The organism is Bifidobacterium myosotis, from assembly GCF_002259745.1.
GTDB lineage: Bacteria > Actinomycetota > Actinomycetes > Actinomycetales > Bifidobacteriaceae > Bifidobacterium > Bifidobacterium myosotis.
In genome coordinates this window covers 1-57,671 of sequence record NZ_MWWW01000014.1, presented here as the reverse complement: position 1 = coordinate 57,671, position 57,671 = coordinate 1, and the positions used below count along the sequence as shown (strand labels likewise).

Annotated in this window: 41 protein-coding genes, 1 tRNA gene and 3 pseudogenes (1 of these 45 running past the window's edge); 15 read left to right on the top strand and 30 right to left on the bottom strand. The window is 63.0% G+C overall.

Annotation, left to right across the window (positions count from 1 at the left end):
- The 6 genes from ispG to BMYO_RS07000 all read right to left on the bottom strand — a co-directional run.
- Positions 1–240: the 5' end (the start) of a flavodoxin-dependent (E)-4-hydroxy-3-methylbut-2-enyl-diphosphate synthase gene (gene ispG / locus BMYO_RS07025; protein WP_094667783.1), read on the bottom strand. The gene continues 972 nt to the left of window position 1, outside the view; 240 of the gene's 1,212 nt are visible here — the first part of the coding sequence; its start codon is at positions 238–240; the stop codon falls past the left edge of the window.
- Positions 241–377: 137 nt separating this feature from the next.
- The gene (gene dxr, locus BMYO_RS07020) at positions 378–1,571 is read right to left on the bottom strand and encodes a 1-deoxy-D-xylulose-5-phosphate reductoisomerase (RefSeq protein ID WP_094667782.1); all 1,194 of its coding nucleotides are present in this window, start codon (positions 1,569–1,571) and stop codon (positions 378–380) included.
- On the bottom strand, positions 1,568–3,421 hold the full coding sequence (locus BMYO_RS07015; RefSeq protein WP_094667781.1) for a DivIVA domain-containing protein: 1,854 nt from the start codon (positions 3,419–3,421) through the stop codon (positions 1,568–1,570). The genes dxr and BMYO_RS07015 overlap by 4 nt, the downstream gene beginning before the upstream one ends.
- Before the next feature lie 266 nt (positions 3,422–3,687).
- Positions 3,688–3,761: transfer RNA gene (locus tag BMYO_RS07010), tRNA-Val, on the bottom strand.
- Between the two features lie 147 nt (positions 3,762–3,908).
- On the bottom strand, positions 3,909–4,325 hold the full coding sequence (locus BMYO_RS07005; protein ID WP_094667780.1) for a DUF3052 domain-containing protein: 417 nt from the start codon (positions 4,323–4,325) through the stop codon (positions 3,909–3,911).
- 298 nt (positions 4,326–4,623) lie between these two features.
- A complete protein-coding gene (locus tag BMYO_RS07000; RefSeq protein ID WP_094667779.1) occupies positions 4,624–5,562 on the bottom strand; it encodes a YlbL family protein in 939 nt (312 codons plus the stop codon).
- 282 nt (positions 5,563–5,844) lie between these two features.
- Here BMYO_RS07000 and BMYO_RS06995 point away from each other — a divergent pair, with 282 nt between their 5' ends.
- On the top strand, positions 5,845–7,665 hold the full coding sequence (locus tag BMYO_RS06995) for a zinc-dependent metalloprotease (RefSeq protein WP_094667778.1): 1,821 nt from the start codon (positions 5,845–5,847) through the stop codon (positions 7,663–7,665).
- Positions 7,666–7,869: 204 nt separating this feature from the next.
- On the opposite strand, the gene BMYO_RS06990 is transcribed toward BMYO_RS06995, so the two are convergent.
- Positions 7,870–9,432, bottom strand: coding sequence for an ATP-dependent helicase (locus BMYO_RS06990; RefSeq protein ID WP_094667777.1), 1,563 nt, complete (start codon positions 9,430–9,432; stop codon positions 7,870–7,872).
- A 359-nt stretch (positions 9,433–9,791) separates the two neighbouring features.
- Here BMYO_RS06990 and BMYO_RS06985 point away from each other — a divergent pair.
- Positions 9,792–11,384: pseudogene (locus BMYO_RS06985) on the top strand (phosphotransferase); the annotation flags it as partial.
- Between the two features lie 731 nt (positions 11,385–12,115).
- Positions 12,116–12,340 carry a DUF3107 domain-containing protein gene (locus BMYO_RS06980; RefSeq protein ID WP_094667776.1) on the top strand — a complete coding sequence of 75 codons (225 nt, stop codon included), beginning with the start codon at positions 12,116–12,118 and terminating at the stop codon, positions 12,338–12,340.
- 513 nt (positions 12,341–12,853) lie between these two features.
- Here BMYO_RS06980 and BMYO_RS06975 read toward each other — a convergent pair.
- Positions 12,854–13,747 carry a PHP domain-containing protein gene (locus BMYO_RS06975; RefSeq protein WP_094667839.1) on the bottom strand — a complete coding sequence of 298 codons (894 nt, stop codon included), beginning with the start codon at positions 13,745–13,747 and terminating at the stop codon, positions 12,854–12,856.
- Positions 13,748–14,159: 412 nt separating this feature from the next.
- On the opposite strand from BMYO_RS06975, the gene BMYO_RS06970 reads away from it, so the two are divergent.
- Entirely contained in the window at positions 14,160–14,801 is a 642-nt protein-coding gene (locus BMYO_RS06970) for a vitamin K epoxide reductase family protein (protein ID WP_233428205.1), read from the top strand.
- A gap of 557 nt (positions 14,802–15,358) precedes the next feature.
- Here BMYO_RS06970 and dapF read toward each other — a convergent pair.
- Positions 15,359–16,252 carry a diaminopimelate epimerase gene (gene dapF / locus BMYO_RS06965; protein ID WP_094667774.1) on the bottom strand — a complete coding sequence of 298 codons (894 nt, stop codon included), beginning with the start codon at positions 16,250–16,252 and terminating at the stop codon, positions 15,359–15,361.
- Between the two features lie 58 nt (positions 16,253–16,310).
- Between dapF and murI the strand changes: the two genes are divergently transcribed.
- Positions 16,311–17,105: a glutamate racemase gene (gene murI, locus BMYO_RS06960; RefSeq protein ID WP_094667773.1), complete on the top strand. Its 795-nt coding sequence runs from the start codon at positions 16,311–16,313 to the stop codon at positions 17,103–17,105.
- A 489-nt stretch (positions 17,106–17,594) separates the two neighbouring features.
- On the top strand, positions 17,595–18,443 hold the full coding sequence (locus tag BMYO_RS06955; RefSeq protein WP_169834086.1) for a patatin family protein: 849 nt from the start codon (positions 17,595–17,597) through the stop codon (positions 18,441–18,443).
- Positions 18,444–18,521: 78 nt separating this feature from the next.
- Here the strand turns inward: BMYO_RS06955 and BMYO_RS06950 are convergent, their stop codons facing one another.
- The 8 genes from BMYO_RS06950 to BMYO_RS06915 all read right to left on the bottom strand — a co-directional run bounded on the left by BMYO_RS06950 (position 18,522) and on the right by BMYO_RS06915 (position 29,502).
- The gene (locus tag BMYO_RS06950; RefSeq protein ID WP_420807299.1) at positions 18,522–19,409 is read right to left on the bottom strand and encodes an SPFH domain-containing protein; all 888 of its coding nucleotides are present in this window, start codon (positions 19,407–19,409) and stop codon (positions 18,522–18,524) included.
- A gap of 142 nt (positions 19,410–19,551) precedes the next feature.
- Entirely contained in the window at positions 19,552–20,214 is a 663-nt protein-coding gene (locus BMYO_RS06945) for an amino acid ABC transporter permease (protein WP_094667771.1), read from the bottom strand.
- A 211-nt stretch (positions 20,215–20,425) separates the two neighbouring features.
- Positions 20,426–21,286 carry a transporter substrate-binding domain-containing protein gene (locus BMYO_RS06940; RefSeq protein WP_094667770.1) on the bottom strand — a complete coding sequence of 287 codons (861 nt, stop codon included), beginning with the start codon at positions 21,284–21,286 and terminating at the stop codon, positions 20,426–20,428.
- A 121-nt stretch (positions 21,287–21,407) separates the two neighbouring features.
- On the bottom strand, positions 21,408–22,175 hold the full coding sequence (locus tag BMYO_RS06935) for an amino acid ABC transporter ATP-binding protein (RefSeq protein ID WP_094667769.1): 768 nt from the start codon (positions 22,173–22,175) through the stop codon (positions 21,408–21,410).
- A gap of 409 nt (positions 22,176–22,584) precedes the next feature.
- Positions 22,585–24,039 carry an O-acetylhomoserine aminocarboxypropyltransferase/cysteine synthase family protein gene (locus BMYO_RS06930; RefSeq protein WP_094667837.1) on the bottom strand — a complete coding sequence of 485 codons (1,455 nt, stop codon included), beginning with the start codon at positions 24,037–24,039 and terminating at the stop codon, positions 22,585–22,587.
- A gap of 402 nt (positions 24,040–24,441) precedes the next feature.
- Positions 24,442–24,807, bottom strand: a complete 366-nt coding sequence (locus tag BMYO_RS06925; protein ID WP_143249138.1) for a hypothetical protein — start codon at positions 24,805–24,807, stop codon at positions 24,442–24,444.
- A 133-nt stretch (positions 24,808–24,940) separates the two neighbouring features.
- Positions 24,941–27,991: a SpaA isopeptide-forming pilin-related protein gene (locus BMYO_RS06920; RefSeq protein WP_143249137.1), complete on the bottom strand. Its 3,051-nt coding sequence runs from the start codon at positions 27,989–27,991 to the stop codon at positions 24,941–24,943.
- A gap of 98 nt (positions 27,992–28,089) precedes the next feature.
- Positions 28,090–29,502, bottom strand: coding sequence for a prealbumin-like fold domain-containing protein (locus tag BMYO_RS06915; protein ID WP_094667766.1), 1,413 nt, complete (start codon positions 29,500–29,502; stop codon positions 28,090–28,092).
- A 237-nt stretch (positions 29,503–29,739) separates the two neighbouring features.
- On the opposite strand from BMYO_RS06915, the gene BMYO_RS06910 reads away from it, so the two are divergent.
- The gene (locus BMYO_RS06910) at positions 29,740–29,985 is read left to right on the top strand and encodes a hypothetical protein (protein WP_223851943.1); all 246 of its coding nucleotides are present in this window, start codon (positions 29,740–29,742) and stop codon (positions 29,983–29,985) included.
- A gap of 349 nt (positions 29,986–30,334) precedes the next feature.
- Entirely contained in the window at positions 30,335–31,453 is a 1,119-nt protein-coding gene (locus BMYO_RS06905) for a helix-turn-helix transcriptional regulator (protein ID WP_094667765.1), read from the top strand.
- A 113-nt stretch (positions 31,454–31,566) separates the two neighbouring features.
- Here the strand turns inward: BMYO_RS06905 and BMYO_RS06900 are convergent, their stop codons facing one another.
- Together BMYO_RS06900 and BMYO_RS06895 are read right to left on the bottom strand one after the other, a co-directional pair.
- On the bottom strand, positions 31,567–31,815 hold the full coding sequence (locus BMYO_RS06900) for a mycoredoxin (protein WP_094667764.1): 249 nt from the start codon (positions 31,813–31,815) through the stop codon (positions 31,567–31,569).
- Positions 31,816–32,095: 280 nt separating this feature from the next.
- Positions 32,096–33,328: a trans-sulfuration enzyme family protein gene (locus tag BMYO_RS06895; protein ID WP_094667763.1), complete on the bottom strand. Its 1,233-nt coding sequence runs from the start codon at positions 33,326–33,328 to the stop codon at positions 32,096–32,098.
- Positions 33,329–33,724: 396 nt separating this feature from the next.
- On the opposite strand from BMYO_RS06895, the gene BMYO_RS06890 reads away from it, so the two are divergent.
- The gene (locus BMYO_RS06890; RefSeq protein WP_094667762.1) at positions 33,725–34,375 is read left to right on the top strand and encodes an alpha/beta hydrolase; all 651 of its coding nucleotides are present in this window, start codon (positions 33,725–33,727) and stop codon (positions 34,373–34,375) included.
- Here BMYO_RS06890 and BMYO_RS06885 read toward each other — a convergent pair.
- Positions 34,353–36,608 (bottom strand): GTP-binding protein, encoded by a 2,256-nt coding sequence (locus tag BMYO_RS06885; RefSeq protein WP_094667836.1) that lies wholly within the window; start codon positions 36,606–36,608, stop codon positions 34,353–34,355. The two genes, BMYO_RS06890 and BMYO_RS06885, sit on opposite strands and share 23 nt — an antisense overlap.
- A 397-nt stretch (positions 36,609–37,005) precedes the next feature.
- On the opposite strand from BMYO_RS06885, the gene BMYO_RS06880 reads away from it, so the two are divergent.
- Entirely contained in the window at positions 37,006–37,611 is a 606-nt protein-coding gene (locus BMYO_RS06880) for a 3'-5' exonuclease (RefSeq protein WP_233428203.1), read from the top strand.
- A gap of 338 nt (positions 37,612–37,949) precedes the next feature.
- Here the strand turns inward: BMYO_RS06880 and gmk are convergent, their stop codons facing one another.
- The 6 genes and pseudogenes from gmk to efp all read right to left on the bottom strand — a co-directional run bounded on the left by gmk (position 37,950) and on the right by efp (position 45,596).
- Positions 37,950–38,513 (bottom strand): guanylate kinase, encoded by a 564-nt coding sequence (gene gmk, locus BMYO_RS12180; RefSeq protein WP_420807298.1) that lies wholly within the window; start codon positions 38,511–38,513, stop codon positions 37,950–37,952.
- Positions 38,514–38,618: 105 nt separating this feature from the next.
- Positions 38,619–39,533, bottom strand: a pseudogene (pyrF, locus tag BMYO_RS12175) (orotidine-5'-phosphate decarboxylase); the annotation flags it as partial.
- Positions 39,533–42,916, bottom strand: a complete 3,384-nt coding sequence (carB, locus tag BMYO_RS06870) for a carbamoyl-phosphate synthase large subunit (RefSeq protein WP_094667760.1) — start codon at positions 42,914–42,916, stop codon at positions 39,533–39,535. The gene carB and the pseudogene pyrF, both read right to left, overlap by 1 nt.
- A gap of 1 nt (position 42,917) precedes the next feature.
- Positions 42,918–44,162: a glutamine-hydrolyzing carbamoyl-phosphate synthase small subunit gene (gene carA, locus BMYO_RS06865; protein WP_094667834.1), complete on the bottom strand. Its 1,245-nt coding sequence runs from the start codon at positions 44,160–44,162 to the stop codon at positions 42,918–42,920.
- 189 nt (positions 44,163–44,351) lie between these two features.
- Positions 44,352–44,984, bottom strand: a complete 633-nt coding sequence (gene nusB / locus BMYO_RS06860; RefSeq protein ID WP_094667759.1) for a transcription antitermination factor NusB — start codon at positions 44,982–44,984, stop codon at positions 44,352–44,354.
- A gap of 48 nt (positions 44,985–45,032) precedes the next feature.
- Positions 45,033–45,596 carry an elongation factor P gene (efp, locus tag BMYO_RS06855; protein WP_094667758.1) on the bottom strand — a complete coding sequence of 188 codons (564 nt, stop codon included), beginning with the start codon at positions 45,594–45,596 and terminating at the stop codon, positions 45,033–45,035.
- 1,204 nt (positions 45,597–46,800) lie between these two features.
- Between efp and BMYO_RS12380 the strand changes: the two genes are divergently transcribed.
- The 3 genes from BMYO_RS12380 to BMYO_RS06840 all read left to right on the top strand — a co-directional run bounded on the left by BMYO_RS12380 (position 46,801) and on the right by BMYO_RS06840 (position 48,575).
- A complete protein-coding gene (locus BMYO_RS12380; RefSeq protein WP_094667757.1) occupies positions 46,801–47,409 on the top strand; it encodes a sugar O-acetyltransferase in 609 nt (202 codons plus the stop codon).
- 299 nt (positions 47,410–47,708) lie between these two features.
- Positions 47,709–48,356, top strand: coding sequence for a DUF2975 domain-containing protein (locus tag BMYO_RS06845; RefSeq protein WP_233428195.1), 648 nt, complete (start codon positions 47,709–47,711; stop codon positions 48,354–48,356).
- Positions 48,357–48,575, top strand: a complete 219-nt coding sequence (locus tag BMYO_RS06840) for a helix-turn-helix domain-containing protein (RefSeq protein ID WP_094667756.1) — start codon at positions 48,357–48,359, stop codon at positions 48,573–48,575.
- 182 nt (positions 48,576–48,757) lie between these two features.
- Here BMYO_RS06840 and BMYO_RS06835 read toward each other — a convergent pair whose 3' ends face one another.
- From BMYO_RS06835 to BMYO_RS06820, 4 genes are all read right to left on the bottom strand, one after another.
- A complete protein-coding gene (locus BMYO_RS06835) occupies positions 48,758–50,626 on the bottom strand; it encodes an ABC transporter ATP-binding protein (RefSeq protein ID WP_233428194.1) in 1,869 nt (622 codons plus the stop codon).
- Between the two features lies 1 nt (position 50,627).
- Positions 50,628–52,454, bottom strand: a complete 1,827-nt coding sequence (locus BMYO_RS06830; protein WP_094667755.1) for an ABC transporter ATP-binding protein — start codon at positions 52,452–52,454, stop codon at positions 50,628–50,630.
- Positions 52,455–52,815: 361 nt separating this feature from the next.
- The gene (locus BMYO_RS06825) at positions 52,816–53,361 is read right to left on the bottom strand and encodes a MarR family winged helix-turn-helix transcriptional regulator (RefSeq protein ID WP_094667754.1); all 546 of its coding nucleotides are present in this window, start codon (positions 53,359–53,361) and stop codon (positions 52,816–52,818) included.
- A gap of 358 nt (positions 53,362–53,719) precedes the next feature.
- Positions 53,720–55,069, bottom strand: coding sequence for an ABC transporter permease (locus tag BMYO_RS06820; protein WP_094667753.1), 1,350 nt, complete (start codon positions 55,067–55,069; stop codon positions 53,720–53,722).
- A 198-nt stretch (positions 55,070–55,267) separates the two neighbouring features.
- Between BMYO_RS06820 and BMYO_RS06815 the strand changes: the two genes are divergently transcribed.
- Both BMYO_RS06815 and BMYO_RS06805 read left to right on the top strand, forming a co-directional pair.
- Positions 55,268–55,861: a TetR/AcrR family transcriptional regulator gene (locus tag BMYO_RS06815; protein WP_158216962.1), complete on the top strand. Its 594-nt coding sequence runs from the start codon at positions 55,268–55,270 to the stop codon at positions 55,859–55,861.
- 1,456 nt (positions 55,862–57,317) lie between these two features.
- Positions 57,318–57,671, top strand: a pseudogene (locus BMYO_RS06805) (IS21 family transposase); the annotation flags it as partial.

The window sequence follows — 57,671 nt, the reverse complement described above, 5'->3', positions numbered from 1 at the left end:
GCGCACGATGTCGCAGCCCGCGGCCGTCAGCTCCGCGATCTGCTGGAGCGTGGCCGGCACATTGGCCGTCAGCGTATTGGTCATCGACTGCACGGAGATGGGCGCGCCACCGCCCACCGGCACCGGACCGACCATGATGCGACGGGATTTGCGACGCGGGTGCAGCGGTGACTCGCTGGTCAGCTGGACCGGGTCTCCGGTCTTACGGAACGGTTTATTGACAGGGATGTCCGTGGTCAACGGGTTCTACCTCCGGCATACGTGATGGTCGTCCCGCTTGACGGGCCATCCCGCGCACGCGCCGGCGTGGCCATGGGTTGCTGCCATGCCGGCGGACGTTTGTGAGACGGCTCGAATCAATCGAAGACTTGCAAAGACTACTGCCTGTTTATCATCTCGTCGGCACGCCGGCGGGCTTCCAGCTCGACCTGACCCATTTCCTCCACGTCTGTGAACAGCGGGTTGCCGCGCAGTTCGGCGTCCATCCGGTCGAGCACGGCCTTGACGGTGTCCACGATGCCGAGATACGGCAGACGATGGTCGAGGAAGGCGTGCACGGCCTGTTCATTGGCCGCATTGAGCACGGCCGTGTGTTTCTCGGAAGCCGTCAGGCAGTGGCGCGCCAGCTGGACTGCCGGGAACGCCTCATCATCCAACGGCTCGAAGGTCCATGTCGCGGCCGTGGTCCAATCGCATGCGGCGGCCACATCGCCCATGCGACCCGGCGCGGACAGGCCCAGCGCGATGGGCAGGCGCATGTCCGGCGGGGAGGCCTGGCAGATGGTGGCACCGTCCACGAACTCGACCATGGAGTGGACGATGGACTGCGGATGGACGGTCACCTCAATACGGTCCGGGGGCACGTCGAACAGACGCGATGCCTCGATGACCTCAAGGCCCTTGTTCATCAGGGTCGAGGAGTTGATGGTGACGACCGGACCCATGTGCCATGTGGGATGATGCAGTGCCTGTTCGGGCGTGATATCGGCCATGTCCTCGCGCTTCCAACCGCGGAACGGGCCACCCGAGGCGGTGACGATGAGTTTGGACACCTCGGCGTGGGTGCCGCTCCTCAGCGACTGCCAGATGGCCGAATGCTCGGAATCGACCGGATTGATCTGATGCTCACGCACCTGGGCGCCGAACAGCAGGTGACCGCCGGCCACCACCGATTCCTTGTTGGCAAGCGCCAGCTGCGAGCCGGCTTTGAGCGCCGCGATGGACGGCTCCAGACCGATCGACCCGGTGATGCCGTTGAGGACGACGTTCGCGCCGGAGGCGGCCATGGCGATGACCGCGTCCGGGCCGCCGCTCACCCGCACCGAAGCGCGGGCGCCGGCCTGTTCGAGCGCGGCGCGCACGGCAGGCACCTTGGACTGGTCGTACACCGCGACTTCGGGCACGCGGAACCGCATCGCCTGCTGGACAAGCAGCTCCACGTGGTTGCCTCCGGCGGCAAGACCGGTGACGGTGAACCGGTCGGGGTGACGCGCGATGACGTCAAGCCCCTGCGTGCCGATGGACCCGGTGGACCCGAGGATGACGACGCTGGAATTGGAAAGCACGCTCACTGTTCCTTCTTCGTCTGGGATGCGTTATGGGATTCGTCCATACCGAGCGTCGGGAAGGACAGGTCGGGGATGTCCGTGTCGAATCCCGCTTCGATGGGGAAGAACGAGGGGAACAGATCGTCGTCATGGCTGGACGCGGTCTGTTGCGTGTGGGAGGGGCGGGAGTCGCCGGAGGACGCAGTCGTGCCGGAGGACGCGGCGGACATGCCGGTGGGCGCGGGAACCGATTCGGTCGCGGGCGCGGGGGCCGATGCGCCTTCCCGGGGGCCCTTGAGCGATGTCGGCATGTCATTGAGCTTCAGCACGCTGGGGGTATCGAGGCTCGGCATCTTGGGCTCGAAGGTGGGCGTGCGCACGGCGGGCATCTCCTGGGAGATCTCGACCATGTGCGCGAGCGCCGCGAGGGAGGAATCATTTCGGGAGGTATCCACCACATGCTCGTCGACCGAGGCGGATGCGGCTGACCGGTTGGATTGGCCGGCTTGGTTGGATTGCCAGTCCCACACAGGCTGGCCCGCCGGTGCCGTCTGGCCGGATAGGTCGGCGCGGGCCGACGAGTGCTCGTGGCTGGGCGCGAAAGCCGGTGGCAATGCCGATGTCGCAGCCTGTCCCGATGGCGCCGTTCCGGCGGCATACGACCGAGCACCCCCGGTAACGGACGGTTCCGTGGCGGACGTTTGCGCTGGAGAGTAATCCGGCGACGCTCCGGAAAGGCCATAGGAGGCCGATGCGGCGGGCGCGGAGGCTGCGAAACTCGCGGAAGAATCGGACGAATCCCCGACCAACGGCGACATCACCACCGTCTCGGACTGGGATGGCGCGGCATCCGCATGACCATCCACATGGCCGGAGGCATCCGCCGGAGAGCTCGATGTGGGGTACTGATGCTCCGGCTTGACCGTAGGGGCAAACGCGACGGGCTGCGGCGCGGACGGGCCGGAGGGTGCCGATGCGGCGAATGCGGGCGCGTAGGCCACGGGCTTGTCCTGTCCGGCAGGGGCCGTGAACAGGTCGCGTTCGGCCTGATGCAACGCATCGAACGAGTCATGGTACATCGGCGACGACGCGGAAGCCGGGGCAGACGGGCCGGACGGAGCGGCAGCCGGGGCGTGGGGGGCGTCGGCACCGAACAGCGACGAAACGTTGCCGGCCGGCGCGGGGGAAGCGGCCTCGGCGGCCGCAGTGGCGGAGGCTGCAGCATCGCCGGACACGAAATCGGCCACCCGCGCATATGATTCCAGTCGGCTCAGCAACTGGACGCAGGTGTTGAGGAAGAAGTCGACCTGACGCTCGTCATAGCCCTTCCTGCCCTTGCGCTGGGTGAAGACCACGTTGTTGACGGCGTTGGCGTTGAGATCGGCGAGCTTGCGCACATCATCCTGGCTCACGCCGTCCACGCCGAGGGCGGCGGCGGCCTTGTCCACGATCTGATCGGTGAGCCGGTCGACCTGTTTGCGGTCGTAGGAGGGCTGCTTGGCGTTGCCCGGCTTGAAGCGCTCTCGTTCGGCTCGCTCGGCGTGCTTGACGATCTCATGGTAGAGGTTTTCGGTCTGCGCCTTCCACGCCACACGACCGTGCTGGGAAATCTCCCATGTGGTCTGCTTGTCCACCACGGCGCGTTCGAGACGGCTCAGCGCGGCATCCACTTGGGAAATCACATAGCCGTTCTTGGCCAGATCGAAGGAGACGTCTTGGATGTCCTTCTGGCTGAGTTGGACGCCCTCGCTGTCATACAGGGCATGGGCGCGTTCCAGAAAAGCGTCGACCTGTTCGGGGTTGTAGCCCAGCTTGCGCTTGCCCGCGCGGGCGATACCCGATTTGCCTTCTCCTTCGCGAAGTTTCTGCGCCATCGGCCTCCGACCTCCTGCTGAATGGAAACACTCTGTCCACACTTTACGTGACTGTTGCGACTCATGCGAGTATTCCGGAAGGATGCGTGACGGTTTTCACCATGCGTGGAAGCGGTGGTATCAGCTCCGTCACCGGTTTGACATATTCGTCGCGCGACATGCTGCAAACGTCGAACGACTGTTTCGTTGTCACGTTGTTGTCACGACGCCAGCCCGGATACGCGAGAGGCCCCGGAACCGTAATGATTCCGGGGCCTCCTACATTGTGGGCGATGAGGGACTCGAACCCCCGACATCCACCGTGTAAAGGTGGCGCTCTAACCAACTGAGCTAATCGCCCGCGGATGTCAAGAATAGCGCATGGGATTCCCCGACGCGCCACTTGACGTATTTGCGGATTCGGGTGCGCCGGTTATGCCGGTCACCGTGAAGGAGACGCACCCGACGCCACGAAGGCGCAGCACCCGATTCGGTCGGTTCCGACCAATCAGCGTCCCTTGCCGAACGCGCGCAGACGGATGCCGTTCCAGTCGCGGCTCACCGTCAGCGGCGTGGCCGCGTTCATGCCGGCCGTCTTGGCCGCGGACTGCACGGTGGAGGAGCTTGCGGCTCCCGGGCGGCCGGGCTTGGGGGTGAGCACCCACAGCGGACCATCGTCGCCGAGCACCGCGTACGCGTCAACGATCGTATCGGACAGCTCGTCCTCGTCGTCGCCGTCGCGCCACCACAGAATGACGCCATCGACCGAGGAGTCATAATCCTCATCCACGAGGTCTTCGCCCGTAAGCTTCTCGATTTCGGCGCGGATGGAATCGTCCACGTCGTCGTCCCAGAGCCATTCCTGGATTATGTCCCCAGGCTCGAAACCAAATTCTGCCGCGTTCTGTGATGCCGTTTGATTCACAGGGGCTACATTAGCAAGTCATCACGAACAAACACGTTAACGCCACTGGGTTTCTCATCGGATTATGGACAGAATCGGGCCGAAACGAGCGGGGAAGGCCAAGAAAGCCGAGGGCGTAGCTCTGGAGGCCGGGGGCGGGAGGAGCCGCGATTGGCGGACTGGGCGGGAGCAGCCGGGGGGCCGGGCTGTAGGGGCCGGGGACAGACTGGCGACCGAAGGCGTGAGGAGCTACGGAAACGGAATGGGTCGCCGCACACGCCACACCCTGCAACACCACGTCACACCCCACAACGCCGCATCACGCCGTGCAGTGCGACAATCCGTCGGCTTTCCCGGCACCGATGGCCACCAGCGCCTGATACGCCTCGTCCAGCGTGGCGACCTTGACGTCGCGCAGACCGTCCGGCACATGACCCACCACCTCGGCACAGTTCGATTCGGGGGCAAGGAACCAGGTGGCGCCGTCACGCCTGGCACCGAGCATCTTCAGCCTGATGCCGCCGATTCTGCCCACTGCGCCGTCCTCGCTGATGGTGCCGGTGCCGGCGATCGTCTTGCCTCCGGTCTCCTGCGCGGCTGTGAGCTTGTCGATCAGCCCAAGCGTGTACATCATGCCCGCGGAAGGACCGCCGATGCTGTCCACATGCATCGTCACCTTCAGGTTCCCGAGCTCGGCGGCGTCCACGCCAAGCTCCGCGCCGTGGGCCTTGAGATAGGCGATTGCGGCCTTGGTGGCCGTGTCCTGGGAGCCGGTCATATCGGCATCGACCTTCTGCTGGTATTCGTCCGCGGTCTGCCCCACCGGCACCACGGCCTCGCGCGGCGTGACCTCCACCTGCGAATCGGCCCACCCCCATACGGCCTGCGCGTTGACGATCGGATAACCGGGCACACCGGACGCACTGACCGTGACCAATAGCAGCTTGCCGGAATCGCGGTGTGTCGAGACATCCTTCCCGCCCACGGCGATGACCTGCCCCTCCTTGACCGAACCGAGCACGTCCTGCGTGGGGCCGGGCATCTCGATGACGTATGGGCTGGGCATCAGCAGTATCGCCGCCCCCAGCGCCACAGCCAAAATCCCGGTGAAATATCGGACGGAACGTCCGGCGACGTACCGCCGTACCCGCGCCACGGCAGCACGCGCGGCCCGTCCCGGATGACGGGCCCATCCCGCCCGCCCCCGGAACTCTGCGCCAGATTCCTGCTCGCGCGTCACGTCCTGCTCGTGCGTCATGCCCGGCCCGTACGTCGCGCTCGATCCGCGCGTCGCATCCCCGCCATCGACCGTCGCCGACGCCGACCCGAGGGGCGACGCACCGCCCCTCGTGGGCTTGTGCGTAGGGTTCTGAACATTCCTATGACCTACAACCATATCCAACAGTGTATGCGGGTTCCGGCCAGCACGGCCGAAAAGACCGGGAATGGCCCGACAAGGCGAGGAAAGGCTCGGCCACAAGCGAAAGGGCGCGGCAGACCCTACACTTGGGGTAACACACCGCGGCAAAGAAGGATAGGCATGGACGACAACGCGATTCACGACTGGCTCATCAAATGCTTCGGCCCGATTCAGGGTGAGATGGCTTGGCAGCAGATCAACCAGCTGCCCGCCGAAATCCGCGATCAGCTGATGAGCCAGGACCCCGGCAGACTGCCCGATCCCACCGAGGTCCAGCAGATGATGGCCGCGTTCACCGCCGGCGGACTCAATACGATGGGCGACATGCAGCGCACCGTCGAAGAGGGGCCGATCAACATCAAGCTCGCGAAGTCGATCGCCCTGCAGCAGGCGAATGCGCAGGGATCGGCCTCCAGCGTGTCCGCCACCGACGGCGAGGCCGCCCGGCGGGCCATGAGCGAGGCCAATCTGTGGCTGGATACCGCCTGCGAATTCAATCCGGCACCCGGCGAGCCCGATGTGCTCACACGCGCCGGATGGGTCGAGGGCACCATCGACCAGTGGGCCAAATTCGCTGCACCCGTGGCCGAATCGATGAACGACGCCCTGGCCTCGGTGATCTCGGAACGGCTTGGCGGCGCACTGGGCGGCAGCGAGATTACAGGCATGTTCGCTGGGCCGGTGCCGATTCCGATTCCGGACGGCATGAAGGACCCGGCCCAACTCATCAAGCTGCTCGGCAATACGTCCTTCGCCATGCAACTTGGGCATGCTGCGGGCAATCTGAGCCATGAGGTGCATGGCAGCTTCGATCAGGGCATCGCGCTCACCAAGAACCCCGCCGGCGGACTCATCGCGCAGAACATCACCGAATACGTGAAGATGCTCAATGGCGAGCTTCCGGCCGACGATCAGACGACCGCAAGCGGCGACGGAGTAGATTCCGGCGTGCTCCCGTCACCGGCTTCCGGCAATCCGATCGGCTTCGCGTCGGCCCGCGCGCAGAAGCCCGGCAACGGCGGCGATGCGCACGACGCCGCGCCCCATGACGACGCTGCCTCCAACGATAGCGCCGCCGATGTCACCAGCACGTCCGACTCCCCCAATGCCGCGGATTCCTCCGCCAAGGATGACGAGGCCGCATTCGAGGCCGCATTCGCCGGATTCACCTCCAGCGAGCGCATCCCCGAATCCGAAGTGCTCTCCTATCTGGCATTGCAGGAGATGGCGCACGCCCGGCTCTACGCCTCGGTGCCGTGGCTCATGCCGCGCTTCGAGGCGCTGATCGGCAAATACGCGCGCGGCATCTCCATCGACCTCGATGCCATGGAGGAGCAGCTGCGCGATGCCGAGGCCATGGACCCCGAATCCATTTCGGATGCGGTGAACCTCACCAAGGTGGGCATCCCCGATACGCCCGAGCAGCGTGAGGCCCTGTCCTCGCTGGAATCGCTGCTTGCCATGGTCGAGGGCTGGGTCGATTGCGTGGTGTGGCGCGCCGGCATGGCACATCTGCCGCACATCGAGCAGCTGCGCGAGATGACCCGTCGCGAACGCGCGATGGGCGGTCCCGCCGAGCGTACCTTCGAGAGTCTGCTTGGTCTGCAATTGCGCCCCAAGCGCATGCGTGAGGCGGCGGGATTGTGGGAGATGATCACCGCCGCGGAGGGCTCCGAAGGGCGTGACGCCAAGTGGTCGCATCCCGATCTGCTCCCCTCGCTGCCGGGCGACCAGCCCGTCAATGGCACGGCCGGCGACGCCGTTTCCCCGAAGGGCAATGCTTCGGGCGCGCAACCCGCACATCCCTCCGCCGACGGCAAGACCGAGAACATCGACTGGGACGCCGAGCTCTCCAAGCTACTGGACGAGGATGGCGGTACGGACGGCGACGGAAGCGGAGACACAGCCGACGGCTCCGGTAGCGCGGGCGACGCGCAGTAACAGAACAGCAGCGGCGCGAACCGCACCTGCACGGCCCCGCGAGACACGCCCGTGCAGGTGCGGTTTGTACTTCCGCAAACCACACCTGCACCGCAGACCGCCCAACAGACCCGCTCCGGTGCCCCGTTCGATCGGATCACCCGTCCGCGGGCGTCTTGCGAATGGCCAAAGCCCTCGATGCCCCGCTCCCCTTCACCGCGCGAATCACAGGAACCGTGACGGACGACGTTGTTGGGCGCCGTATCCGTCCTTGGTACGCGCGTAGGAGAGATGCAGCGAGTCCTCGGCGCGCGTGATGCCCACATACATGAGCCGTCGCTCCTCCTCCAGGCTCTCCCCCGGCGCCGGCGCGCCATACGGCAGCAGTCCTTCGGAGCAGCCCACCAGGAACACGTGCTTGAATTCCAGACCCTTAGCCGCGTGGATGGTGGAAATCGTGACGCCGGGGTCGTCCTCCTGCCTGATGCCGGTGGCATCCAATCCCATGGCCTCCAGCAACGCGCGTTTCGAGGCGGCGGAATCGGCGAGCGCGGTCGATTGCCATCCCGCGTCCCGGCGCACGCGGAACTTGAGGCCGGCCGCGCGCAACGCCGTGCCGAACACCGCCTGCTGGGCGTTGATGCGCGTGAGAATCGCACAATCCGAAGGCTTAGCCCCTGCGGCCATCAGCTTGCGTATGCGGGCTGCCACACCCTGCGCCTCCTCCACATCGGTGTCGTATACGGTCCGGCTCACCCTCCTGCCCGGGTCGCGCGCGGACCGCAGTTTCAGGTAGTCGTCACGGTTCGGCGCCGCCGCGAGCACCCGGTTCGCCAGTCCCACCACTTCCGGCGTGGAACGGTAATCGATGCCGAGATTGATATCGGCGGACAGCGGCCCGAATTCGTCGGCGAACCGCAGCAGATCCCAGCTGGACGCGCCGGCGAACGAGTAGATGGTCTGCGCCGGGTCCCCCACCACGCAGACGTTGCGGTTCATCGCCGCCTTGCCATCAGGTCCGCCACCGCCGAGCCACAGGGTCAGCAACCGGTGCTGCAGCGGGGAGACGTCCTGGTACTCGTCCACGGTGAGCCAGCCGATCGACGAGCGAATCTGGGCCGCGGCATCCGGGAAATCGTCCATGATGTGGCATACCAACAGCAGGATGTCGTCGAAGTCGATCTCCCCGCGCGAGGTCTTTTCCTGTTCGTAGGCGTCATACAATTTCGCGAAACGTTCCGGCTCGAGCCCGGACGGCGGCCGATGGTTCGCGGCCTTGCAGATGCGCTCGTATTCGGCCACGGGAATCAGCGAGATCTTGGCCCAGTTGATCTCCGCCAGCATGTCGCGCACAGTGAGCGGATCGATGTCGTTGCGCGCGGTGACACGGGTGATGGCCTGCGCGACCACGTCACGCTGGTCCTCGATGAGATGCGGGAACGGGGCGTCGCACACATCCGTCCACACGCCGTTGAGCTGGTTCAGGGCCGCGGAGTGGAAGGTCGCGGCGGTCACGCCCTGGCCGGTTCCCTGACGCGCTGCGCCGCCCACGCCGAGTTGTGCCAGCCGGGCGCGCATTTCGGCGGCCGCCTTGACCGAGAAGGTGACGGCGAGCACCCGTTCGGGCTTCCAAGCACCGGTGGCGCAGGCGTAGGCGATGCGACGCGTAACCGTGCGCGTCTTGCCGGCGCCAGCACCGGCGATGATACGCACCGGCCCGTTGAGCGTGGTCGCCGCCCTGCGCTGCTGCTCGTCGAGCCCTTCAAGAATCGTCTGCGCCTGTTCCATGCCCTCCATTGTGACACGGGCAAGGCGCCGGACGGCACGATGGCCCAAGGCCGGCATGGCCGACGCGGCCCGAAGGCCGGATCGGATGCCGGCGATGCAGACGCCTCGCGCACAGTATGCTTGCGACCCACGGACGACGCACGAACGACGTTGATGCAGCAGGCCGGCTCCGTCATGGCACCAATACCCGCGTCGGCCGCTATGCCGAACACCGTGACGAACGCCAGCCGAATGCCGTGCCGAATGCCATGGCAAACTCCATGTCGCCCGTCATGACGACCGGTGGAACGACCCATATGCCGTGTTTTCCAGTGTCGCCCGGCCCCGTGGCGCATGTGATGTATTAGTGTTGAAGGGTGATGAAACGTAGCAATTATGTCTTGGCGGCGCTGACTTCGGCCGTCCTGCCGAATCTGGCTGTCGCCGGCGTGCGGGAGAGCACGCAGGCCAGTTCGACCGACGAGGCCAAGGGCATCGACCAAGCGGTGGTGCAGGACGCCTCCGGCAAGCTGTATGACGTCTACGCCACCGACACCAAGGAAGGGCGTACCCGGCTGATCCGCCGCGTCCGGGCGGCGCAGACGCTGGCCGCGGCGCGCGAGCCGGGCGGACTCGGCTTCGACCTGGACAGGGTGATCACCTTCTGCCCGGGCGACGTGGCCAAGCCCGGCCAGACCGCCACAGCGCAGGCGTTCCAGCGCGAGGATGCGGATGCGGCGGCGGCAGCCACCGTCGATACGGGCCGTCCCAGTCCCACCGGAGAGACGACCGTGATGATCGCCGCCCATCGTCAGGGCCAGTCGCGGCCGTTGGACCTGCTCACGCTGGACGACTGCGCCGCCGTGGGCACCGCTCTCGGCTCCATCCACCGGCTCTCCCCCGCGTTCCTGACCGCGGCCAAATATCCCGTGTTCACCACCGGACAGATTCATGCGCAGCTGACCGCATGGATCAAGCGTCTGCGCTCGGCCGGCCATGTTCCTGGCGAAATCACCAACAGCTGGGCCCGCGTCATCGAGACCGACGGCCTGTGGTCGTTCGCCACCTGCACGGTGCATGGCGGGTTCTCGGACGGCGATCTGCTGTTCTCAGGCTCCACCATCACCGCCGTGACCAACTGGCAGGACATGCAGGTCAACGACCCGGCCCGTGACCTCGCTTGGATTTTCGGCAAACTGGACGAGACCCACCGCAATGCCGTGCTTTCCGCATACGGGCGCATGATGGGCTCCCGTCTGGACGATCTCATCATGCTGCGCGCCAACCTGTGGCTACAGATGGAACAGGTGGGCGAATTCATTCAGGCGCTGAACCGCGGCGACAACGATAAGATCATGCAGTTCAAGGCGCAGGTGGAGCGTCTGGCCCATCAGCTGGGCGTCATCAGCCGCGACGCCACGCCAGCGCCCGATGCCAAGGCCGCAGCGGGAGGGGCGGGCGCGTCCGGCAACGGATCGCCTTCCACGATCACCGTGGGCACGCTTCTGCATGATGACCGGCGCCGCGGCACGACACCGGCACGACCCGCATCCGATACCGCAGCCCACGCATCGGGCACCGGCGCGAAGGCGGTCGGTGCCGCCACGGCGGGCACCGCGACGGGCACCACCGACGCCACGCCCGATCCCGATCGTACCGGTTCCGCAGAAATCTCGGCCGCCGGCAACGTCGATGTCACGCCGGAGGTCTCCGGCGCCGCGTCGGACCGTACCGCGGACCATCCGCTGGCAGACAGGCCTCTGGCGGGAACCGGCACCGGCTCGACCGCACCCCAGCGTTCGCAATCCTCGCCGCACTCCTCGGTGACCATCACATTGAAGGAGCTACTGGAGATGGACAAGCGCGTCTCGTCCGGCTCATCTCGAGGAGCCGTGGGTGACGGCGTTGCCGGGACGTCGGCTGATGCGACCAAGGACTCCGTTGCGGCCAACGGCACCGCGACGACGGGCACTGCGTCTCATGGCAATCCCACCGGCGCCGTGGACCGCGCCGCCGGTGGAACCGGTTTCTCCAGCGCGTCCGCCCGGCCCGCCGCGACAGGCGCACGCACCTTCCACGTACCCCGTCCGCTCTTCCCCACCTCTGTGCGCGATGACGACGACACCGGAGAACGATTCGCGCATTCCTCCAACGCCAAGACCACGGTCATCCCGTTGCTCGAGCGCGAGGAACGCGCACTGCGCGACGCCCACGCCGGTTTGGACGGATACGACGCCGACGGCAATCCCGTGAGGGGTACGGCTGAATCCGCTGCCGCACCCGCCGCCGAGTCCGGGGCCGAATCGAGGGCCGATCAGAGCTCCGGGCATGTGACCGCTGCCAATCAGGCAACCGGTCACAGCGACAGTCAGGACAGCAGCTCCGCGAACGAAGGCACGGCAACCGCCGATGGTGCCGATGTGTCCGCCTTCCCTGCGCCGAACGCATCGGAAGGCGCCAAGGAGTCCACAACGGATTCTGCGGCGGATTCCACGCCGAGCGCATAACCATCGCGCCGCCGCTCTCGACGGACGACGCAATGGGACATAATCGATAACAGACCAACCGAACATAGCCGATTGCGGTGGTCATATGGTCACACGGCCACATGACCACCGTCATGCGTCACCTCGCATGACGGCACCGCCGCAACCGGCACATCACATCACCGGCCGAAAACGGACCGGACCAACGAGGAGTATTCATGGATATCGAACTGGGCATTCAGAACGTGGCACGACCGGTGAACTTCAGCACCGAGGATTCCGCGGACAAGGTGAGCGCAGTCATCGCGCAGGCCGTGGAGACCGGCGCCTCCATCGACCTGACCGACGACAAGGGTCGCCGCATCATCGTGCCCGCCAAGGCCCTCGGCTACGCCATCATCGGCTCGGAGACCAAGCACGCCGTCGGTTTCGGCGCCCTCTGATCGTCTTGAGCCCTTATCTTGGGCCCCTATCGCGGACCCAAACCCCTGGCTTGCACCCCAAACCCCTGTCTTGGCCCCCGCAGACCTTCCCCAACTATTTATGTGTCGGTTCTCGACGTTTGCCTGATGGATTTCGACATCTAACTGTCGGACCCCATCGCTTGACTGTCGGGTTTCTACGCTTGACTGTCGGATTTCATACATGTGGTGTACGAGAACCGACAGTCAAGCGTCGAGAACCGTCAGTCAAACTTCGAAATCCGACAGGTAAACGTCGAAATCCGACAGTGATTCGAAAACCGACGGTTATCTGATATGCAATACCGGTTCAACGATGCCGGTTCAATACCATCGATTGAAACATCGGTTGATGATATCTGTTTAACGTCGCCAAACAGGTGCCGTCAAACCCAGCAATGCCGGTTCGGCGGCGGTGCCAACCAGCACCAACCAGCATCGGCCAACATAATCCGACGCGCGCCATCTGGCATAACCCGACGCATCGCGTCGCCATCATCGGTACAGTGGCAGCACACCCCTACGCACGATTTCGGCGACGGTGGCCTCGTCGGTGAGGTTCTCCCCCAGCCGGTTCGGCTTGCCCTTGCCATGCCAATCGGACCCGCCGGTGACCAGCAGATGGCGTCTACGGCAGATGTCAAGCAGCCGTTCGCGCTGTTCGGGCGGATTGCCGCGATGCCATACCTCCAGACCATCCAACCCCTCATCAGCCAACGCCTCGATCTGGGTGTCCGTCATCAGGCGGGGGTTGCGGCTCAAATCACCGGCGTGGGCGATGATGACCACACCCCCGGCCTCCTTGACCGCCGCCACCACCTCATGCGTGGTGGGCGAGGGCGTGGGGATGTAGTACTTGGACGCCGAGTTGACCGCATCAGCGAACGCCTGCGAACGGTTCTCATAGACGCCGGCGCTCACCAGCGCGTCTGCGATATGCGGCCTTCCAATGGTGGTCTTGCCGCCTTCCTTGACCTGATCGAGGACGGACTGCCAGGTAATCGGGTAATCACGGGACAACAGCTCGACCATGCGCTGCGTGCGCCTGAGCCGTGCGGCGCGTGTGGTTTCGAACAGATTCACGATGTGCGCATTGGCCGGGTCGTACTGATAGCCGAGCATATGCACGGACAGATCTTCGTCGGTGGCGGTGATCTCGGTGCCACGCAGCAACGGCAGCCCGACCTGTCGCGCCGCCGCCTCGGCTTCACCCCAGCCGGCGGTGGTGTCATGATCGGAGATGGCGACGCCGCACAGCCTCAGCGCCTTCGACTGCTCGGCAAGCGTGGTCGGCGTTTCCGTACCGTCGGAGAACACGGTGTGGCAGTGGATATCCCACCCGGTCGCAGGCGGCATTGCAGGCATCACGTATCCAGTCATACTCTCCATCGTAACCCGTTTTGCCGCCTTTTCCGTACGCGGGGCCGATGCCGGCTTGCCGCCCGTCGCCTTCGCCTTCGGCGGATAGCGAATCATATGAAGCAATCCGCCGCACATGACAAGCGCAGACGCTAGGCTGGAGCCCAGCACACCGAGGCCCGTCCCCACGGAGCTGGCAGGATGCGCTCACGCCCTACCGGCATGCCGCTTCCCCATCGTGACACCAACGACGTGGAATAATCGGCACCAACGGCAGGCACGAGGCGTATCGACTCCAGGACAAGGCCACGCAACACTGCAGGGGGACACCATGACGAGCACAACACGCATCACATCCGCTTCCACCGACACCGTTGACGACACCGAAAACGCCGGCGACGTCCAGTCCGCCAATACCGGTTTCAGCGAGTCGCAATCCGATATCCTGCTCGACGCGCCGCGATTCACCGGCTGGCGTCATTCCGCCACATGGACGTATCTCATCGCGCTGATCGCCTCGCTCGTGGCGTTGGGCACGTCGTTCATCCTCTCCGCGGAGACGCTGCAATTGGCCCGCAACCCCGGGGCTTCGCTCGGCTGCGATGTGAACGCCGTAATCTCCTGCTCCACCGTCGCGCAGTCCTGGCAGGCGGAAATCGTGAAGTTCGGCGGACTGTCCTATCCGAACGCCTTCTTCGGCATCGCCGCCGAAAGCGTGTTCGTCACCATCGCGGTGATTGGATTGGCCCGTGTGCGTGTGCCGCGCTGGTTCGCCGCCTGCACATGGCTGGGCGGTCTCGCCGCGCTGGCCTACTCGTACTGGCTGAGCACCCAGTCGCTGTTCGTGATCCACGCGCTGTGCCCGTGGTGCCTGACGCTCATGTTCTCGACCACCATCCAATTCATGGCGCTCAGCCACGCCACCGTCGCCGTTCAGGGGCTGCCGTCCGGCAAGGACGGCAAGATTCCGGTTGGATTGTCGAAGTACTACCGTCTCGGCATCGACCTCATGATTGATGTGCTGTGGATCGTGGCCATCGTAGTGCTCATCATCGCCACTGAAGGCGCCGCGCTGTTCGCCTGAGGATCGCCGGTCCGGCTCCTGCCTGAGGCGGCCTCCGCCTGAGCAGCTCCTGCCTGAGACGGCCCCACACGCGGATATAACTGAGTATCCTGCGCCATGAATTCGTTTATTGATTCACTACCCCTTAGACCGCTTCGCGGGCCAGCTCCCCTAACAAGGGGAGCTAAAAATATGGGCTCTGTTAAACCAGAATTGACATATGCTACCCAATCTGGGTTCAGAGTGGGTTGATTTTCCTAGGAAATCAACCTATATGGCCCACCTTGTGTGTCAAAGTTGGTTTAACAGAGCCAAAATATAGTCAACGAATTTTGGCGCGGGATACCAGTGGTCTGTCTCTAGAATAATTGAGAGGTTCAGCTTCTGCCTCTCCCCCAGTCAGCTTCGCTGACAGCCCCTCTCCGAGAGGACCGGCACTACTCAAACAATTGCGAGACAGACCACTAGCAATGACGCACGGCTGTACAGGCCTCAATCGGGAGGATCAAAATGCGGCCCCGCAGCAGCGAGACCGCAAGAACAGCGATAACAATCCCCGATTCGGCCGGACCGGCAGCCTATAGCAGCGTCACCTCGCCGACCAGCGTGGCCGAACCGGTCAGCCGCACGTCATCGGCACTGACATCGACGCGCAGCGTGCCTCCGCGCACGGTGATGTCCCAATGGTCGATGCCGGTCTTGACGCGCAGCACCACGCCGGTGGCGCACAGACCCGTGCCGCACGACAGCGTCTCGCCGCAGCCGCGTTCGTTGACGCGCATCGTCGCCTCGCCCACGCCGGCGTTCTGGTCGATGTCGTCGATGCGCACAAACTCCACGTTCTGGTCCGACTCGATCACCGGGGAGACCACGGGCTTGGTGACGAGGTCCAGATCCTCGACCACCGGCAGCGTGGCGAAGGCATCCTCGATCACCGCCACCACATGCGGATTGCCCATATCCACGAACGTGCCCCGTGCGGAGCCCGGCGTGCCCGGGATGGTGACCTCGTAGGCATCCTCCTCGCCGATGTGCCACGCCCCCATCTCCACTTGGAACACGTTGGCGCCATACGGCTTCATATTGCCCCGCGGCGTAAGCACCTTGACTCCGGCGCGCGTGCCAAGCCGGAACGGTTCGGTCGAGTCGGCGACGCCCTCGTGCTGGGCGAACAGGGTGATTGCGCGCGTGCCGTTGCCGCACATCTCCGCCAAGGAGCCGTCGGCGTTTCGATAGTCCATGAACCATTGCGCCCCATCGGCGTGCATGACGGCCACCTGTTCGCGGCTCAGATCGGAGACATGCTCGGGAGCGGTCAGGCGAATCAGCCCGTCGCCGCCGATGCCGAAATGCCGGTCGCACAGGAATCGAATCTCATCTGGCGTGGGCTCGAATTCACCCGAACGGTCGAGATACACCACGAAATCATTGCCGGTGGCGTGCACCTTGGTCACTTGTTGCGGAAGACTCATGGCTTACAGAGTACTCTGGTAACCGACACTGCGGCGTCAACAACAGGAGGAATCAGACATGAGCTCAACATCGCCGATCGGCGTGTTCGATTCAGGTCTCGGCGGCATTTCGGTGGTTCGTCAGATGGTGAAGGACATGCCGGGCGAGCATGTGCTGTATTTCGGCGATTCCGCCAACGCGCCGTACGGCACCAAGACGCCGGAGCAGGTGCGCGCGCTGAGCTTCGACATCATGGAACACTTTGTGAAACAGGGCGTCAAGGCCGTGGTCATTGCCTGCAACACGGCCACATCGGCTGCGGTGAACGACCTGCGTGAGCGGTATGACATCCCGATCATCGGCATGGAGCCGGCGCTGAAAATCGCCTGCGACCGGGGGGACGTGCCGTCCGACCCGCATCATATCCCGCAGCGCGTGATTGTGGCGGCCACGCCGTTGACGTTGCGCGAGCGCAAATTCGCCAAGCTGATGGACCGGTTCGACTCGGACAATGAGATCTACAAGGAGCCGTGCCCCGATTTGGTGGAGATCGTGGAGTCCGGCCGGCTCGACAACCATGATCTGGTGATGCGCACCCTGCACGGGTATTTCGACCAATACGACCTCGACCGCATCGATTCGGTGGTGCTCGGCTGCACGCATTTCGTGTTCTACCGTGACTATTTCCGCGAGCTGCTCCCCGAACGCGCCGCGATCATCGACGGCAACGAAGGCACGGTGCGTCACCTCGGCGTGGTGCTCGAATCCCTGGGCAAGCTGGCGCCGGAAGACGCCGTCGGCAGCGTGGAGCTCTCCAACTCCGACCCGTCGGCGCGTATAGCCGAGCTGTCGCGCGATTTGCTCGACCGATAGCGTACAGCCCTGTTAAGCCGGAATTGACCGAGATGAATCAGTTCGGATGTCGGTTGGGTTGATTGAAATCAACCCAACCGACTCACCCTCACCCTGTATGTCAAAGTTGGTTCAACAGGCCTGAGGTAACACCCCTAATGTCCCTGAATGGAAGCACACGGCTTCTCCAATGTGCCCTGGCTCCGTGTCCGGGGAATAGTCCTGCTGTATGTGGTGCGTGCCCTGAGCGCGCACACATTTCTCCGCTGCCTCCCGCACTGCGTCCCGTCCCACAACATCTCCCCCCGTCACGTCCCACCGTGTAGGGAATTTCCCACCATGTAGGGATGCAAAAATGAAGAATGGCGGAATTAAGCCGTTTTTCGTTACTACACCGTGGGGGTTTCCCTACACGGTGGGAAAATCCCTACATCATGGGGTGCATTGTCCAGTGCCTTGTCCGGTCGGAGCGCGTAAGCTCTGCCCTATCGGATTGAACAGGGGGTAGTCATGACAGCAAAGTCCGCGATGATTGACGTCGGCGGCGGATTCCGCGCAATTTTCGGCTGCGGCGTGATGGATCGCATGCTGGAGGACGGCATCGACGTGGACATGTGCTACGGCGTCTCCGCCGGCGCGGCCAACATGACCTCGTTCATCGCCCGCCAGCATGGCCGCAACCACACGTTCTACACCAAGTACGCCTTCCGCAAGGAGTATGCGAGCGCGGAAAGCTTCTTCAAGAACCACAACTTCGCCAATCTGGACTACATCTATGGAACGCTGAGCAACCATGACGGCGAGTATCCGGTGGATTTTGAGGCATTCGAGGCCAATCCCACCGGGTTCACGGTGGTTGCCTGCAATGCGGAGGACGGCTCAGCCAAGTACTTCGACAAGTCCCGTATCCGGTACGACGATTTCGACATCGTCAAGGCGTCGTCCGCGGTGCCGGTGGCCTGCGAACCGTACGTCGTGGACGGTGTGCCGTATTTCGACGGCGGCATCGCCGACCCGGTCCCGGTGCAGAAGGCGCTGGACGACGGGTATGAACGTGTGATCCTGATTCTGTCCCGTTTGCGCGACGAGGTCCGCCAGCAGCGCAAGGATCTGGCCCCCGCGCGTATTTTGGAGCGCACGTATCCGGCGGCGGCCGAACGGCTTCGCGAGCGCTACAGGACCTACAACGACGAAATCGAGCTCGCAAAGCAGTACGAGGCCGAGGGACGCGTGCTCATCCTCGCCCCCGAGGAGTTGTACGGCCTCAACACCCTCAAGAAGAACTTCGAGGGCCTCGAGATGATGTACCGCAAGGGCTACGCCGCAGCCGAGGCGATTCCGAAGTTCCTGGGGCGGTAACCGCTAGCAAGCACCAACGACCAATTGACGCCCGATCACGTTCATCATCCCAGTGACCGGGCGTCTACAGTCGCTCCGTCACTTCACATCGGATGCGGTGAGCATGGCCTTGGTGACCTGCTCGTACAGGTCCTGATAGCCGCCGGGCGTGGAGGCGGGCAGCACCACGGTCTTGGCGTTGCCGGACTCGGACAGCGAGCGCATCACGTCAAGGTACTGGTTGAACAGCACCACGTTGTTCACGTCGTTGATGCTCATGCCCACCGCCTGCAGACTCTTGATCTGGTCCACGATACCGTTGGCGATCTCACGGCGGTAGTTGGCCTGGCCTTCACCCTGCAGACGGGTCTTCTCGGCCTCGGCGGCGGCCTGCGTCTCGATCTGGATGCGCTGGGCCTCGGCGCGCTGGCGGGTGGCCTCTTTCTCACGCTGCGCGGCGTTGATGGAGTCCATCGCGTTCTTGACCTGCGGCGAGGGATCGATTGCGGTGATCAGCGTCTTGACCACGGTGAAGCCGAACCGGCTCATCTCATTGCCCACGGTCTTCTGCACGTCGGAGGCCACGTCGTCCTTGCGGGCGAAGGCGTCATCCAGTGTCAGGGCGGGGATGGCGGAGCGCAGCGCGTCCTCCATGTAGCTACGCAGCTGTCCAGCCGGATCGCGCAGCTCGTAGTAGGCGGTGGCCACGTTCTCCGGGTTCACGCGGAACTGCGTGGAGGCCACCACGGTGACGAACACGTTGTCGAGCGTCTTGGTCTCCAACTGCACGTTGAGCTGGTTGACGCGCATGTTGGTCTTCATGGCGATACGATCCACGAGCGGAATGCGCATGTGGATGCCCGCGAACTGCACCTTCTGGAATTTGCCGAATCGCTCTATGATGTACGCCTGCTGCTGCGGCACGACGAAAAACGCCGCACACAGCAACAGGAAGATGACGACCAGCAGAATAATAAGCAATATCATGGTCCCTCCGAACATGGCTGCTATGGATGCCATCGAAAGCCCCCTTCCCAAGGGCCAAGCACGGCCTTCCTTGTGCCGTGTCCTTACGGTATCCATGCTACCAGTGCGCGGCGAGACGGAAGCTACGCGCACCGAAATTCCGCTAGAAATGCGCGTTGAGGCGCTTCTCGCAATAGTTCTGCAACCAGGTGAGCACCGTGCAGAAGAACAGGTAGATCAGGCCTACCTCGATGTACAGCACCAACGGTTCGTAGTAGATGGCCACAATGCGCTGGGCGGACATGAACATCTCCACCACGGTGATGTTCGCGGCCAGTGACGTGTCCTTGACCAGCGCGATGAACGAATTGAACAGTGCCGGGAACGCCGATCGGAACGCCTGTGGCAGAATGATGCGCCGCATGATGGTCACGTACGGCATGTTGGCCGCGAGACCTGCCTCGAGCTGCCCCTTGGGCACCGCCAGAATCGCGCCGCGCAATGTTTCGGAGGCGTAGGCGCCCACGTTGAGCGAGAACGCGATCACGGCGGACGGGAGAGCCGGAATCGTGATGCCCACCGACGGCAGGCCGAAGAAGATGACGAACAGCTGCACCAGCAATGGCGTGCCGCGGAACACCCATACGTAGAACCATGCGATCTGCGAGGCCACCGGCACCTTGGCCACCCGGATGAGCGCCACCACAATCGCCAGCACCAGACCGAAGGTGAAGGAGATCAGGGTCAACGGTATGGTCACCGTCAAGCCCGGAATGAGTAGCTTGGTGAAGGAATCCGTGACGATTCCCCATACTCGCGCGTCCATGTACCCGTCCTTTATCCCTTATGGCTTATGGCCGATGTGCTGATGACTGATGACTGATGTATATCACGCTGCCGATGCGCCGCGATGGGCGGACAACAGTGCGGCGGCGGTCCGGCGGCCGCCAATGGTTCGCGAGCGACCATCCATCGATGGTCGTCGTCTCCACGGCAAACCGCCGGACCGCCGGACCGCCCGTCCGGGACGCCGAAAATCACTCCTGCGAGAAGTCCTCGCCGAAGTACTTTTCGGAGATCTTGGTGAGCGTGCCGTCCTGCTGCAGCTTGGCGATGGCGTCGTTGACGGCCTTGACCAGATCGTCACTGCCCTTGCGGAACGGCAGCTGCGCGGCCGGGGTCTTCTCGGACTTGGCGGCGATCTTGATGTTCGCGTCCGGCTTCTGCTTGAGGTAGTCGAGCACGGCGAGGCCGTCGTTAAGCGTCACGTCCGCGCGGCCGGACTGCAGGGCCTCCACGGCCTGGCCGAAGTCATTGACCTGCACAATGGTGGCGCCCTTCTCCTGGGCGGTTTTGTTCCAGTTGGAGGTACCGGTCTCGGCGGCCTGCAGACCCTTGACGTCGTCGAACGACTTGACGCCCTTCGGGTTGTCCTTGGTGGTCACGACCACGCCGTAGGAGTAGGTGTACGGTTCGGTGAAGTCGTACTTGGCCTTGCGCTCGTCGGTGGCGCTGATCTGGTCGGCGACCGTGTCGTATTTCTTGGCGTCCACGCCGGCGAGCAGCGAATCGAAGCTGCCTTCGGCGAATTCGGCCTTGACACCCACCTCCTTGGCGATGGCCTTGGCCACTTCCACGTCGTATCCGGTCAGCTCGTTGGTCTTGGAATCATGGTAGCTGAACGGCGCGTAGGTGCCTTCGGTGGCGAACACGATCTTGCCTGCGGACTTGACCTGCTCCAATGCGCTGGCGCTGGAGGACGCATCGGACTTGGCATCGCTAGACTCACCGGCGTTGGCAGAACCGCAGGCGGCCAGCGAGAACAGCACGGCCACACCGGACAGCAGGGCCACGGCCTTGCGCAGCACGCCGCGCGACTTGGATAGATTGTTGGACATGACAAACCCCTCTCTTGAATATGTCATTTATCTCTGGTTTATTGTTCACTCGATGATTTCGGCGGATTGTTGGCGAGCCCCATCAGGATTGCGTCGGGGCCGCATAACAGCCGCATCAGGTTCAGCGTGGTGCGTCGCCCGCCGGAATCATGAGCACGTTGTTGGTCGAGGACAGGAACTCCCGTGTGCGGTCCTGCCGCGGATGCTCGAAGATCTGCTTCGGGTCGCCCTGTTCGATGATGTGGCCGCCCTCGATGAACACCACACGATTCGACGCCTCGTAGGCGAACCGCATCTCGTGGGTGACCATGAGCATGGTCATGCCGTCGCGCCCGAGCTGCTTGATGACCTCCAGCACGCCGGTCACCATCTCCGGGTCCAGCGCCGAGGTGGGCTCGTCAAGCACGAGCAGTTCGGGGCTCAGGGCCACAGCGCGGGCGATGCCCACACGCTGCTGCTGTCCGCCGGACAGGGTGCTCGGGTATCGGTCGGCGAAATCCGCGAGTCCAACGCGGTCAAGCTGTTTGGCGGCGACCTTGCGGGCTGCGGCAGGCTTGACCCCCTTGGCGTAGATCAGCGGTTCCGCCACGTTCTGCAACGCGGTTTTGTTGAGGAACAGGTTGTAGTTCTGGAACACGAATCCGATGCGGGAGCGCACCTTGCGGATGTCCGACGATCTGGTGGTGGTCAGGTCGACCGGACCATCGCCGAAGTCCACGGTGCCGGCGTCCGCGCGCTCGAGGAAATCCAGGATGCGCAGCAAGGTGGATTTGCCGGAACCGGACGGTCCAATCACCGTGACCACGTTGCGACGCGGGATGTCGAGATCGAGCCCGTCCAACACCTTGGTGTCGCCGAAGCTTTTGCTCACGCCTCTGATCTCGATCATCGGTTTCCTCTCGTATCGTCGTCTGAGTCATATGCGCCATATGCCATATGGATGCCATAGGAAAGAGCGCCCGCCCATGTCGGACGTAGCGACCTTACCGGCACCCCGAGAACCGGTTCCGCGACTGTTCTCCAGCAGCGAATCCGCAGTAGCGGCGCCGCGGCGAACCCGCAGTGGCAAATCGTTGCGAATCGTTTCCCTTCCACCGGTCGATTTCCACCTTAGCCAAGGGCTGCCAGTCCCGGCCCGGCGTTGCTATACGCGTTGTCTATGGAGGGTTATTCGGTGGCGTCTCCTCATCGGGCGCATGCTTGCGAACACGGACGCATAGCATGGACACACTGCGCGGACCCATGGCACGAACGCGCGGGAACACGGATGGCGGAATATGGTGACGGACGTCGGCAGGTCAGGCTCGGTACGCGCCCGCGATGGCCTGATCGAGGTCGGCGATGAGGTCGTCCGCGTCCTCCAGCCCGATGGATAGACGGATGAGGTTGTCGCTCACACCGGCCGCGATCCGGGCGTCCGCCGGCACCTCACGATGGGTGATGTGCGCGGGGTCGACGATCAGCGATCGCGCGTCGCCGATGTTCGGCACGTACGAGAACAGCCGTGTCCCGTCGATGATACGGCGCACGTTGTCGGCGCTGCCGTCCACCAGGAAGGAGAGGATCTGTCCCACGCCGCGCGGGAAGTACTTCGGCACCAGATCGTATTGCGGTGTGTAGCCGAGACCGGAATAGTTGACTTTGATCACATGCGCGGCGTGGGTCAGATGTTCGGCGATGCGATGCGCGGAGGCGACCTGCTGGCTGACGCGCTGCGGCAGCGTCTCCAATCCCACAAGGGACAGGTAGGCGTTGAACGGGCTGGCCACCGCGCCGAACGTGCGCAGGTACTTGATGCGAATGCGCTTGATGAACGCGGCGTTGCCGAACTTCTCCGCGAAACTGTGCCATTCGCCTGCCCGGTCGTCGCTGATGACCTGTTGACGCGCGGTGAACTGCGGGAATCGGCCGTTGGCCCAGTCGAAATGGCCGCCGTCAATCACCGCGCCGCCGATGGCGTTGCCATGGCCGGTGATGCCCTTGGTGGTGGAGTGGACGACGATGTCCGCGCCGAACCTGATGGGATTGAGCAGGTACGGCGTGGGTACGGTGTTGTCCACGATGAGTGCGACGCCGTGCCTATGGGCGAGCGCTGCGAGCGGCTCGATGTCCAGGATCTCGGTGGACGGGTTGGACACGGTTTCGGCGAAGATCGCGCGGGTGTCGGGGCCTATTTTCGACTCGACCTCGTTGAGATCGTTGATGTCCTTCACGAAATCGGTGTGGATGCCGAACTGCGGCAAGAAGTCGCCGAGCGCGTCCACGCTGGCGCCGTAGAGGTCGCTGGGGGCTATGATGCGACCGCCGCCCTCCCCCGCGCACATGAGCGCATAACTGACGGCCGCCATGCCGGAGCCGACCGCCACCGCGCCGATGCCGCCTTCGAGCGCGGCCAGTCGCTTCTCCAACGCGTCAACCGTGGGATTGGCCACGCGCGAGTATTCGAAGCCATCGAGGTTGCCCGCGGCCAGCGCGTCGCCACGCACCGCATCGCCCAGATCGAAGGCCGCCGAGGCGTAGATGGGTGGCACGGCCGCGTAGCCGTGGTCGAGGGGATCATAGCCCGCATGGATGGCCCGCGTCGCGAACGCGCCGGTCACGGCACCGGGTGCAGACTCGGCTGCAGCACCGGTCGCACACACGGAATCGTCTGCGGAATTCACCGTGCCGGCACCCGTCGCATCAAATCCCGCCGAACCGGAACCCGTCGAACCGGAACCCGCCTTGTCGAAATCCGCATTGCTGGAACCCATATGACCCACCACCATCTTTCCGTTTCCACGCCATGATGCATTCCACACCCTCGGCGCACGACAACATATGCATCCGAACTTAGCAAGCAGCAGCCCGCCGAAACGTCGTGCCGATATCACGATTCGCCATGCCGTCCTATAAACGTGGGTTATGTGGGCGTTATTGATGCGATTATGGGCATACTCGAGATGGGAAGGAGAGTGGGATGAACAGGCTGATTACGTGCAACTTCGCCAACGTCCAAACTCCACGATGCAACCGCCCGAATCTATCCGGTCCCTCGCCTGATTACACTGCACGCATAATCCGTATGGGACCCTGACCTCGTGAGACAACGAAAACGGCTCTGGACGCGATGGATTCCTCCAATCATGTCCAGAGCCGTGCCCGTCAGCTTACCCCTACCGTCGCTCCGCACGCGCGAGCCGTTGTTCCAATTCGGCGACCTGAGCGGTGAGCGCGTCAATCAGCCGGGCCTGGGCCGAGATGACCGCGTCACGCGGATCAACGGACGGCAGGTCGGCCTCACCGTCCGACCTTTTCGGCTCCCCGTGCGCGACGGGGCGACCCGCGGCCCGGGCGGGCACGCCGGCCGCCTTGCGCCATCGGGCGAACGCGCGACCAATCCGCTTCGCGCCGATCAGCTCCGGGTCGAGCCCGGCCTCACGGAACAAATCGGTCGGCAGCTCACCCGCCGCATACCGCGCCATGCACCGTTCACGGAACCCGTCCGTATACACGATGCGCCGCCCGTCACAGGTCGCCACCGCAGGCAACGCATTCAGATACGCAGTCTGCTCGGGCGTGAACCGGCGCCCGACCGCCCCGATAGGACGACCGGAACCAGCCGGGACACCGCCGCCGGAAGCGGCTGCGCCCGCGGCGATATTGTGCCTGTCGTCAGCGGACACCCGCTCGCCTCCGCAACCGGTCCGCCACCACGGCCACGCCACCGGCCAGAATCGCCAGCACACCACCCGTCACAGACCAATACAACGCCGACCGGCCACCCGTCAGAGGCAGCGCCGTCAGAATCTTCGCGTTGACGATCTTGTTTTCATCGTTCGCACCGCTGATGATCACGGTCTCTTCCTTGTCGGTCGAAATAGTGAACGTGTACGATGCGGTGGACTGCATGTACCCGTCGGGGGCGGCCGTCTCGGTCAGCGTGTACGAACCAGCCTTGAGGGCCTTCAACCTGAAAGCACCGGCGTCCGGATCGAGGTCGTGACCCCTGCAGGCCGTTTCCTTGCCGTCCTTGTCGGGAGCGCAGTCAGTGATCTTGTCATACACAGTCTCGTCCGAGCCGTCGTCCTTGGTTCGGGTCAGCTTCCACGTGCTGCCGGCAAGTGGTGTATTGGTGGCATCGGAGCCGACCTTCGTCCACCTCACCTCGGTTGCGGTGTTCGGGATGTTCGCGGACTGGCCATCGCCCCACTTGACCTCCAGACCGTCCGTGCCGGACGTGACGGTGAACGTATGCTCGGCTGCATTGCCTGTCGGCTGCAGGTAGCCTTCCGGAGCCTTGGTCTCAACGAGCTTGTAGGTACCGTTCGTGAACGTGCTGTCGAGCTTGACGGAGAACTTGCCCGACGTGGGGTTCATATCCTTCTTTCCGTCACAGCCTTGGACAGTGCAGTCCTGGATGTTCCCGTAGCCCTTCACGGGTTTGTCGTCCGCGTCTAGGATCTTCCATTCGGAATCGCCGAGGGGGGTTCCCGCGTTTTCGGAGTCGGTCTTCTCCCAGTCAAGTTCGCCGCTCTTCGGACTGTTCGGCACATTAGACCCATCGACCACGTCGCCGGCCGTCCCATCGTCCTTGAAGACGTGCAACTCCGGGATCGTGGGCAGCTTGCCCGGCGTGGTGGCGATGATAGTGAAGGTGTATATCGTACCTGACAGGTTGTATCCGGACGGTGCCTCCGTCTCCTCCAACGTGTATGTGCCGGGCGCGAGGTTATCCAGACTCATGGACCCCATCGCCAGATTGTTGTCGTGCGAATCGTTGTCCTTGATCCGCACATACCACTTGTTCGGGTCGTTCTCGGGGTCCGTGGTTTCGGGGTTGTCGTGTCCCCAGCAGTCGGCCTTGGTATCGTCCGCCTGGCAGTCGGAAGGTCGCATATCCATATCGAAGTACGGGGTCAGGCCGGTGGTCTCGTCGAACTTGCCGTCCTCACGCTTGGTCAGACTGGTGGCAGTCAGCAGCCATGTGGAGGCAGTAGCCACCGGCTTCGTCGTGTCGGTGCCGATCTTGTTCCATTCCATCGAATACGGGGAGTCGAACACGACCACGCCGTTGGATCCGAACGCGCCGCCCGAAAGACGCGCGCTGTTGCCCTTGAACGTAAGCTGCGCGCGGTCACGCGCCTCCTGCCGAATCGTCTCGTTCTTGGCCGCATCCGTGTCGCCCTTGACGTTGGCCTTAAGGGCCAGTCCGGTGGTGATCGTGTCAGGGCCGCTTCCGTTCTGGGCGATGGTCAGTGTGGCGGGCTTCCTGACCTCGACGTCCGAATGAGTCTTGCTGGAGGCGAGGACGGCCCTGATATTTTGCCTGCTGGACAGGTACGGCAGCCAGGAGTCGTAGTAGCCGGACGATTCCTTCAAGGGCGTCCCGTCCCACGTCCATTCAACCGCCGGGTTGGCTCGGTCGGTGAACCAAGTATCCAGCAACTGGAACTGGTTGACGTAATTCTTGTGGTAATTCGTGTTCTTGAAATCCGGGTTCATGATCGCCAAATCCGAGCCGGCGTACGTCCTGTCCGCCCCACTGTCGTCGGGAATCGTCCCCTTGTTTTCGGAGTTGGCATCGTAATCGGGATTCACGGTGTTGTCGAACAGGGCGATGTTACCCCCCTTGGACGCGGCCGAGTTGCCGGACGGGCAGAACCACAGGCCACCTCCGAAATGACCGGCATTGTTCTGTTCGGCAACCGCCTTGCCCACATACGTGGTCGTGAACTCCTCCGTGTAAATCGCACCACCTAGATAACCGGACACATTACCCGTGTACTCGCCACCCGTGATAGTCGCCGAAGATGGCGACTTTTCTGTACCGTTGAGGAACACGGCACCACCCGCGCCACCCCGGAGAATACCATCTTCAGCAAAGTTGCGACCCGTCGGGTCGGCCACTGTGGCCCAGTTGTTCGTGAACTTGGGTATGCTCCCGTCACGGCCGTTACGGATGGTGAGCGAGCCCTGCGCCCAGATGGCACCGCCACCCGAGTTGAAGTGGGAATGGGTGGCACCGTTGTGATCGAACTCGCCACCGCTGACGACCAATGTGCCAATCGAATGGATGACACCACCACCACCCTTAGAGTTGAGGCACACGGTCGCGGCCGTCGCCTCCGAACAGCCTTTCGGGGACGCGACGTTGTTCCGGAACGTGCCGCCGGAAATCATGGTCGAACCGGAATTCTGAAGGATGACACCACCGTTACCCTCGGTGGAGTTCGAATCGAACGTACCGCCGGTGATGTTCAGTACGCCCGTGTTATTGACCAACGCCCCACCATCCGTGGTGTGGATATTCGAGTAGGTTCCCGACGCAATGGTCAGCGAACCACCGGGTGCCACATAGAATACGGATCCGCCGCGCTTCACCTGCGTACCACCAGACGCCAGACCAGTAAGGCCCGCACCGTTCACCACAGCAGCGAGAGTGATATCCGCCCCCGTAGCGATCACCGGAGCCTCATATCCAATAGTAGCGTCACCCGGCACCACAATCATCGCCGTCAGGTTCACTGTCACAGCACCGGTCTTCTCGTCGATGCACGCCTTCAACGCATCCCAATCACCCGCCTGACAGACTGACGCATCCGCTGCGGGTGCCGACGCCGGCTCGTCAGCGTACGCGACCGGCACCACACCGCCGGCTAGCAGCACCGCGGCAGCCGCTGTCATGGCGGCGATCCTCGAACCCATTCCGGTCATCTTCCCCATGTTTCCTTCCACGGATACGGGCGTGCGCGCCGCCGGGACGAATCACATCCCGACGGCGCGCGGTGCCAATCATATTCACCCGATGAGGGGTTCAATCCTCAGCGCAGATCCCGCTTCACCGCACGCGACCGCACAAACGTCACACCCGCACCACCGGCCAACAACACCGCAACCACCACGAACAGGGCCACGCCCGTGCCGCCGGTCAAAGGCAGGGACGGCTTGTTCGGGATGTTCTCCACCTTCACGTCGGCCTCGAACGCCGGATCCTGATCCTCGCTCGTACCGGTCACGTACTTTGCGAACTCGGTGCCGGGGGCGGCTTCGTACGTGGTGGTGCCGTCTTCTGCCACGGTGATGGTCACGTCGAACGTGACGCCAATGTTCTGGTAGCCGGACGGTGCGAGGACCTCCACGATCCGGTAGTCGAACGTGCCGATGGGCAGGTTGTCGAACTTGACGATGCCGTTGTCATCCGACGTCACGCGGGTCACGCCCGGGTCGGTGGCCTTGTCCTTGCCGAACGTCCACGCGGTACCCTCCAGAGTGCCGAACTTGTAAGAGCCGTCTTGCTGCTTCTGTGCGATGACGAACTTGGCGCCGGCCAAAGACTTGCCGTCCCTACCGGTCTTGGTGAACTGGAAGGAGCCGGTCGGCACCTTCTCGCTGCCGCTCTTGACGTTCACGACACCGTCCGCATTGGAAATCGGAGTGCAGGAACCGTCCGTGGGCTGGGAGAGCTTCGTGCCGATGAGGATGGTCGGGCTGGCCTGGTACTTGACGCCGTTGACCGTCCTCGTGCCACTGGTGTCATACACCAGATACATGCCGGGCTTGTCCACGCTGAACTCCAAGGTCTTGGTCGGACCGATCTCGTTAACCAGGCCTCCCGTCTGCGGATGGGGGTCGTTGATCTTCGCATCCGCCCTGGCGACGTACTCGGGGATGGTGACCGTGTTCTCACCCGTCTTGTCGGGGTCGAACTTGACCTGCGAGTCGATGGCGTCAACGAAATGACGCACCTCGCTGAGCCCGTTGACCGGGTCGCTCAACAGATGCTCGGACACCCACTGCATCGGATCCTCATGATCGAAGCCCTGATTGTATTCGAATCCCTTGCCGAACGTGTCGGCATTCTGCTTCAAGGCCCATGCGGCGATGTACCACTTGGTCAGACCCTGCAGATCGTTGTCCGAGTCATTGTCCGCCTCGCCGAGCACCGGGCTGGTCCAGTCGTTCAGACGAGTCTCCAGACCGGCGTACGTGCCGTCCGCGTTAGTCTTGTAGTCCGCAAGCTTGACAAGCTTATACGCACGCAGCGTATTGCCATCGACCCTGAACTGATCGGCATTCTCCGCGGTAAGGGTGATGGTCGTACCATCCGGCTTGGCCGTGCAGGTCGGCACCGGGTCCACTGCCTGCGCCGTCCCTCCGATCACGAGCATGCCGGCCAGCGCGGTGGCGGTGGCGGCGATGGCCGCCAGAGTACGTGTGATTGTCCTCGGATTCATATCCGACATCCTTCTTCCAGTCTGTGAGCGCTCACAATCGAGCACATACGAACCCCATGGTCCGACCAAGGCGGCGTCACAAACCACATCAGCCCCTACTCACAAACTCATTAGTACCCCCCCCGATGCCTTCCGTCAAACGGGGCACGCCGGTGCTGGAGACTTTTCCACCAGCTGACACAACCTCGAACGGGTTCGTCCCCGTCATCCTCATTTTCCACATCAGTCGATGGACTATTGCCACTGTGCCTGGATATCGCGCATGTGGCGGCGTTGGACGAAACCGTAATCCTGTGCGGACTGTCATATGGGTTCACAGATACGGAAGACTCCTTCGTGGTGGCCATCGCCGAGAAAGAACACGCTGACGCCATCATCACCAACAATGTCAAGGACTTCGCCCTGTCGCCGGTGGAGGCCGTCACCCCTGCGGAATATCTGGTCCGCAAGAATCAGCGCTCCGCATCATCAATGACTGCATGACCGTGCTGTCGCCCCCAGTCGGCTCCGCCGACAGCCTTTCACCGACACCTCTTCATCAGAGGGGCCATGCTCGCTCAAAGACTCCGTCTCGGCCGGATAACGCCTCATGCATCAGAGTGCCGCGAAGCCCCATAATCCTTGGAATTACGCGGATGCAACCGGTGGTTGCATGCGGTTGCGGGAGGTTTTCGGGTTGCTTTTGGGCGTGGCAACCTGAAGATGGTGGCGTGGCAGGCCGTACCATGCCATAGTGAGGGCATCGTATCGGATGCATTGCCGGATACGGCGATCGCAACGATGGGTCTAGCACGATGAACCCGGCACACGGGACGGGAAGAAGGGGAACACCATGAGTTTTCGCACCAATCTGCAATACCTGCGTTCGCAGCGCAACATGACACAGGAGCAGCTGGCCATGTTGCTCGGCGTCTCGCGGCAGGCGATCTCGAAATGGGAATCGGACAAAGCCTATCCCGAAATGGACAAGCTGCTGGCGATCTGCGACCTGTTCGGTTGCACGCTCGACGATTTGGTGCTTGGGGATGTGAGCCACCCGGCATCCGGTCTCGCGAACGCCCGACAATCGGCGGGCGCGCCGGCGTCGGCCGAGATCCCGGCGAATGCCTCCGCCGTCACACCTGCCGCCACCCCTCTCACCACATCCGCCACTTCCCCAGCCGGTACGGCATCGCCGGTCAAGACGCCCGCCGCCCTGCCCCGCGATTTGACCGGCTATGATGCGCACCGGCGCATGTTCGCCACGCTGATCGCCTCCGGGGTCACAGTAATCGTGGCGTCGGTGGGCGTCGCCAACCTGTTCGATGAGGAGAACTCGATCATCGGCGTCAGCCCGCTCAACGACTTTTTGACGTTCCTGTGCATCTGCGTAGGCGTAATCATCGGTCTGGCGCTGCTCATCCCGGGCAGCATGTCACACACCGCGTTCAAACGGGCGCACCCGTATGTGGAGGATTTCTATACCGAGAACGACCGACGACGGGAGATGCGTACGCTGGCGATAAGCGTCGTGGTGGGCGTCGCCGCGATTCTCATCGGCATCGCCGTCGTGGTGTATGCGGGCGATGTGATGGAGGTCGATGCCGGATGGCCGAATGCCGTCATGCTGCTGTTGTGCGCGGCCGGCATCTTCGGATTCGTCTATGGCGGGATGCGATACGGCCTGCTGAACATCGACCGGTACAACAGCAGAAACGAAGCCGATCGCAAAGTACCCGCCGGCGAACAGGATTCCACGGCCAAGCTGACCGGTGCGGTGAACGGTATCATCATGTTGGCCGTCACCGTGATCGCCCTGATTGTGTTGTTCCTCAGCCTTGCGATGGACTGGCAAGCAGGCAGGCGGTTCTTCTGGATTCCGTGGCCAATCGGCGGCATCCTGTGCGCCATCGCCTCCATCGTCATCGCGCTGCTCCGGGATTACCGAAGCTCGGGGAACGATAGGCACTAGGCAACACATATTTGCAGACAGCACAGCGGCGGGTGGCCGACGGGGACGTGATGCGTTCCCCGTCGGCCACCCGCCGTCATATGGTCCTATGCCGTCCGTTGCAGTACGAGCCGTCAGCTCAGCAGACCCAGCTCCTTGAGCTTGTTCTTGATGTCAAGCGCGGACGGCTCGACCTGGAAACTACCGTCGCCGTACTGCACGACCGGGATGTGCTGCTGGCCGCTGATCGCCACGGCACGGTCGGCCGCGCCCTCCTCCTGCTCGATGTCGTGCCAGACGAAGGCGGCGCCGAAATCGTTGAGGGCGTCCTTCGCACGCTTGCAGTCGCCGCACCAGGTGGCTCCGTATACGTCAATCGCCATGTCATATCTCCTTGTTCGTGTTGTTGGTCACGCGCTTTATATCACGTTTATCACGTTGTGTTGCCTGTGTCCGGCTCGACCTGTCACTGCACCACAGTCCATGCTCGTCCACAGCATCTGTCGAACTGCCATCGCTCCCCTACCGTACCGGACATCGCACGAATCGGCGTCGATGTTCGGCCATAGAGAAACCGGCGCCTGACAAATGGACGCCGGTTTCACCAGGAGTAGGAAGGAGTAAGAAGCAGTAACACAAGCAAATAGACGAGCGAATATCAGATCAGGCGAACACCCCCGAAGTCAGCTGGCTGAACACGTCGGACTCGGCATGACGTTCAATGTAACGCTCATAGGCGATTTCGAAGGCTTGCCCCAAATCCTCGATGAGGTCCACGGCGTCTTCGATGCCGAGCGACAGACGAACCAACTCGTCGGTGATACCGACCTTGAGACGCTCCTCGCGCGGCAACTCGAAATGGGTCATGCGGCACGGCAACTCAGCCAAGGATTCGACCGCGCCCAGCGAAACCGCCAGGCGGAAGACATGCAGGTTGTTGAGCACATCGGCCGGATCGACACCGGGCACCACCTCGAAGCTCAGCACGCCGCCGGCACCCTTCAAGCCCTTGGCGGACAGTCGCTGGTCACCGGCACCCGGCAGGCCCGGGTAATGCACCGCCTTGACCAGAGGGTGAGCCAGCAGATAGCGGGCTACAGCGAGCGCGTTCTCCTGCTGACGGTCCATGCGCAGGGCCAGCGTCTGGATGCCACGACGCACCGCGTCGCACTCGGCCGGAGCCAGTATGCCGCCCAACCGGTTCTGGGCGAAGTAGATGCGATTGGCCAGATCCTCACCGGAAGCGACCACCAGACCGGCATTCACGTCGGAATGACCGGCCAGATACTTGGTGGCGGAATGGATGACCACGTCCGCACCGAGGGAGAGCGGCTGCTGCAGGTACGGGGTCACGAACGTATTGTCCACGATGGTGAGGGCTCCGAATCGGCGGGCCACAGTGGAGATGCCGCGCACGTCGTTGACTTTGAGCAGCGGGTTGGTGATGGTCTCGAAGTAGACGGCCTGAGCGGGTTCAATTCCCTGCTCGGGGTCGCCCTGCACGGCCGCGGTCAGCGCCTCAAGATCTTGCGTGTCGACGGACTGCACCTTGAGACCCCAGCGGGTGAAGAACTCGTTGAGCTGCGAATAGGAGCCGCCGTAGATGTTGTCGCCCACCACGATGCGGTCGCCGGGCTTGAAGATGCTCAGCACCGCGTGAATCGCGGCGAGTCCGGAGGCGAACGCGAATCCGCGCGTGCCCTGCTCGAGCTGCGCGATCTGACGCTCCAAGAAGTCACGGGTGGGATTGCCGCTTCGGGCGTAGTCGTAGCGGGGCATCGCATCGACCCTCTCGAAGGCATATGTCGTTGAGTTGTAGATCGGCGGGTTCACGGCTCCGGTGTTGTTGTCTCCAACCGGCAGTCCGTGGACAAGCTGAGTGTTGAACCTGGTCATTGCGCACCCCCTTTTTGGTGTCTTTGCGGCGCCGTTTCCGGCGTTCCGTTGGTGTTATTCGCATTGTTTGCGTTATCCGTGCCGCCGCCGTCGTTTCGTCGACCGGCAGCCCGCGTGCAGACTGCGTGCGGGAATCGTTCCCGCGCGGCACGATTACGACGATAACGCGCCGAGGCTGCGATGTCACCGGCGTGGCTATAGGGGTTTTTTATGGGGTGTTACATGCGGGCCGTCGCATGGCCAGACTTCGTGTGATCAGACTTCACCAGCATCCCCCTCATCAGAGGGAGCCAATAGGAACGGGACTGTTTGGCTTCACAGCAACGTCCTGACAAGGGTAGCCCGCAGAAATATGCAATCAACGAACTTCTGGTGCGAGACACTAGACTGGGAGCCATGAAGGTTACCAAGGCTTTGACCCGACTGAAGGGTACGGATAAGGACCCGGTGTTCCTGCTGCTGCATGGCTGGGGTTCCAACGAATACGATCTGCCTGACCTGCTGAACTACTGTGGTGCCGGTTCGGCCGACTACGCGAGCCTGCAGGCGCCGATCGCCTACGGCATGGGATACACATGGTTCGGCACATGGGCCCATGAGGGCGTGCCGGAAGGGCAGTCGCTCACCGATCAGGCGCTGGAGGCCGCCACCGCCATCGACGAATGGGTGACGGCGAACATTCCGGCCACACGCCCGGTGGTCTCGCTCGGCTTTTCGCAGGGCGGTCTACTGGCCGCGCATCTGCTGCGCGTCAATCCGGAACGCTATGCCGCCGCCGTCTCATGCTCCGGCTGGCTCGCCCCCGGCTCGCTGCCCGGTGATGCCGAACTGGCCGCGCGCAAACCGCCGGTGTTCTACGGTCATGGTTCGATCGATGACATCTTCCCGAAGGCGGATGTCGACGCCATGGGTGAGTTCTGGCGGGCGCACGCCACGCTGACCGAACAGGTCTACCCTGGTATGGCGCATTCGATGAACATGCCCGAAATGCGGGATATCCAGCGATTCCTGGAGTCCAACGGGTTCATTCGCCCGCGAATCTGGTAGCCGCATATTCCACATGGGAGAACTCGGGGACCTTGTACCATTTGACCGGATAGCCGGCGCCGTGAGCGCAGAAGACCGAATCAGGTGTGTTGTCCAGATCCGATTCGGCGTCGTAGGCGGCGGCCCTGACCACCTCCTCCTCGTTGTGGCATGGCCTGTACCCGCCGAACGTCGCCGAGAATCTGCCGTGCCCGTGCGTGTATTGGTTGACGTCCATCGCGTAGTCGCGCATTTCGGAGACCGGTGCCGTGCCTTCGATCACCGCATAGTCCCCCTCCATGAGCGGCGCGTCGAAGGTGCCGCTCATGCGTTGCACGTCGCTCATGGCGCGTCCGATCATCTCCGCCGGCACCTCCAGACGGAACCGATACCATGGCTCCAGCAGACGGCAATTGCCGACGCCTGACGTATCGGGACGTTGCTCGACCGGGACTGCCGGCCTGCCCACAACGCCCGCCCGCGCTTCCATCAGCCCCTGACGGATGGCCCGGTATGTGGCTTGGCGGAAATCACCGCCCTCGGTGTGCTTCAGATGGGCCCGACCCGCCACCAGAGTCATCGAGATATCCGTCAGCGGAGCGCCCATCAATACGCCGAGATGCTCGCGCTCGGTCAGATGGGTGAGAATCAGCCGCTGCCAGTTGCGGTCGAGCTCATTCTCGGACAGCGCCGACCGCACCGTGATGCCGCTACCGGGCTCCCCCGGTTCCAGCAGGATATGCGCCTCGGCATAATGGCGCAATGGCTCGAAATGTCCGACGCCTTCGATGGGCGCCGCGATGGTCTCGCGATACAGGATCGAACCTGGGCCGAACGACACCTCCAGACCGAATCGGTCGTGCAACGTCTGCTGGATGATCTCCAGCTGCACCGCGCCCATGAGCTGCACATGGATTTCGCCCAGTCGCTCCACCCATACCACATGGAGCAGCGGGTCCTCGTCCTCCAATTCGCGCAACGCGGCCATCACCTTGTGGAGGGTGAGGTCATCGAATCGTGGGCGTGGCGCGGTCGCGGTGTCTTCGGACGAACCACCGTCGGTGTCCGCCCCATCCTGGTCATGCGAAGCTTCGGTCCTGTCGGATGTGGCCGGCGTCCCGGCGGCGCCCGAGGGACGTGAGGTGCCGGCCGCACCGATTACACCGGCAGTCCCAGTCCCGGCTGATTCCGCCCCGGACGTCCCTCCCGGCAGCACCGTATAGGTCAGTACCGGCTGCAATGCGGGCGACTCCGCATCCGGCTCGGCGCCCAACCCCTCACCGGGGAAGGTCCGGGTCAGACCGGTCACCGCGCACACCGCGCCAGCCGGCACTTCGGTGACGGTCTCGAATTTCGCGCCGTTATAGACTCGGACCTGATCGATCTTCTCGGCCTCCCCGCCGACATCCACCATCTCCTTGGCCTTCAGCACGCCACCGGTCACCCGAAGCCAAGTCATACGATTGTGCTGGGCATCGTGCGCGATCTTGAACACCCGCGCGGCGAACGGTTCCGGCCAATCCGGCTCGACGGAGTAGGATTCCAGCCCATCCAGAAACTCCTCGACGCCGTCGAGTTTGAGCGCCGAACCGAAATACACCGGGAACAGCCGTCGCCCGGCGATCATCGTGCGAATCCGGCCCACGGTCAGGCTCCCGGATTCGAGGTATTCGTCCATAGCCCGCTCGTCCAATGTGGCGATGTCCTCGGCGCTCTCCCCCAACGGCACGAGTGCATCGGGTCCGACAGGTGCGATTCCGCCGCCCGAATCCTTTCCATCCGGCGCCGGCAGAGCAAACACCGCATCACTCAGCCGGCTACGTAACTGACCGAGCACGGCTTTTCCGTCGAATCCGGAGGCGTCGCACTTGTTGACGAAAATGAACGTAGGCACACCGTATCGGGCCAGCAGACGCCATAGCGTCTCCGTATGCCCCTGCACGCCATCGGTTCCGGAGACGACCAGAATCGCATAGTCGAGCACGCGCAGCACACGCTCGGTCTCGGCGGCGAAGTCCACATGCCCCGGCGTGTCCAGAAGCGTCAGCCGCAGCGAGCCGTGTTCCACGAGCGCCTGATGCGCGAAGATGGTGATGCCGCGTGCCTTTTCCAGCGAATTGGTGTCGAGGAAGGCGTCTCCGTGGTCCACGCGCCCGAGCTTGCGAATCTCCCCGGACCGGTACAGCAACGCCTCGGACAGCGTGGTCTTGCCCGCATCCACATGGGCCACAATGCCCGCCACCACTCGTTTCATCGGCCGCATCCCCTTCTTTCCGTCAATCACCCTGCGCGATTCATTATCCTGTGCGATTCCGTTCCCGGATTTCACCGAGAGGTCTTCCCACCAATATATCCGCACCTTTCGGGTAGGGAATAATTTTTCCCTATGACAGTCGTCCCATTACAATGTTTGAGCGAACATCGACTATCGTGAGGAGATCTCCGTGACCACATCCGGCATCGCCGTCTACGGCCGCCCCAATGATTCCGGTTCCGCCAACGCATCGGCAATCCGCAGAGCCGGCCGGGAGACCACCGGACCGGTCACGGTCGCGGCCGCCTCCCCCACCACAACCACCACAACCGGCACAAACGGCGCAAATACCGCGAATACCGCAGGCACTGACCTCGACGGATTCCCGCTCGATTACGTGGCGCTGGATCTCGAGACCACCGGTTTCTACCCCAACCGCTGCGCCATCACGGAAATCGGTGCCGTGCGAGTGCGTTCAGGCCGTATCGTGGACCAGTTCCAGGAACTCATCAACCCGTTGCGCCCAATTCCACGCCAGATCACCGCGTTGACCGGCATCAGCGACGCGATGGTGGCTGATCTCGACCCCATCGACGAGGTGCTGCCCCGGTTTATCGCATGGCTCGCCTCGTCGGACCCCGGTTCCGTGCCTGAACCGATTGTGGGCCATAACGTGAGCTTCGACCTGCGGTTCCTCGACTACAACACGCGGCATGTCGCCGGTTCCGGGTTCGCCTGCACGGATTACGACACCATGCAGATCAGCCGTACGCTGTTCCCCGAACACAAGCATCATCGCCTGGCCGATCTCATCGTACGGTTCGACATCGCGCAGAACGAGGAGCACCGCGCGCTGAGCGACGCCATCCAGACCCAGGAGTGCTTCGAATGGATGCGCCGGTACATCGCCGGTCACCACGACCCGGCCCAGCTGGAATGGCGTCCGGTCCCGGCCAAATCAGCCACGCCGATTCTGCACCAGCAGCTGGTGGTGCTGCGCTAGCGGCAAGTTCCAACATTGTTATCTGACAGTGCCCTGACGACGCCCTGACAACGCCCTGACGACGCCCTACGCCAACAATTCCAGCACATTGGCTACCTCTGAGACTCGCTTTGCGGGGCGGTTCCCCTATCAAGATAAGCCGAGATCAACGTCAACGAACTTCTGGCGCAGCATATTGAAAACCAGCGGCTGCAAAGACGCACGCGTCGCAATCGACCTTGCCTTACACAGCTGACACAAGAAATGGCGGTAGACAACACGACGTCGCGTGTCATCCACCGCCATCAGCGATGTAATTCAGCTGTTCAGAGCCATCCGATTGTCAGAGACCCGTACCGTCAGAGGCCGTACTCCTTGGCGATCACGGACCACAGCTCGTCGGCCGCACGGTCGACATTATCGTTGACGATGGTCACGTCGAACTCGTTCTCGGCGGCCAGCTCCACCTTGGCGGTCTCGAGGCGCTTGTTGACCTCCTCCTCGGACTCGGTGCCACGTCCCTTGAGTCGGCGCACCAGCTCGTCGAAGCTCGGCGGGGCGATGAACACATACACCACATCCACACCCAGCTCGGCCGCGGTCTCCTTGATGCGGCGGGCGCCCTGCAGATCAATCTCCAGCAGGGTCGGCACACCCTCGGCCAGATGCTCCTGCACCGGCTTGAGCGGGGTGCCGTATCGGGCGAGCCCATGCACCAGCGCGGTCTCCAGGAACTCTCCGGCGTTCTCCTTGGCGGAGAATTCCTGATCGCTCAGGAACCAGTAGTTCACACCGTTGACCTCGCCGGGGCGCGGCTTGCGCGTGGTGGCGGAAACGGACAGCCAGACGCCGGGGTGCTTCTTGCGCATGGCGTTCTCCACCGTGCCCTTGCCCACGCCGGCGGGACCGGTGAGCACCACCAGACGGCCCTTGGGCTTGGGTTCGGAGGACTCTCCGGCCTGTTCCGCCCCGGCAGCGGCATCAGCGGACGCAACGGCTGCCTTCTTCACGGTTCCCATGCCGCTCTTCTCCTTGTTCTCGCCTTCGTTCATGGCCTCGTACAACGCCTGGCGCACATCAAGCGCAATCGACTCGGTCGCCTGCTTGAGCGCGCTGATGGACGGACCATGGGATGCGATGAAGCGCGACACAGTCACCAGCACGTTGCCGCGCGTGCCCTTGAACACGGTTTTCAGATCCTTGGCCTCGGCGCCCTGCCAGCCGTAGCCCGGGGAGAGGATCGGGCCGGTGAAGTCGGCCGGGTTCACGCCGGAATCCTGAATCCACTGGCCGATGGTGGCACCGATGATCAGGCCCACCGAGCCCATGCCTTCGATGCCCACGTTGTGCTTCTGCGCGGTGGAGGCGATGCCATAGGCCACGGTGCGGCCCTTGTAGTCGCCGCTCTGGCGGATGGCGGTCTGCAGGCTCATGCCCTCCGGGTTTGAGGTCAGGGAGGCGATGAATACGCCACGCCCATTCTCCAGCGCCTCGTTGATCAGGCCGTTGAGCGACCGTGCGCCGTAGTACGGCAACAACGTGATGGCGTCCGCCAGCATCGGGGAGTCCGCCTTGAAATAGGCATCCGCGATGGCGGAGATGGTGGTGGGCAGACCGCCGTGCAGGCAGTCCACGATGGTGATCACACCCATCTGGCGGGCTGCGTACAGGACGCGCTCGAGCGCTTCGAATCCCTTGGCTCCATAGCGTTCGAACATCGGCGTCTGGAACTTCACCGCGGCGGCGCAACCGCTGGCCGCCTGCAGCATGCGCATGGAAAACAGCTCCGCGCCCTCGGCGTCCACGTTGTATCCCCAGTCGGTGAGGAGTTTACGATGTGGATCAATACCCACGCACAACGGTCCGTATTTGGCCATTGAATTGCTGAGTCGCAAACCGAAATCGGAACGCTGCGCCTGCAACTCCTCATCGCTGGTTACCATCAGAACTCCTGTCTCTCCAATTCGAATAGTTGCTTCGAATGATCCTGGATGCTCATGATCTGGTAATCATTATGCTTCACGGCCTCGATAGCGAGCAGCGCCGCCTGGAACTCCGTGATGGTGGTGAACTGGGGCAAATCCGCTGCAATTGCTGCCGCGCGGATGGAATATCCATCCGACCGCGAGCCTCGCGAGTTCGGCGTGTTGAGGATCATGTCGATCTTGCCGTCCTCGATGAGCTGGACCACGTTCTTGCCCACGGAACCCTCGGCGTGGTGCACCACAACCGGCGCCTCCGGATCGGAATCCACGCGCGTGCTGATCTTGTCCACGATGCTCGAGTCGATGCCGTAGCGACGCAGCACGGAAGCGGTGCCCTCGGTGGCCCAGATCTTGAAGCCGAGCTCCTCCAAGCGCACCGCGATGAGCGGCAGCTGGCGCTTGTCGGTGTCGTTCACCGAGATGAACACGTTGCCATGGGTCGGCAGGCCGCCGTCGTATGCGGCAAGCTGGCTCTTGGCGAACGCATGCGGGAAGTCGCGGTCGAAGCCCATGACCTCGCCGGTGGAGCGCATTTCCGGTCCGAGCAGGATATCGACGGTCTTGCCCACCGGTGTACGGAAGCGCTTGAACGGCAGGACGGATTCTTTGACCGCCACCTGCTGGCCGCGGTGCATCACGCCGCCGTCGCCCTTGGGCAGCAGCAGACCGTTGGCGCGCTGGTCGGCGATGGTCTCGCCGGCCATGATGCGTGCGGCGGCCTTGGCCAGCGCCACGCCGGTGGCCTTGGACGCGAACGGCACGGTGCGCGAGGCGCGCGGGTTGGCCTCGATGACGTACAGCGTGTTGGCCATGAAGGCGTACTGCACGTTGACCAGACCCTGCACATGGCAGCCCTTGGCGATGGCGTAGGTGCCTTCGCGCAGACGGCGGATCTGGTCGTCGGACAGCGTGGACGGCGGCAGCGTGCAGGCCGCGTCGCCGGAGTGCACACCGGCCTCCTCGACGTGCTCCATGATGCCGCCGATGTAGAGCTCCTCACCGTCGAACAGGGCATCGACGTCAATCTCGATGGCGTCCTGTAGGAACTTGTCGATGAGCAGCGGGGAGGGCAGACGACCGGACACCACAGTGTCGGCCTGGGCCTCGGCCAGCGCGCGATCTACGTACTTGGTGAGCTGCTTGTCGTCGTAGACGATCTCCATACCGCGGCCGCCGAGTACGTAGCTCGGGCGGACCAGCACCGGGTAGCCGATGCGGTGGGCGGCGTCCATGGCCTCCTCGAGGCTTAGGGCGGTGCCGTAACGCGGGGCATTCATCTCGGCCTTCTTGAGCACCTCGCCGAACAGCTCGCGGTTCTCGGCCAGATCGATGGATTCCGGCGTGGTGCCGAGGATCGGCACGCCGGCGGCCTTGAGTCGCGCGGCCAGCGACAGCGGCGTCTGGCCGCCGAGCTGCACGATGACGCCCTTTACCGGGCCCATCTTCTTCTCGGCCTCGTAGATCTCGAGCACGTCCTCGAAGGTGAGCGGCTCGAAATACAGGCGGTCGGACATGTCGTAATCGGTGGACACGGTCTCCGGGTTGCAGTTGACCATGATCGTGTCGTAGTCCTTGCCGAGCTCCTGCACCGCGTGCACGCAGGTGTAGTCGAACTCGATGCCCTGGCCGATGCGGTTCGGGCCGGAGCCGAGGATGATCACGGCCTCGCGGTCGCGCGGACGCAGCTCGGTCTCGTCCGCGTAGCAGGAGTAGTAGTAGGGCGTGACCGCGTCGAACTCGGCGGCGCAGGTGTCCACGGTCTTGTAGACCGGGCGCACACCGTAGTTCCAGCGCAGCTCGCGGATGGTGTTCTCACCTTCGTCGCCGAGCCCGCGCAGGTGGGCGATCTGCACGTCGGACAGGCCGGCGAGCTTCGCCTTCTTGAGCAGCTTCGGGGTCAGCGTCTCGGCGGCGTGCACGGTCGCGGCCATCTCATTGATAAGCTCAAGCTGCTTCAGGAACCACGGATCGATCTTGGTGGCCGCGAACAGCTGCTCGAGGGTCGCGCCGCCCCAGATGGCGCGCATGAGCTGCAAATAGCGGTGCTCGGTGGGTACCTTGATCTGCTCGAGCAGGTCGGCGACCTCGTCGGCGGACGGCTTGTCGCCATCCCAGGTGAAGCCCATGTGGCGCTTGTCGATGGAGCGCATGGCCTTGCCCAGCGACTCCTGGAAGTTGCCGCCCAGTGCCATGGCCTCGCCCACGGACTTCATGGAGGTGGTCAGGGTCGGGTCGGCGCCCGGGAACTTCTCGAACGCGAAGCGCGGCACCTTGGTGACCACATAGTCGATGGTCGGCTCGAAGGAGGCCGGGGTGGACTGGGTGATGTCGTTGCGAATCTCGTCCAGCGTGTAGCCGAGGGCCAGCTTGGTGGCGATCTTGGCGATCGGGAAGCCGGTGGCCTTGGAAGCCAGCGCGGAGGAACGGGAGACGCGCGGGTTCATCTCGATGACGATGATGCGGCCGGTCTCGGGATGCACGGCGAACTGGATGTTGCAGCCGCCGGTGTCCACGCCCACGCCGCGGATGATGGCGATGCCGATGTCGCGCAGCTTCTGGTATTCGCGGTCGGTGAGGGTGAAGCAGGGGGCCACGGTGATGGAATCGCCGGTGTGAACGCCCACGGGGTCGACGTTCTCGATCGGGCAGACGACCACGACGTTGTCGTTGCGGTCGCGCATGAGCTCGAGCTCGAATTCCTTCCAGCCCTCGATGCCCTCCTCGATGAGCACCTCGTCGGTCGGCGAGTAGTGGATGCCGGCACCGGCGATGCGGTGCAGCTCCTCCTCGTTATGCGCGATGCCGGAGCCCAGACCGCCCATGGTGAAGCTCGGGCGGACGACCAGCGGGTAGCCGAAGCGTTCGGCGATCCTGTCCACTTCCTCGATGCTGTGCGCGATGTCCGAGCGGGCGGATTCGGCGCCGGCCTCATCCACGACCTTCTTGAACAGCTCGCGGTCCTCGCCGCGATCGATGGCCTCGAGCGAGGCGCCGATGAGCTCGACGTTGTACTTCTTGAGCACGCCGGCCTCACCCAACGCCATGGCGGCGTTGAGGGCGGTCTGGCCGCCGAGGGTCGGCAGCAGCGCGTCGGGGCGCTCCTTGGCGATGATCTGCTCAAGGATCGGGGTGGCGATCGGCTCGATGTAGGTGGCGTCGGCCATCTCGGGATCGGTCATGATGGTGGCCGGGTTCGAGTTGACGAGGATGACGCGGATGCCCTCCTCGCGAAGAACGCGGCATGCCTGGGTGCCCGAGTAATCGAACTCCGCGGCCTGACCGATCACGATCGGGCCGGAGCCGATGACCATCACGGATTTGATGTCGGTGCGCTTCGGCATATCACTTACCTTCCTTGCTTGCGGCGCGTTCGTCGCGCGGGTTGTTCTTCATCAGTTCGCAGAAACGGTCGAACAGGTAGGCCGCATCGTGCGGACCGGCGGCGGCCTCCGGGTGGTACTGGACGGAGAAGGCCGGGATGTCCACGCACTGCAGGCCCTCGACCACGTCGTCGTTGAGGTCGATGTGGCTGACGAACACCTTGCCGTACTTGCCATCCTCGAACGGCGCGTCAACGGTCTTGCCGATCGGCGCGTCCACCGCGAAGCCGTGGTTGTGGGCTGTGACCTCCACCTTGCCGGTGGTCACGTCCTTGACCGGCTGGTTGATGCCGCGGTGGCCGAACTTGAGTTTATAGGTGCCGAAGCCGAGCGCGCGGCCGAGCAGCTGGTTGCCGAAGCAGATGCCGAAGAACGGGTATCCGGAGTCGAGCACCTGGCGTAGCAGCTCGACCTCGGGACCGGCCTGCTCCGGGTCGCCCGGGCCGTTGGAGAAGAAGACGCCGTCCGGGTTCAGGGCCTCGATCTCGCTGAAGGTGATGGTGGAGGGCACCACATGCACGCGGCAGCCGCGCTCGGCCATGCGGTGCGGGGTCATGCCCTTGATGCCGAGGTCCACTGCGGCCACGGTGTACAGCGGCTCCTTGCCCTCGTACTCGCCGCACGGCTCGACGGTGTACGTCTCCTTGGTGGAGACCTCGTCGTACAGGCTCAGGCCCTGCATCTTGGGCGTCGCCTTGACCGCCTCGAGCAGCTCGGCCACGTCACGCAGCTTGCCGGTATCCGGGTTGGTCAGGGCCGCGCCGGAGTAGATGCCGGCGCGCATCACGCCGGCGGACCGCAGGTGGCGCACCAGCTTGCGGGTGTCGATGTGGCTCAGTCCGACGATGCCGTTCTTCTTAAGGTCGTCATCGAGGCTGCCTTCGGCGCGCCAGTTGCTCACGTTCGGGGAGGGGTCGCGCACGATGTAGCCGGCCACCCAGATGCGGGAGGATTCCGGGTCCTCGCCGTTGACGCCGGTATCACCGATGTGCGGGAAGGTCTGCACCACGATCTGACGGTCGTAGCTGGGATCGGTGAGCGTCTCCTGGTATCCGGTCATGCCGGTGGCGAAGACGATCTCACCGGTCGTCTCTCCGAGAGCTCCGTATGGCTCTCCCACATACACCTGTCCATCTTCCAAAACGAGGACTGCATCGTCCTGGTCATACGTCGGAATTGCGATGGTTCCGGACTCGTTCTGACTCACCAAAACCCCCTTCGTTTTTTCGGGTATTCGTACCAAGGTTAACGGCCAGCGAAGACTCACACGCCGCGGCATGCGAACCTTGGGGCCCACTGGCAGGCCCACCGGCCAAACGGCCGGCAACGGAGCGGGACGCTGGGCGCCGCTCATGAAAAAGCCTCCCGTAAAGGGGAGGCTGAACAAAGAAAAGGACTAGTCGACCGCCGGCTGATTGCCGTCGGACGGATTGTCGGTAATCTCATCGGCAACGGATTCGTCGCCATTGGTGTGTTCACCGGAGGAATCGTCGGCTTCGGTCTCCTCGGCGACGGCGTCGCCATCGGTCGTATCGGTACCGGCGGATACGGCATCTTCGGGATCCGACGCCTCGGCATCGGACGTATCGGCGTCGGAGGCGTCCGCAGCCTTCCCGTCGGTGACGATGGAATCCTTGTCGGCGCACACCGCGGACAGCAGTCCGTGGATGAAGGCCGGCGAATCGTCGTCGCACAGGGTCTTGGCCAACGCCAGAGCCTCGTCGATGGCGACCTTGTCCGGCACCTCGTCGTTGAACAGAATCTCCCAGACGGCGATGCGCAGGATGTTGCGATCAACCACGCCCATGCGACGCACCTTCCAGCCGGTGGAATGCCCATCCAGCGTGGAATCGATGAGTCGACGGTGCTCCGCCACTCCCCTGACGATTTCGATGGCATAGTCGGGAAGCGGGGTCTGGGCGCCGGGATGCGCGATGCGCTCGTCAAGCAGGGACAGGATGTCCTGGCTCTTCTCGTCGGCCTCGTACAGGGTGTTCAACGCCCTCTTGCGCGCGGTGGAACGTGCCATATGTACTACTTAGTCCTCTTGTATGTTGCTTGATGCGGTGCGGGAGAATCAGTTCTCGCGGCCGGTGTAGGAGCCGTCCTCGGTGTTGATCTTGACGCGGTCGCCCTCGTTGATGAACAGCGGCACCTGAATCTCGGCGCCGGTCTCAACGGTGGCCGGCTTGGTGCCGGCGCTGGAGCGGTTGCCCTGCAGGCCCGGCTCGGTGTGGGTCACGGTGAGGACCACGTTGCCCGGCAGGTCGACGTTCAGCGGGGTGCCGTCGTGGAAGGAGACCACGCAGTCGGTACCTTCGAGCAGGAACTTGGCCTTGTCGCCCACGAGGGTCTTCGGCACGTAGATCTGGTCGTAGGTCTCCATGTCCATGAACACGAAGTTGTCGCCGTCCTCGTAGGAGTACTGGAGGTTGCGGTTGTCCACGGTCTCGAAGTCAACCTTCATGCCAGCGTTGAAGGTCTTGTCCACGATCTTGCCGGAGAGCACGTTCTTAATGGTGGTGCGCACGAAAGCGGGGCCCTTGCCCGGCTTGACGTGCTGGAACTTCATGACGGTCCACAGCTGGCCGTCCAGGTTCAGGACGGAACCGTTCTTGATGTCGTTGGTAGTCTGTGCCACAGTTACTCACCTATTTTCAAATTCAAACTTCTAGGGCTAGGGCCAATGCCCAAAAATTGCCTTGGTTATTATGCCACAACCGGTATACAGGGCGAAACACCGTGTGGGTGGACGGCTCCGGGCGGCTCCGGGCGGCTGTTCGTGCACCGACGCCATGCGCCGACGCCGATGGCCTGGTTCTCCGATGCCGAGGCCTGGTTCGCGGACATCACCGGCAGGGGCTACGGCACCACGCCACCGTGTCTCCGCGTCACGGCGGCCGCACATCCGCATCCGCACATCCGCGTCCGACGACCAACGCCTTGCAACAGGCCGCCTACGCCCGGCCTCGCAACGGATACCTGGCCCACCCCATCGCGGCCGGCGCATTGGGCGAGAGGACTCGCTGAACGTACCGGATGGATGGGATTGGACATGCCGGCATGGCAGGCAGACGGACAGGCAGGCGAACAGATAGAGCGGACAGAACGGACGGACGGGCAGATGGATGGGCAGGCAAGCAATCAGATAAACAGACGAAGCGGACGGGCAGACGGGCAGACAGACAGATGGGCAGACAGACAGAACGAACAGACTGTATGTATGCGGCTCGACGAACCGCCCGCATACTTACAGTCCCTTTGGCGGTCGTTTCCGACTGTATGTACGCGACTAGGTCGTCGGGACGCGTACATACAGTCCGTTTGGAGGAAAGGAGTGCTTCGGACTGCGTGAGAGTACGACCCTCAATGGAATGAATAAGCATGAATGGGCGAACGGATTGCCGATTGCGAACTTCAGTCATGAATCATCCGAAAACCGGACCTTCGGCACGCGGCACAACGAACCGATCACGCCCTTACAGCCTGTTTGAGGACCGCGTCGGACTGTATGTACGCGGCTCGACGAACCACCCGCATACTTACAGTCCCTCTGGGGGTCTTTTCCGACTGTATGTACGCGGCTAGGTCGTTAGGACGCGTACATACAGTCCCAGTCCGCTTGAGAAAAGGGACATTGCACTTAAGAAAAGAGACGCTGCACTTAAGGAAAGGGACGCTGCGACGCGGAATGCCGGGACGCGTCGGGTGTGCTCGCCATCATTTCCGACACGATTCGGTTGCGACGCGGAACACCGGGGACACGTCTCCCGTCTCGCAAGACATAGAATGGCAACGTAACCATTATTGGATTCACAACGATTTCAGCAAGGAAGCAGAATCTGATGGACAACGCCGAACGTCGAAGCGCGCAACTCCCCTACCACTATGACGACCCCAGCATCATGGACGGTCAGCTCGAGTATCAGGAGAAGCTCTGGGAATTCAACCAGACCCATCCCACCGACCAGGCCGGCAAGCAACGGCTGCTCAAGGAGATGTTCGCCGAAATCGGCGAGGGCTGCCATGTGGAGACGCCGGCGCACGCCAACTGGGGATTCCATCATGTGTGCATGGGCAAGGGCGTCTATTGCAACACGAATTTCACCTGCGTGGACGACGGCGACATCACCATCGGTGACTGGTGCATGTTCGGGCCGAATGTGGTCATCGCCACCGCCGGCCACCCGGTGCTGCCCATCCTGCGCGAGCACCACTACGTATACGCGATCCCCGTCGTCATCGGGAATAATGTATGGGTCGGCGCGAATGTGACCATCCTGCCGGGCGTCACCATCGGCGACAACACCGTGATCGGCGCCGGCTCGGTCGTCACCCACGACATTCCCTCGAACTCGGTCGCCTACGGCGCGCCCTGCCAGGTGGCACGCCCCATCGGCGAACAGGACCGCGAATACTACTTCAAGCGCCGCAAGCTTGACGTCTGGGAGTGATTCGGCGAGACCGACCGCAGCAAGATACCGTCACGACCCCGCCCTCGCATCAGATCCGCGTATCAGATCCACGCCAGCACCGCAGCCCTTTCATGATTCCGGCCGAACCACTCAAGTCTGCTTGACATATCGAATTTCGATATAATACTATTGAAATACAATCGAGCCCACAGACGGGTCGGTTCGGCAGGAAAAGCACGGCAACACACGCGCAGCGACACACGTACGGCGGCACGGGCACAGCTAGGCAACGCAGCAGTACAAGCACCATCAGGCACCATCAGGAAAGGGCGGTCATCATGGGCGCGCTGAGTCATCCCAACCATCCCAACCATTCGGACCATCCAACCGGGTCACGGGCCGGGACCCCGACAGTCCCGGGCGACGACGTCGAGAACACCGCCGAAGACGCCGCGATGTGGCAGGAGCACCATCCCGCGGCGATCGCGGTGCTCAAGGGGTTCATCGTGCTCTTCGAGCTGATATGCCTGTGGGGGCAGTACGTCATCTATATGATGGCCGGCGACGTGGTCGCGCTGTACCCCGAGACCGCGCCGGCCCGCTGGCCGTACACCATCGCCGGAATTTTGGGGGTCGCATGTTTCGAAGTGGCGTTGATTCCCCTATGGAGGCTCCTGGATCTGGTCAAGCGCCGCGACGTGTTCTCCGGCAAGGCGGTGTGGTGGACGAATGCCATCATCGTCTGCGCGGCGGCCGAGGGAGCGCTCGTGCTGTTCGTGCTGCTGTTCGGCCTGTTCGCCGACTTCCAGTACTGCGACCCAACCAGCGGCGACTGCTTCAACGCCTCGATGACCATGCCGGCGGTCGGTCTGGCATGTCTGGTGGCGCTGCTGCTCATCGCCGCGTTCATTCTGCTCATGCTGGTGATGCGCTCACTGCTCAGCGCCGCCATCGCGCAGCGCAGCGAGCTTGAGGCGGTGATCTGAATGGCGATCCGCATCAATCTCGACGTAATGCTGGCCAAGCGCAAGATGGGCGTGGGCGAGCTGGCCGATCGCATCAATATCACGCCGGCCAACGTATCGATTCTGAAGAACGGCCGCGCCAAGGCGATCCGGTTCTCCACGCTCGATCAGATCTGCAAGGTGCTGGACTGTCAGCCGGGCGATATCCTCGAGTTCGTAAACAGCAATGACGGCGAGTAGCAGCGTAGCCACGACTCGTGCCTCGCGTCATTAATTCGTTGGTTAATTCACTACCCCTCAGACCCGCTTCGCAAGCCAGCTCGTCCTGCAATTAAGGACGTACTCCGCGAGCAGCCTGCCGCCAGTGGGCCAAGGCTATTCAGACGATTGCAAGCCGGATTCATCACTGGCATCTCCCGTCATTACGCGAACTGGCTGTTGTACAGGGCCGCATACCGACCGCCACGCGCCAGCAGTTCCTCGTGATTGCCGGATTCGAGGATGTCGCCGTGCTCCATGTAGAGGATCATGTCGGCATCGCGAATCGTCGACAGTCGGTGCGCGATCACGAACGAGGTGCGCCCGGCCATGAGCCGCGACATCGCCTTGCCGATTTCGGCTTCGGTACGCGTATCCACCGAGCTGGTCGCCTCATCGAGAATCAGAATCGGCGGGTCCGCGAGGAACACGCGCGCGATGGTGAGCAGCTGCCGCTGCCCGACCGACAGGTTGCCGGCCTCGTTATCGAGCACGGTGTCATAGCCGTGTGGCAGCGTCCGGATGAAGAAGTCCGCGCGAGCCGCCTTGGCCGCCGCCACGATCTGGTCACGCGTGGCATCCGGCCGTCCGTAGGCCAGATTCTCGGCCACGGTCCCGCTGAACAGCCAGGTATCCTGCAGCACCATGCCGAATTCGCGTCGCAGGTCGCCGCGCGTCATGGCCGCCGTGGAGATGCCATCAAGCGTGATGGAACCGCCGTCGATCTCGTAGAACCGCATGAGCAGGTTGATGAGCGTGGTCTTGCCTGCGCCGGTCGAGCCGACGATGGCGATCTTGCGCCCTGGCTCCGCCACGAAGCTCACGTCCTTCATCAGCGGCTTGCCGGGCTCGTAGCCGAAGCGCACATGGCTGAATTCCACGCGTCCGCGCACCGGTTCGGACACCTGCGCCGCCGCGTCCTCACCGGGGTCCGGCCTCTCCTCCTCTTCATCCAGCAGCTCGAACGTGCGCTCGGCTGAGGCGAGCGCCGACTGGAGCGAATTGATCATGTAGCTCGCCTCGGTCATCGGTTCAGAGACCTGGATCACGTACTGGAAGAAGGCCTGCGCCACGCCGACGGTCATACGCCCGCCGATCACCATCCATCCGGCGATCAGCATCACGACCATCTGCGAGAACCGCGAGATCATGCGGATCAGCGGGTTCACGGACATGGTGATGAAGTCCGCCTTCTGCGCGGCGCGCCGGGTGCGTTCGGCGGCGGCTTCAATCGCCTCGATGCTGTCCGCCTCACGGTTGTACGCCTTGATGATGTTGCGGCCCTTGTAGTATTCCTCCGCCAGCCCGGTCAGCTCACCGACTGTCTCCTGCCGCAGAGACGCCACCTCGAGGTTCATGTGCGCCACCAGCTTGGTGACCCACAGGCTCAGGGCCATGAACGCCAGGAACACAACCGTCAGCAGCCACGAGTAATACACCATGATCACCAGCGAGCCGGTCACCGTGGTGATGGCTGTGATCAGTCGCAGCAGACCGGTCTGCATGACCTCGCTGATGCGGTCGAGGTCGTTGGTGACCTTGCTCAGGACCTCGCCGGGCTTGTTGCGATCGAAGAACCGCAACGGCAGACGATGGATCTTGGCGCTGATCTGCTTGCGCAGCGTGAGGTTCAGGTTCTCGGCGACCGACGCCATCAGATACGACTGCAGGTAGTAGAACGAGGCTTCGCCGAGGTAGAGCACCGCGAGAATCAGTATCGGCCACCCCGTGCCGAGCGACCCCCATTCGATGGCGTAGGGCGTTCCGGTCTTCCATGCGGCCTGCACGGCGTTCCAGATGGCGTCCACCACCACCGCGCTGTACATGGGCGCGGCGATATGGAAGAACGTGAACAGCAGAATCGAGACGGCAACGACCGACAGCCGTATGCGTTGCGCCTTCAGCTGTGCGAACAGTCGTCTGGCCGTGGCCATGGCGTTCTTGGGCGCTTCGAGTTCGGTCTCGTCCGACGATGCCGTGGTGATATCGACCTCATCCATGCCGTCGATCGACTCGTAGTTGTCATTGCTCATGTCACGCCTCCTTTCCCGGCTTGGCTGTCTTGACTACGGTGCGCGCCGGCTCGATGTCCGTCGGTGCGGCGCCCATCACTTCGTCACGCGCCGGCTCCTTGGTCTGCGATTCGACGATTTGGCGGTAGACCTCGCAGGTGGCCATCAGTTCGTCGTGCCGCCCGATACCGGCGACCTCGCCGTCCGACAGGACGACGATCTGATCAGCGTGCTGGATGGTGCTCACACGCTGGGCGATGATGAGTACGGCCCGGCGGCTGGTTTCGTCGGCGAGCGCACGCCTCAGCGCCGCATCGGTCCTGAAATCGAGCGCCGAGAACGAGTCATCGAAGATGACAAGCTGCGCATCGCCGACCAGCGCGCGGGCGATGGACAGGCGCTGCTTCTGACCACCGGAGAAGTTGGTGCCGCCCTGGGCCACCCGCGAGTCGAGACCGTCCGGCAGGGAGTCGACGAATTCACGGGCCTGGGCCACGTCGATGGCGTGGTTGAGCTCGGTCAGGCTGGCGTTGCGGTCACCGTAGCGCAGATTGTCGGCGATGGAACCGGAGAACAGCCATGCCTGCTGCTGCACGTAGGACACACGATTGCGCAGGTCGTGCTGGGTCATGTCACGTACGTCCACGCCGTCGAGCATGACCTGCCCCCATGTGGCGTCGTGGAAGCGCAGGGCGAGCATCGCGATGGTGGATTTGCCCGAGCCGGTGCCGCCGATGATGGCGGTGGTCTGACCGGACTTGCAGGAGAAGCTGACGTGGGTCAGGGCGTCCTCCTGCGCGTCGGCGAAGCGGAAGGTGACGTCGCGGAAGGCCAGCACCTCGCCGTCCGCGAGCGGCTCGCGCCCCGCCATCCCGATGGCCTTGCCGGGTTCGGGATCGGTGATTTGCGGGCTGTGGTCGAGCACCTGCCGCACGCGCTCGCAGCATTCGAGGGCGCGCGGCAGGGTGAGGATCACCATCTGGGCCATCATGAGATAGAACAGCACCATGACCGAGTATTCGACGATGGCCGTGATGTCGCCGATCTGGAATCCGCCGGCGTCGATGCGCGCGCCGGAGAGGAAGTATACGATGACGACGAACACGTTGATGCCGAAGTACGACAAGCCGTCAAGGTTCGCGAACAGGCGGTTGGCCTTGATGGACGTGGTGGCGTAGTCGGTGAATGTGGCGTCCATGCGCTCCTGCTCATGGCGCTCCTTGTCGAAGGCGCGGATGACGCGCACACCGGTGAGGTTCTCGAGCAGCACGGCGCCGATCCGGTCGAGCAGCTTCTGCAGACGACGGAACAGCGGCGCGGCGGAACGCATGATGACGAACGCGATCATGCATACGACGGCGATCACCGCGAGCAGCCACAGGCTCATGCCCACGTCCAGGCGGAAAGACAGCGTCAGCGCCACCACGACGATGAACGGCACCGGCAGCATCATGCCCATGAGATTGGTCATGGCCAGCTGGATGTTGACGATGTCGTTGATGGTGCGTGTGGTGATCGACGCGGTGCCGAAGTTGCGGAAGTCGTAGATGGACAGGTCGAGCGACTTGCGGTAGAGGGCCACCCGCATATCCCTGCCGACGCGGCTGGTCAGCTGCGAGCAGCACCAGCCGCCGGCGATGGCGGCCAGCCCGGAAATCAGGGCGGCCACTCCCATCTTCACGGCGGTCACGATCATCGTGTCGAACGAGGCATTCGTGGCGCCCTCGTTGAGCAGCTCCGCCACGAAGGTGGGGATGACCAGCGCGCCCACCACGTCGAAGAACAACAGCACCACCGTTACGGCGAACAGCCCCCAATACGGTCTCATGAAACGGACGACCAGCCGCATGACGTTATTCACTCCTTAGTATCTGCGTCTTTCGTTCGATTGCTCGCTGCCTACGGCCTTTAGCCCCGCAACGCATTTCAGGCGCGTGAAATCCTCTACGCTCTCACACGCAATACCCATATTGTCCCATTTAGGGACAAATGTCAAATCCGGAAAGACTCAAGGGAATGGAATCATCACGCATATTCAGATACTCAAGGCCGAGCCGCAGCCGAAATCGTTGCCCACGGCAAAGGCAATCCGCGAGAGACCTTGGGGAGGCCGCGACGAGACCATAGGCAGCCATGAGGCAGCCACAAAAGGCAGCCACAAGACAGCTCGGCCCGATAACGCTCAACGCTCGCTCACGTCATCCTCTCCATCACAGTTTGACGGCACGGAGCTGCCGGCGGAATTCACGGCCGAAAATCTCCATGCCTCGAATCATCGCGTCCCGCAGGTCGGGGTCGAGCTCGCTCATCGCACGGTATTCGGCGCCACGTTCCGGCGCAATCAGCGCGTTGCAGTACCGGCGGCCCGATTCGGTGAACCATACCGTTTTGACGCGCCGATCCCCTTCCGATTCGCCGAAGCGGATGTACCCCTGATCCATGAACGAGGAAATGACGTTGTTGACGGTCTGGCGCGGCAGCATCGTGTAATCGCAGATCTCGCGCTGCGAGACGCCGTCATGGTCATTGAGATAGTCGAGCACGCACATCGTGCTGTCGGACAGACCGAGGCGACGGCCATAATCCGCGAACGCCACGTCGATCCGGTGCAGCTCATCGAAGAACCGGTCCAGCCGCTCGGCGATGGACGCCCCCTCGCCTTGCCGCTCAACCTGCTGCCCAACCTGCCGCCCAACCTGCCGCACCGACGCCGCCCCACAATCATCCACAGAGGTCCGTTCACCGTCCTGAACCATCACAAAAGCCCCTTATCATTGTCTCAATCCAAGACAATGATAAGGGGCTTTTGCCATTCGTGCCAACCGAAATCGGGCCGGACGGAGCGCAGAGCCGGGCCAATCGGGCCGGACGGATCGGAATTACGGCGACGGCTTACGCCAATCGGATTACGCCGGCCGAATCAGACCGGAGCGGACGGACCACGCAGGACCGAACCGGAACCGGCCACACAGAACCAGACCGGACCGAGCAGATCGCACAGGACCAGACCGGAACCGGCCACACAGAACCAGACCGGACCGAGCAGATCGCACAGGACCAGACCGGAACCGGCCAGCCGAATCAGACCGCGCCGAGCCGATCAACTCCGCCGGGTCACTCACGACCGCGCTTGCCGAGCGGCAGCAGTCCGGCAACGATGAACACCACCAGGCCGACGCACATCACAATCATCAACGGTTCGGATGCGGCGTTCCACCAACCGTCACCGCTGTAGAGCACCGCACGCACACCGTCGCCAATGTAGCGCTGCGGCACCCAGCCGTAGACCCAGTCACGCCAGAAGCCGGGCAGCAGCTCATAGGGGAACAGTCCGCTGGTCATGCCGAGGCCGAGGCCAAGGACGCCGCAGATCGCGCCGAGCGGCATCGCGATGTTCATTAGCGCGAGCATCACCGACATGACGGCGAAGCTGGCGAGCCACAGGAACCCAATCATCGCGGCCGGTGGCCAGCCGGAGCCCAGCATGGCGAAGATGCAGCACGCGCCGAGCGCGACGCACAGCGACCAGACAAGCGCGGCGCACAACTGCATGCCGAAGGACACCCAGCGTTGCGGCTTGGAATCATAATGTTTGCGGCCGAGCTGCATCACAGTGAGCACGGCGACGATCAGCGACATCATGTAGGTGGGCATGATGAGCACATTCTGACCCATCATCGCCGCGGTGGGCAGACTGCTGTTGGACTTGACGTCGCCGGCGTTGATCGTCTTGACCTCCACCTTGACGCCGGTCTGCGAGAGCATGGTCGGCACGCTCTGCTTGAGCAGGCTGGCGACGAGCGGGCTCTTCGAGTTGTCGATGGTGAGGGTGACGGCCGGGGCGTTCTCGTCGTCGGACGAAGCGGACGCACCGGCCGAGTCGGATGTGCCGGACGCGGAGCCACCGTCAGACACGGAACCGGCGGCACCGGTCGCAGTGCCGGACTGCGCGGCGATGGCCTTCTGCATCGCGGCCTGCACATACTGCTGTGCGGCGGCTCCGGTCAGCCCCTGCCCCGCCGCTTCGGCCTGCGCCTTGGCCATGGTCTGCGCAAGCGCCGTGGCGGACTCGATCTGAGCCTTGGCCGCCGCCTGCTTTACGGCCATCTGCTTGGCGGTGAAGTCCTTCGGAATGACGATTGCGGCATAGTAGTCATGGTCGGCGAACCCCTTGTCGAGCTCGTCCTTCGAAGCGACCTTGGCCCAGACCATCGGCTGTTCGTCGGCGTCGGCGGATGACGAGTCACCAGCCGAAGCCTCGGTCAGTTTCTTGACCATCGCATCGCCCACATTGACCTCGCCTTGGGCGGTGGTCGCACCCTCGTCCAGCGACAGAACGGCGACCGGTAGCTCGCGGACCTGCGCGTTCATCATCGGATAGAACATCAGCGCCATCAGACATGAGACCGCGATGATCGTCACCAACGGCAAGACGTATTTGGCGTACTGTTTCAACGCTCCCATAGTGCATTCCTCTCGTTCGGGGATTCACGTCGAATCCAACCGAACGATGAGAATACCCAACACACTGTGGAATATAAATCCTCATAACTCGATATGATGTTGGGTTATAGGAGGCAGGTCATTATGACGGTGCATATGGCACTGAATATGGCCGGCGGACGTCGGCGACCATCGATGAACATGGCGAGGAGACTGAATATGGGACGACCAAAAGCGGACGAACAAGGTGCGCCCGAGAAGATGCAGCATACGTTCTGGCGACTGCTGGAGGCGAAGCCGTACGCGCAGATCAACGTCAGCGACATCACGCGTGCGAGCGGGCTGAACCGCAGCGCCTTCTATTACCATTACACGTCGATTCCGGAACTGGCCGACGACGCCATCGCCTCGCTGTACGCGGAATCGAACGTCGCCGCATTCATCGTCCATCTCATCCGCCAGCCGGACGATATGGACGCCATCAGCGACTACGGTAAGCGCCTCACCGACCCCGAGTACCTCGATTGCGTGCACAAACTCATGCTGATTGCGGGGCCGCATGGCTCGGCTGGCCTGGTGAGACAGCTCAAGAACTTCGTCATCGACATCTGGCTGTCCTCGATTGGCGTCAAGCCGGAATCGCTGAGCCCGGTACAACGCATCACGGCGGAGTTTGCCGCCAACGGGGTTCTGGGCATGCTCAGCTCGGTGCAGGGGATGCTCGAATCCAAAACCTTCGACCCCGACTGGCTCAGCCAGTCCCCCGTGCCACGAACCGTCTCCCAGCTCGTGCATTCGCTTCGGGAGCAGTAGGGAGCGACGGCATGCCGATACATGTTCACCGGAAAGCAGGGCTGCCACGTCATTTCTCCACGTATTAGGACTGCACCGCATCCCTTTATTCCCGCGCCTCTGCAGTAATCCACCGTATCCGGGCTCCCCCACACGTCACCAACGTGTGAGGTGACCGTTGCAGGGTATCAACGAGAAGCACGCACGGACATCCCCTGCACCGGTTTCCGAAAACTATCTGGCTCTGTTAAACCAGAATTGACATATGCTACCCAATCTGGGTTCAGAGTGGGTTGATTATCCTAGTATGCCACGTCAGAAATTCGTTTATTAATTCACTACCCCTCAGACCCGCTTCGCAGGCCAGCTCCCCTAACAAGGAGAGCCAATAATATATTCAACGAACTTTTGGCGCGGCATACTAGGAAATCAACCCATATGGCCCACCTTGTATATCAAAGTTGGTTTAACAGAGCCCACTATTTCGGCTATCTGCTTTGCAAGGGGTACATTGACGTCGTCTCGGACAGGTATCTGCTTTGCAAGGGGTACCCGAATGGCGAAACGACAAGTATTACGGCCGGAATTCCAACGGGAATACATGAATTACCGACATTGAGGTACCCCTCGCAAAGCAGATATCTGTCCGCAGAAGCGCTAATGTACCCCTCGCAAAGCAGATAGACACGCAATCAGTCCCGCAGCTTCGCAAAAACGGTCTCGCCCCAACATCCGCAGCCGGGTCTGCGTCCCAGCCAAGCGTCAGTCCGAGGCAAATAGCGGCATTGTTTTGCAGGCAAGCCACAAACATGCCCGTTACAAGCATCGGCAGACGCAGACGCGACCCATCCACGATTACGGAGGAACACGACCGACGCAGGCAGCCAATGAACACCAAAGAATCCAATAGCAGCGAGAGGAGTCACAAACCGCATCGACAATTGCGGAATGACCGCAGATAACTCGCCCGCCACACCGCCATACGGAAACGCTATTCGAAAGTCGAGAGTCGTACAAGGCCAGGTGTACAAGGCCTAGGCTTTCCGCAATCGTCAGAAACAAAATCGCATGCCGCACCCGTCTTCGGCGTGTTGTCCGGTTGTGTTGGGTGTCGGCGCCGGAAGGGGTGCCGGCCGGGGCCACGCACGAGGCGTGGTCGGAGAGGGAAGGAGCGTGTTGACGTGAAACCGGTAACCGAGATGCCCGCGGCCGGATGGTCCGCGACCGAGACGGCCATCGATTCGGCCATGTCCGAATCGCCCATGATGGCCGAGGCGTACGAGCCGTCCGTGTTTTGTTTCAATGTTTGTTCGACAGGTTTGGCAGTGTTTTTCCGCAGTGTAGGCTGATGGTTTTCCTCAGGTTTGGCAGTACTTGGTAGTGGGACGTCGGTTCGCCTGTCTGTATATTCCCGAGTTGCAATTCGTTTTGGTTTCGGCCGGTTGCCGCTGGCCGAAGGCTCGGGAAGGAAAGGAACATGGCGATACCGATGCCCATGGTGCAGGATATCAGGAGACTTGATCGGCAGGGATTGTCCCGCGCGCAGATAGCGCGGCGGCTGCATGTCGATCGCGGGACGGTCGCGAAGTACGCGGATATGCGGGATTGCTCGCCCAGGCCGAAGACGGATCGTCGGTATGGTTCGAAGATCGACCCGTACACGCATCTGGTGGATTCGTGGCTGGAGGCGGACCGGTTGATGCCCCGCAAGCAGCGTCACACGATCAAACGGGTGCACGAGCGTCTGCTCGCGGAGACTGATTACGATGGCGAGTATTCGACCACGTTGCGGTACGTGCACCGGTGGCGCGAGGCGAACCGGAGCGGTGCG

Excerpts from the sequence above, each read along its gene's own strand:
- BMYO_RS06830 (WP_094667755.1), bottom strand. The coding sequence starts at position 52,454 with ATGCGGCTGGTCGTCCGTTTCATGAGACCGTATTGGGGGCTGTTCGCC.
- BMYO_RS06935 (WP_094667769.1), bottom strand. The coding sequence starts at position 22,175 with ATGATCGAGATCAGAGGCGTGAGCAAAAGCTTCGGCGACACCAAGGTG.
- BMYO_RS06845 (WP_233428195.1), top strand. The coding sequence starts at position 47,709 with ATGGGCGCGCTGAGTCATCCCAACCATCCCAACCATTCGGACCATCCA.
- BMYO_RS07000 (WP_094667779.1), bottom strand. The coding sequence starts at position 5,562 with ATGACGCACGAGCAGGACGTGACGCGCGAGCAGGAATCTGGCGCAGAG.
- BMYO_RS06890 (WP_094667762.1), top strand. The coding sequence starts at position 33,725 with ATGAAGGTTACCAAGGCTTTGACCCGACTGAAGGGTACGGATAAGGAC.
- BMYO_RS06825 (WP_094667754.1), bottom strand. The coding sequence starts at position 53,361 with ATGGTTCAGGACGGTGAACGGACCTCTGTGGATGATTGTGGGGCGGCG.
- BMYO_RS06895 (WP_094667763.1), bottom strand. The coding sequence starts at position 33,328 with ATGACCAGGTTCAACACTCAGCTTGTCCACGGACTGCCGGTTGGAGAC.
- BMYO_RS06980 (WP_094667776.1), top strand. The coding sequence starts at position 12,116 with ATGGATATCGAACTGGGCATTCAGAACGTGGCACGACCGGTGAACTTC.
- BMYO_RS06840 (WP_094667756.1), top strand. The coding sequence starts at position 48,357 with ATGGCGATCCGCATCAATCTCGACGTAATGCTGGCCAAGCGCAAGATG.
- nusB (WP_094667759.1), bottom strand. The coding sequence starts at position 44,984 with ATGGCACGTTCCACCGCGCGCAAGAGGGCGTTGAACACCCTGTACGAG.
- BMYO_RS07015 (WP_094667781.1), bottom strand. The coding sequence starts at position 3,421 with ATGGCGCAGAAACTTCGCGAAGGAGAAGGCAAATCGGGTATCGCCCGC.
- BMYO_RS06920 (WP_143249137.1), bottom strand. The coding sequence starts at position 27,991 with ATGGGGAAGATGACCGGAATGGGTTCGAGGATCGCCGCCATGACAGCG.
- BMYO_RS06915 (WP_094667766.1), bottom strand. The coding sequence starts at position 29,502 with ATGAATCCGAGGACAATCACACGTACTCTGGCGGCCATCGCCGCCACC.
- BMYO_RS06885 (WP_094667836.1), bottom strand. The coding sequence starts at position 36,608 with ATGAAACGAGTGGTGGCGGGCATTGTGGCCCATGTGGATGCGGGCAAG.
- BMYO_RS06990 (WP_094667777.1), bottom strand. The coding sequence starts at position 9,432 with ATGGAACAGGCGCAGACGATTCTTGAAGGGCTCGACGAGCAGCAGCGC.
- dapF (WP_094667774.1), bottom strand. The coding sequence starts at position 16,252 with ATGAGTCTTCCGCAACAAGTGACCAAGGTGCACGCCACCGGCAATGAT.
- BMYO_RS06940 (WP_094667770.1), bottom strand. The coding sequence starts at position 21,286 with ATGTCCAACAATCTATCCAAGTCGCGCGGCGTGCTGCGCAAGGCCGTG.
- BMYO_RS06950 (WP_420807299.1), bottom strand. The coding sequence starts at position 19,409 with ATGATATTGCTTATTATTCTGCTGGTCGTCATCTTCCTGTTGCTGTGT.
- BMYO_RS06945 (WP_094667771.1), bottom strand. The coding sequence starts at position 20,214 with ATGGACGCGCGAGTATGGGGAATCGTCACGGATTCCTTCACCAAGCTA.
- BMYO_RS06930 (WP_094667837.1), bottom strand. The coding sequence starts at position 24,039 with ATGGGTTCCAGCAATGCGGATTTCGACAAGGCGGGTTCCGGTTCGACG.
- BMYO_RS06975 (WP_094667839.1), bottom strand. The coding sequence starts at position 13,747 with ATGGAGAGTATGACTGGATACGTGATGCCTGCAATGCCGCCTGCGACC.
- BMYO_RS06815 (WP_158216962.1), top strand. The coding sequence starts at position 55,268 with ATGGGACGACCAAAAGCGGACGAACAAGGTGCGCCCGAGAAGATGCAG.
- BMYO_RS06955 (WP_169834086.1), top strand. The coding sequence starts at position 17,595 with ATGACAGCAAAGTCCGCGATGATTGACGTCGGCGGCGGATTCCGCGCA.
- BMYO_RS06995 (WP_094667778.1), top strand. The coding sequence starts at position 5,845 with ATGGACGACAACGCGATTCACGACTGGCTCATCAAATGCTTCGGCCCG.
- BMYO_RS06835 (WP_233428194.1), bottom strand. The coding sequence starts at position 50,626 with ATGAGCAATGACAACTACGAGTCGATCGACGGCATGGATGAGGTCGAT.
- carB (WP_094667760.1), bottom strand. The coding sequence starts at position 42,916 with ATGCCGAAGCGCACCGACATCAAATCCGTGATGGTCATCGGCTCCGGC.
- BMYO_RS06905 (WP_094667765.1), top strand. The coding sequence starts at position 30,335 with ATGAGTTTTCGCACCAATCTGCAATACCTGCGTTCGCAGCGCAACATG.
- BMYO_RS06900 (WP_094667764.1), bottom strand. The coding sequence starts at position 31,815 with ATGGCGATTGACGTATACGGAGCCACCTGGTGCGGCGACTGCAAGCGT.
- BMYO_RS06820 (WP_094667753.1), bottom strand. The coding sequence starts at position 55,069 with ATGGGAGCGTTGAAACAGTACGCCAAATACGTCTTGCCGTTGGTGACG.
- murI (WP_094667773.1), top strand. The coding sequence starts at position 16,311 with ATGAGCTCAACATCGCCGATCGGCGTGTTCGATTCAGGTCTCGGCGGC.
- BMYO_RS12380 (WP_094667757.1), top strand. The coding sequence starts at position 46,801 with ATGGACAACGCCGAACGTCGAAGCGCGCAACTCCCCTACCACTATGAC.